Origin of the sequence: Ornithinimicrobium sp. CNJ-824 (assembly GCF_001942405.1) — a bacterium.
Classification (GTDB): domain Bacteria; phylum Actinomycetota; class Actinomycetes; order Actinomycetales; family Dermatophilaceae; genus Ornithinicoccus; species Ornithinicoccus kibberensis.
This window is the reverse complement of record NZ_MKKA01000006.1, coordinates 1-57,051: the sequence shown is the minus strand read 5'-3', so window position 1 is coordinate 57,051 and position 57,051 is coordinate 1. Positions and strand designations below refer to the sequence as shown.

The 57,051-nt window shown below is 75.1% G+C and carries 49 protein-coding genes and 6 pseudogenes (1 of these 55 only partly in view); 31 read left to right on the top strand and 24 right to left on the bottom strand.

Annotation, left to right across the window (positions count from 1 at the left end; translation table 11 throughout):
• On the bottom strand, positions 1–103 hold the beginning of the coding sequence (locus tag BJF81_RS02765) for a YoaK family protein (protein ID WP_075957056.1). 644 nt of this gene lie to the left of the window's left edge; 103 of the gene's 747 nt are visible here — the first part of the coding sequence; its start codon is at positions 101–103; the stop codon falls past the left edge of the window.
• A 129-nt stretch (positions 104–232) separates the two neighbouring features.
• Between BJF81_RS02765 and BJF81_RS02760 the strand changes: the two genes are divergently transcribed.
• Positions 233–781, top strand: a complete 549-nt coding sequence (locus BJF81_RS02760) for a DUF5709 domain-containing protein (protein WP_075957055.1) — start codon at positions 233–235, stop codon at positions 779–781.
• A 28-nt stretch (positions 782–809) separates the two neighbouring features.
• On the opposite strand, the gene BJF81_RS02755 is transcribed toward BJF81_RS02760, so the two are convergent.
• Positions 810–1,478: a regulatory protein RecX gene (locus tag BJF81_RS02755; protein WP_141337764.1), complete on the bottom strand. Its 669-nt coding sequence runs from the start codon at positions 1,476–1,478 to the stop codon at positions 810–812.
• A complete protein-coding gene (gene recA / locus BJF81_RS02750) occupies positions 1,478–2,524 on the bottom strand; it encodes a recombinase RecA (protein WP_377465730.1) in 1,047 nt (348 codons plus the stop codon). The genes BJF81_RS02755 and recA overlap by 1 nt, the downstream gene beginning before the upstream one ends.
• 312 nt (positions 2,525–2,836) lie before the next feature.
• On the opposite strand from recA, the gene BJF81_RS02745 reads away from it, so the two are divergent.
• The 4 genes from BJF81_RS02745 to BJF81_RS02730 all read left to right on the top strand — a co-directional run bounded on the left by BJF81_RS02745 (position 2,837) and on the right by BJF81_RS02730 (position 6,654).
• Positions 2,837–3,640 (top strand): YwiC-like family protein, encoded by an 804-nt coding sequence (locus BJF81_RS02745; protein ID WP_083663942.1) that lies wholly within the window; start codon positions 2,837–2,839, stop codon positions 3,638–3,640.
• A 113-nt stretch (positions 3,641–3,753) separates the two neighbouring features.
• The gene (locus BJF81_RS02740) at positions 3,754–5,025 is read left to right on the top strand and encodes an aspartate kinase (protein ID WP_075957053.1); all 1,272 of its coding nucleotides are present in this window, start codon (positions 3,754–3,756) and stop codon (positions 5,023–5,025) included.
• Positions 5,026–5,030: 5 nt separating this feature from the next.
• Positions 5,031–6,140 carry an aspartate-semialdehyde dehydrogenase gene (locus tag BJF81_RS02735; RefSeq protein WP_075957079.1) on the top strand — a complete coding sequence of 370 codons (1,110 nt, stop codon included), beginning with the start codon at positions 5,031–5,033 and terminating at the stop codon, positions 6,138–6,140.
• A gap of 31 nt (positions 6,141–6,171) precedes the next feature.
• Entirely contained in the window at positions 6,172–6,654 is a 483-nt protein-coding gene (locus BJF81_RS02730; RefSeq protein ID WP_075957052.1) for a hypothetical protein, read from the top strand.
• On the opposite strand, the gene BJF81_RS02725 is transcribed toward BJF81_RS02730, so the two are convergent.
• From BJF81_RS02725 to BJF81_RS16625, 3 genes are read right to left on the bottom strand one after another with little or no spacing between them, the layout of a single operon-like run.
• Complete coding sequence (locus BJF81_RS02725) at positions 6,651–6,875, bottom strand: DUF3046 domain-containing protein (protein ID WP_075957051.1); 225 nt, start codon at positions 6,873–6,875, stop codon at positions 6,651–6,653. The two genes, BJF81_RS02730 and BJF81_RS02725, sit on opposite strands and share 4 nt — an antisense overlap.
• Before the next feature lie 9 nt (positions 6,876–6,884).
• Positions 6,885–7,643 carry an AEC family transporter gene (locus BJF81_RS02720; protein ID WP_083663941.1) on the bottom strand — a complete coding sequence of 253 codons (759 nt, stop codon included), beginning with the start codon at positions 7,641–7,643 and terminating at the stop codon, positions 6,885–6,887.
• Positions 7,589–7,810: a hypothetical protein gene (locus tag BJF81_RS16625; RefSeq protein ID WP_143780631.1), complete on the bottom strand. Its 222-nt coding sequence runs from the start codon at positions 7,808–7,810 to the stop codon at positions 7,589–7,591. Before BJF81_RS16625 ends, BJF81_RS02720 begins: the two co-directional genes overlap by 55 nt.
• Positions 7,811–7,882: 72 nt before the next feature.
• On the opposite strand from BJF81_RS16625, the gene BJF81_RS02715 reads away from it, so the two are divergent.
• The gene (locus BJF81_RS02715; RefSeq protein WP_075957050.1) at positions 7,883–9,727 is read left to right on the top strand and encodes a carboxyl transferase domain-containing protein; all 1,845 of its coding nucleotides are present in this window, start codon (positions 7,883–7,885) and stop codon (positions 9,725–9,727) included.
• A gap of 59 nt (positions 9,728–9,786) precedes the next feature.
• On the opposite strand, the gene BJF81_RS18925 is transcribed toward BJF81_RS02715, so the two are convergent.
• The 3 genes from BJF81_RS18925 to BJF81_RS02705 all read right to left on the bottom strand — a co-directional run bounded on the left by BJF81_RS18925 (position 9,787) and on the right by BJF81_RS02705 (position 13,677).
• Complete coding sequence (locus BJF81_RS18925; RefSeq protein ID WP_269087299.1) at positions 9,787–10,902, bottom strand: ABC transporter ATP-binding protein; 1,116 nt, start codon at positions 10,900–10,902, stop codon at positions 9,787–9,789.
• Complete coding sequence (locus tag BJF81_RS18920; protein ID WP_269087298.1) at positions 10,899–11,495, bottom strand: ABC transporter transmembrane domain-containing protein; 597 nt, start codon at positions 11,493–11,495, stop codon at positions 10,899–10,901. Before BJF81_RS18920 ends, BJF81_RS18925 begins: the two co-directional genes overlap by 4 nt.
• A 229-nt stretch (positions 11,496–11,724) precedes the next feature.
• Positions 11,725–13,677, bottom strand: a complete 1,953-nt coding sequence (locus BJF81_RS02705; protein ID WP_075957049.1) for an ABC transporter transmembrane domain-containing protein — start codon at positions 13,675–13,677, stop codon at positions 11,725–11,727.
• 108 nt (positions 13,678–13,785) lie between these two features.
• Here BJF81_RS02705 and BJF81_RS02700 point away from each other — a divergent pair, with 108 nt between their 5' ends.
• From BJF81_RS02700 to BJF81_RS02675, 6 genes are read left to right on the top strand one after another with little or no spacing between them, the layout of a single operon-like run.
• On the top strand, positions 13,786–13,986 hold the full coding sequence (locus BJF81_RS02700; protein WP_075957048.1) for a hypothetical protein: 201 nt from the start codon (positions 13,786–13,788) through the stop codon (positions 13,984–13,986).
• Between the two features lie 25 nt (positions 13,987–14,011).
• The gene (locus BJF81_RS02695; RefSeq protein WP_075957047.1) at positions 14,012–18,925 is read left to right on the top strand and encodes an Lhr family ATP-dependent helicase; all 4,914 of its coding nucleotides are present in this window, start codon (positions 14,012–14,014) and stop codon (positions 18,923–18,925) included.
• A gap of 23 nt (positions 18,926–18,948) precedes the next feature.
• On the top strand, positions 18,949–19,860 hold the full coding sequence (locus BJF81_RS02690) for a DMT family transporter (RefSeq protein WP_075957046.1): 912 nt from the start codon (positions 18,949–18,951) through the stop codon (positions 19,858–19,860).
• A complete protein-coding gene (locus tag BJF81_RS02685) occupies positions 19,857–20,435 on the top strand; it encodes a peroxidase-related enzyme (protein ID WP_075957045.1) in 579 nt (192 codons plus the stop codon). The genes BJF81_RS02690 and BJF81_RS02685 overlap by 4 nt, the downstream gene beginning before the upstream one ends.
• A gap of 30 nt (positions 20,436–20,465) precedes the next feature.
• Entirely contained in the window at positions 20,466–20,651 is a 186-nt protein-coding gene (locus tag BJF81_RS02680) for a hypothetical protein (protein ID WP_075957044.1), read from the top strand.
• 50 nt (positions 20,652–20,701) lie between these two features.
• A complete protein-coding gene (locus BJF81_RS02675) occupies positions 20,702–21,559 on the top strand; it encodes a DNA-formamidopyrimidine glycosylase family protein (RefSeq protein WP_075957043.1) in 858 nt (285 codons plus the stop codon).
• A 52-nt stretch (positions 21,560–21,611) separates the two neighbouring features.
• On the opposite strand, the gene BJF81_RS02670 is transcribed toward BJF81_RS02675, so the two are convergent.
• From BJF81_RS02670 to BJF81_RS02645, 6 genes and pseudogenes are all read right to left on the bottom strand, one after another.
• A complete protein-coding gene (locus BJF81_RS02670; RefSeq protein WP_075957042.1) occupies positions 21,612–22,076 on the bottom strand; it encodes a rhodanese-like domain-containing protein in 465 nt (154 codons plus the stop codon).
• Positions 22,077–22,116: 40 nt separating this feature from the next.
• Entirely contained in the window at positions 22,117–22,455 is a 339-nt protein-coding gene (locus BJF81_RS02665) for a helix-turn-helix domain-containing protein (RefSeq protein ID WP_075957041.1), read from the bottom strand.
• Between the two features lie 3 nt (positions 22,456–22,458).
• Positions 22,459–22,932, bottom strand: a complete 474-nt coding sequence (locus BJF81_RS02660; RefSeq protein WP_083663939.1) for a CinA family protein — start codon at positions 22,930–22,932, stop codon at positions 22,459–22,461.
• A 93-nt stretch (positions 22,933–23,025) separates the two neighbouring features.
• Positions 23,026–23,501: pseudogene (pgsA, locus tag BJF81_RS02655) on the bottom strand (CDP-diacylglycerol--glycerol-3-phosphate 3-phosphatidyltransferase); the annotation flags it as partial.
• Positions 23,502–23,626: 125 nt separating this feature from the next.
• Positions 23,627–25,118: pseudogene (gene rimO, locus BJF81_RS02650) on the bottom strand (30S ribosomal protein S12 methylthiotransferase RimO).
• A gap of 41 nt (positions 25,119–25,159) precedes the next feature.
• Complete coding sequence (locus BJF81_RS02645; RefSeq protein ID WP_237769978.1) at positions 25,160–28,069, bottom strand: FtsK/SpoIIIE family DNA translocase; 2,910 nt, start codon at positions 28,067–28,069, stop codon at positions 25,160–25,162.
• A gap of 105 nt (positions 28,070–28,174) precedes the next feature.
• Here BJF81_RS02645 and BJF81_RS02640 point away from each other — a divergent pair, with 105 nt between their 5' ends.
• The 5 genes from BJF81_RS02640 to BJF81_RS02620 all read left to right on the top strand — a co-directional run bounded on the left by BJF81_RS02640 (position 28,175) and on the right by BJF81_RS02620 (position 34,406).
• Positions 28,175–28,633, top strand: coding sequence for a 2TM domain-containing protein (locus BJF81_RS02640; protein ID WP_075957039.1), 459 nt, complete (start codon positions 28,175–28,177; stop codon positions 28,631–28,633).
• Between the two features lie 263 nt (positions 28,634–28,896).
• Positions 28,897–29,718 carry a thymidylate synthase gene (locus BJF81_RS02635; RefSeq protein ID WP_075957038.1) on the top strand — a complete coding sequence of 274 codons (822 nt, stop codon included), beginning with the start codon at positions 28,897–28,899 and terminating at the stop codon, positions 29,716–29,718.
• Positions 29,715–30,650, top strand: a complete 936-nt coding sequence (locus BJF81_RS02630; RefSeq protein ID WP_075957037.1) for a dihydrofolate reductase — start codon at positions 29,715–29,717, stop codon at positions 30,648–30,650. Before BJF81_RS02635 ends, BJF81_RS02630 begins: the two co-directional genes overlap by 4 nt.
• Positions 30,647–32,458 carry a threonine/serine ThrE exporter family protein gene (locus tag BJF81_RS17885; protein ID WP_158068599.1) on the top strand — a complete coding sequence of 604 codons (1,812 nt, stop codon included), beginning with the start codon at positions 30,647–30,649 and terminating at the stop codon, positions 32,456–32,458. The genes BJF81_RS02630 and BJF81_RS17885 overlap by 4 nt, the downstream gene beginning before the upstream one ends.
• A 133-nt stretch (positions 32,459–32,591) precedes the next feature.
• On the top strand, positions 32,592–34,406 hold the full coding sequence (locus BJF81_RS02620) for a S9 family peptidase (protein ID WP_202817405.1): 1,815 nt from the start codon (positions 32,592–32,594) through the stop codon (positions 34,404–34,406).
• Between the two features lie 54 nt (positions 34,407–34,460).
• Here BJF81_RS02620 and BJF81_RS02615 read toward each other — a convergent pair whose 3' ends face one another.
• The 3 genes and pseudogenes from BJF81_RS02615 to BJF81_RS02605 all read right to left on the bottom strand — a co-directional run bounded on the left by BJF81_RS02615 (position 34,461) and on the right by BJF81_RS02605 (position 37,977).
• Positions 34,461–35,159 (bottom strand): AMIN-like domain-containing (lipo)protein, encoded by a 699-nt coding sequence (locus BJF81_RS02615; RefSeq protein WP_075957036.1) that lies wholly within the window; start codon positions 35,157–35,159, stop codon positions 34,461–34,463.
• A 45-nt stretch (positions 35,160–35,204) separates the two neighbouring features.
• Positions 35,205–36,781: pseudogene (locus BJF81_RS02610) on the bottom strand (acyl-CoA carboxylase subunit beta).
• A gap of 14 nt (positions 36,782–36,795) precedes the next feature.
• Complete coding sequence (locus tag BJF81_RS02605) at positions 36,796–37,977, bottom strand: acyl-CoA dehydrogenase family protein (protein WP_075957035.1); 1,182 nt, start codon at positions 37,975–37,977, stop codon at positions 36,796–36,798.
• A gap of 149 nt (positions 37,978–38,126) precedes the next feature.
• On the opposite strand from BJF81_RS02605, the gene BJF81_RS02600 reads away from it, so the two are divergent.
• Together BJF81_RS02600 and BJF81_RS02595 are read left to right on the top strand one after the other, a co-directional pair.
• A complete protein-coding gene (locus BJF81_RS02600) occupies positions 38,127–38,531 on the top strand; it encodes a MerR family DNA-binding protein (RefSeq protein WP_083663936.1) in 405 nt (134 codons plus the stop codon).
• An 87-nt stretch (positions 38,532–38,618) separates the two neighbouring features.
• Positions 38,619–40,391: an acetyl/propionyl/methylcrotonyl-CoA carboxylase subunit alpha gene (locus BJF81_RS02595; RefSeq protein WP_075957076.1), complete on the top strand. Its 1,773-nt coding sequence runs from the start codon at positions 38,619–38,621 to the stop codon at positions 40,389–40,391.
• 137 nt (positions 40,392–40,528) lie between these two features.
• On the opposite strand, the gene BJF81_RS02590 is transcribed toward BJF81_RS02595, so the two are convergent.
• Positions 40,529–42,004 (bottom strand): NAD(P)H-quinone dehydrogenase, encoded by a 1,476-nt coding sequence (locus BJF81_RS02590; RefSeq protein ID WP_075957033.1) that lies wholly within the window; start codon positions 42,002–42,004, stop codon positions 40,529–40,531.
• 101 nt (positions 42,005–42,105) lie between these two features.
• Here BJF81_RS02590 and BJF81_RS02585 point away from each other — a divergent pair.
• Positions 42,106–42,862: pseudogene (locus tag BJF81_RS02585) on the top strand (purine-nucleoside phosphorylase).
• 47 nt (positions 42,863–42,909) lie between these two features.
• Positions 42,910–44,613, top strand: a complete 1,704-nt coding sequence (locus BJF81_RS02580; protein ID WP_075957032.1) for a phospho-sugar mutase — start codon at positions 42,910–42,912, stop codon at positions 44,611–44,613.
• On the opposite strand, the gene BJF81_RS17140 is transcribed toward BJF81_RS02580, so the two are convergent.
• Positions 44,496–45,338, bottom strand: coding sequence for a hypothetical protein (locus tag BJF81_RS17140; protein ID WP_143780630.1), 843 nt, complete (start codon positions 45,336–45,338; stop codon positions 44,496–44,498). The genes BJF81_RS02580 and BJF81_RS17140 overlap by 118 nt on opposite strands.
• Positions 45,339–45,381: 43 nt before the next feature.
• Between BJF81_RS17140 and BJF81_RS18485 the strand changes: the two are divergent.
• From BJF81_RS18485 to BJF81_RS02550, 8 genes and pseudogenes are all read left to right on the top strand, one after another.
• Positions 45,382–45,840 (top strand): annotated as a pseudogene (locus tag BJF81_RS18485) (uridine kinase family protein); the annotation flags it as partial.
• A gap of 193 nt (positions 45,841–46,033) precedes the next feature.
• Positions 46,034–46,999: a hypothetical protein gene (locus BJF81_RS18480; protein WP_202817408.1), complete on the top strand. Its 966-nt coding sequence runs from the start codon at positions 46,034–46,036 to the stop codon at positions 46,997–46,999.
• On the top strand, positions 46,936–47,097 hold the full coding sequence (locus BJF81_RS18475; protein WP_202817407.1) for a hypothetical protein: 162 nt from the start codon (positions 46,936–46,938) through the stop codon (positions 47,095–47,097). Before BJF81_RS18480 ends, BJF81_RS18475 begins: the two co-directional genes overlap by 64 nt.
• 5 nt (positions 47,098–47,102) lie before the next feature.
• Positions 47,103–47,756, top strand: a complete 654-nt coding sequence (locus tag BJF81_RS02570) for a DUF4129 domain-containing protein (protein WP_158068598.1) — start codon at positions 47,103–47,105, stop codon at positions 47,754–47,756.
• On the top strand, positions 47,753–48,910 hold the full coding sequence (locus BJF81_RS02565; RefSeq protein WP_075957030.1) for a DUF4350 domain-containing protein: 1,158 nt from the start codon (positions 47,753–47,755) through the stop codon (positions 48,908–48,910). The genes BJF81_RS02570 and BJF81_RS02565 overlap by 4 nt, the downstream gene beginning before the upstream one ends.
• Positions 48,907–49,923, top strand: coding sequence for an AAA family ATPase (locus BJF81_RS02560; protein WP_075957029.1), 1,017 nt, complete (start codon positions 48,907–48,909; stop codon positions 49,921–49,923). Before BJF81_RS02565 ends, BJF81_RS02560 begins: the two co-directional genes overlap by 4 nt.
• Positions 49,924–50,277: 354 nt before the next feature.
• Positions 50,278–51,243, top strand: coding sequence for a DUF58 domain-containing protein (locus BJF81_RS02555; RefSeq protein WP_342447051.1), 966 nt, complete (start codon positions 50,278–50,280; stop codon positions 51,241–51,243).
• A 75-nt stretch (positions 51,244–51,318) separates the two neighbouring features.
• On the top strand, positions 51,319–52,251 hold the full coding sequence (locus tag BJF81_RS02550; protein ID WP_075957028.1) for a cation diffusion facilitator family transporter: 933 nt from the start codon (positions 51,319–51,321) through the stop codon (positions 52,249–52,251).
• 30 nt (positions 52,252–52,281) lie between these two features.
• Here BJF81_RS02550 and BJF81_RS02545 read toward each other — a convergent pair whose 3' ends face one another.
• Entirely contained in the window at positions 52,282–53,277 is a 996-nt protein-coding gene (locus BJF81_RS02545) for a stage II sporulation protein M (RefSeq protein ID WP_075957027.1), read from the bottom strand.
• A gap of 50 nt (positions 53,278–53,327) precedes the next feature.
• Between BJF81_RS02545 and BJF81_RS02540 the strand changes: the two genes are divergently transcribed.
• Positions 53,328–54,206, top strand: coding sequence for an RDD family protein (locus BJF81_RS02540; protein WP_075957026.1), 879 nt, complete (start codon positions 53,328–53,330; stop codon positions 54,204–54,206).
• On the opposite strand, the gene BJF81_RS02535 is transcribed toward BJF81_RS02540, so the two are convergent.
• Complete coding sequence (locus tag BJF81_RS02535) at positions 54,134–54,499, bottom strand: cupin domain-containing protein (protein ID WP_075957025.1); 366 nt, start codon at positions 54,497–54,499, stop codon at positions 54,134–54,136. The genes BJF81_RS02540 and BJF81_RS02535 overlap by 73 nt on opposite strands.
• Positions 54,500–54,535: 36 nt before the next feature.
• Here BJF81_RS02535 and deoC point away from each other — a divergent pair, with 36 nt between their 5' ends.
• Positions 54,536–55,303, top strand: coding sequence for a deoxyribose-phosphate aldolase (deoC, locus tag BJF81_RS02530; protein ID WP_075957075.1), 768 nt, complete (start codon positions 54,536–54,538; stop codon positions 55,301–55,303).
• Between the two features lie 10 nt (positions 55,304–55,313).
• Here deoC and BJF81_RS02525 read toward each other — a convergent pair.
• Positions 55,314–56,596: pseudogene (locus BJF81_RS02525) on the bottom strand (thymidine phosphorylase).
• On the bottom strand, positions 56,589–57,051 hold a 463-nt coding region (locus tag BJF81_RS02520; RefSeq protein WP_237769977.1), incomplete at its 5' end, for a hypothetical protein. The gene BJF81_RS02520 and the pseudogene BJF81_RS02525, both read right to left, overlap by 8 nt.

The window sequence follows — 57,051 nt, the reverse complement described above, 5'->3', positions numbered from 1 at the left end:
CCGAGTTGAGCACGCCGGCCGTCCAGGCCAGGTGGTAGGCCAGGTGGCGGTTGACCCGGGGGGAGCGCGCAGGCCCGGCCAGCTGCCACACCCGCCACGCCATCTGCGACTCCTCGTGCGGTCCCGCCCGCGGGGACCTCCGCATCCCGACTGTAGGGGAGCCTCCCACGACGACCCGTCGCAGGGTCGTAGGATGAAGGTCCGAGGAGCACCCGTCAGCGAAGGAGCGGCGATGATCCACAACGATCGCGAGAGCATCGGCGACGAGCTGGGCGTCTGGAGCGTCGACGACGAGGATCAGCTGTCCGCCGGAGACACGCTCGACGGGGACGGGGACCCCCTCGACCGCGGCTACACGGCCCCGGACCGCCTGCACGGGTCGGTCGCCTACGGCGTGACGGCCGACGAGCAGCGCGGCGACGAGACCATCGACCAGCGCATCCGCCAGGAGGAGGCCGACCCGTGGTCGGCCTACGGCGCCCCCGACAACGAGTCCGGCCTGGACCGCCCCGAGGAGGACATGCTCGGCGGCGAGGACGAGGACGCCGTGCCGGCCGGGCGTGACTACTACGGCGGCGAGGGGGGCCGGATCGGACGTCTGGTCGCCCCCGACGAGGGACTCTTCCCCGACCGTGAGGCCCGCCTGGTCGCGCGCGAGGGACGGGCCACGAGCTGGGACTCCCCGGAGGAGTCGGCGATGCACTACACCGACGGCGAGGACGAGGACCTCACCGAGGAGGAGTGGACGCCCGGGAACCCCTCGGGCGACGAGGAGGAGTAGCAGTCCCCTCCCCCGGTCGCCCGGGACGTCAGTCCCGGCGGTTCTCCGGCAGCTCGTCGAGCGCCTCCCGCACCACCTGGTAGGCCACCCCGGGCCCGTAGCCCTTGCGCGCCAGGAAGCCCGCGAGCCGACGGGTCTGCACCTCCCGGTCCAGCCCACGCATCGTCCGCAGCCGCCGGGCCACCAGCTCCCTGGCCTGCTCCTTCTCGCGCTCGGGGTCGACCTCCTCGAGGGCGGCGTCGACCACCTCGTCCGGCACGCCCTTCTGCCGCAGCTCGTGCCGCAGGGCACCGGCCGCCAGGCCCTTCGTCTCCTGCTTGGACCGGACGTACATCTCGGCGTAGGACTCGTCGTCGACCAGCCCCACCTCGGTCATCCGGTCGAGCACCCGCCGGGCCACGTCGGACTCGCACCCGCGGTCGCGCAGCTTGTCCTCCAGCTGGCGGCGGGTGCGTGGCCCCATCGCCAGCTGGCGCAGCACGATGCGGCGGGCCACGGCGTGGGGGTCCGGGTCGGACCCGCCCGCCCCCCGGCCGCCGTCGGCGGACGACGCCGGGGACCGTGGCCCGGCCACCTCGCCCGGGCCGGCGCCGTCGGCGGACGAGGGCCGCGGGCTCAGCCCGGAGGCGCCGGCCAGGGACTCCGCCTCGCTCAACGCCCTCCGGGCCGCGGACAGCCGGTCCGCGTCGGCCGGCATCAGAAGTCGACCGGGACCTCACCGGTCACCGGGTCCACCCCGTCCGGCAGGTCCTCGGCGGTCTGCTTGGGCACCCCGATGCCGAGCTTGGCCTTGATCTTGCGGTCGATCTCGTCGGCCAGGTCCGGGTTGTCCTTGAGGAACTGCCGGGCGTTCTCCTTGCCCTGGCCCATCTGGTCGCCCTCGTAGGTGTACCAGGCGCCAGACTTGCGCACGAAGCCGTGCTCGACGCCCACGTCGATGAGGCCTCCCTCCCGGGAGATGCCCCGCCCGTAGAGGATGTCGAACTCGGCCTGCTTGAACGGCGGGGACACCTTGTTCTTGACGATCTTGGCCCGGGTGCGGTTGCCGACCGCGTCCGTGCCGTCCTTGAGGGTCTCGATGCGGCGCACGTCGATGCGGACCGAGGCGTAGAACTTCAGCGCCTTGCCACCGGTCGTGGTCTCGGGCGAGCCGAACATCACGCCGATCTTCTCGCGCAGCTGGTTGATGAAGATCGCGGTGGTGCCGGTCGTGCTGATCGCCCCGGTGATCTTGCGCAGCGCCTGCGACATCAGCCGGGCCTGCAGGCCCACGTGGCTGTCCCCCATCTCGCCCTCGATCTCGGCCCGCGGCACGAGCGCGGCCACCGAGTCGATGACGATGATGTCGATGGCGCCCGAGCGGATCAGCATGTCGGCGATCTCCAGGGCCTGCTCGCCGGTGTCCGGCTGGCTCACGAGGAGGGCGTCGGTGTCCACGCCGAGGTTCTTGGCGTACTCCGGGTCGAGCGCGTGCTCCGCGTCGATGAAGGCCGCGATCCCGCCGGCCTTCTGGGCGTTGGCCACCGCGTGCAGCGCGACGGTGGTCTTGCCGCTGGACTCCGGGCCGTAGATCTCCACCACGCGACCGCGCGGCAGACCACCCACGCCGAGCGCGACGTCGAGCGCGATCGACCCCGTGGGGATGACCCGGATGGGCGGGCGGTCCTCGTCACCCAGGCGCATGACCGAGCCCTTGCCGTGCTGCTTCTCGATCTGCGCCATGACGGCGTCGAGAGCCCGCATCCTGTCGTTGCCGGCGGCTGCCGGCGATGCCGTCCTCGTCGTGGCCTGGGCCATGTCCGTGCTCCTTCGTTGCTCGTGGTGGGCGCGCCTGCCTTCGACCGACCTCCGGCCGCCGCCCCCTCGCGGGGGTCTCGTCCCGTGTCCTGTCAGACGCTAGGTGCCGCCACCGACAGACCCGCACGCCCACGCCATACCCTGTGGCGACCGCCTCCGTCGGGAGGACCATGGGGACGAGCGTAGTCGAAAGTCTGTACGAACCGGGCGAACCTCCTGCGCGTGTCCGGGCCACGTCGCCTCACTACACTGTGTCGTATGAACGCGCCGCCGACCGCCCCCGCCGTCCGCCGGACCAGGCCCGCGGCCGCCCGGCGGACGCGACGCCGTCGCCCGCCCGGCTGGGTGCCCAACCAGCACGGCGCCTGGGCGATGCTCGCCGCCCCCCTGCTCGTCGGCACGCTGGCGACCGGACCACGCTGGCCGCACCTGCTGCTGACGGCCTTCTGGTTCGCCGGCTACTTCGCGTTCTTCGCCACCACCCTGTGGCTGAAGTCCCGTCGCCGCCCGCGCTACCTGCCCCCGGTGCGGGCCTACGTGGCGACCGCGACGGTGCTCGGCCTGCTCCTGCTCCTGCTGGAGCCGACCCTGGTGCGCTGGGCCCCGCTGTTCGCCGTCCCCCTCGGCGTCGGGATGGTCGCCTCCGCCACCCGGCACGAACGCGCCCTCCTGGCCGGGCTGGCCACCGCGGCCGGGTCCAGCCTCATGACCGTCGTCGCCTACGACCTGGGCCCGGGCGACCGGTGGGCTGCGGCCTGGACGCTCACCGCCGTGCTGGCGGCCTACTTCGCCGGCACCGTCTTCTACGTCAAGAGCGCGATCCGGGAGCGCGGCAACACCGGCTTCCTCCTGGTGTCGGTCGGCTACCACCTGGTGCTGGCCGTCCTCGCGCTCGCCCTGCTGCCGGAGCCGGCCCGCGTGCCGTTCGCCGTCCTCGCGCTGGTCCTCGCCGCCCGCGCCGCCCTCGTGCCGCGGCTGGGCTGGACCCCTGCCCGGCTGGGCGTCGGCGAGATCGTGGCCACCCTCGTCGTGGTCGTGCTGGCACTGGCCACGGTCGCCTGACGCTTCCGCGGCGTCAACGACCACGGACCCTCTCCCCTACACTGGCTGCCAGTCCGGGACCCCCGACGCCGACGTCACCCCGTGCTCCCCCTGCCCCCTGCCCAGGAAGCACCATGGCCCTGCTCGTGATGAAGTTCGGCGGATCCTCCGTCGCCGACGCCGAGGCGATGCGCCGCGTCGCCCGCCGCGTGGTCGCCGCCCACCGCTGCGGCGACCGGGTCGCCGTCGTCGTCTCGGCGATGGGCGACACCACCGACGAGCTGCTCGACCTGGCCGCCCAGATCGCCGACGGCCCGCCGCCGGAGCGGGAGCTGGACATGCTGCTGTCCGCCGGCGAGCGCATCTCCATGGCCCTGCTGGCGATGGCCATCCAGGACCTGGGGGTGCCGGCCCGCAGCTTCACCGGCGCCATGGCGGGGATGCGCACCGACACCTCGCACGGCCGGGCCCGCCTGCTCGACGTCCGGCCGGACCGCGTCCGGGCCACCCTGGAGGAGGGTGGCGTCGCCATCGTCGCCGGTTTCCAGGGCATCTCCACCGACGACGACATCACCACCCTGGGCCGGGGCGGGTCGGACACGACCGCGGTCGCCCTCGCCGCGGCGCTCGACGCCGACGTGTGCGAGATCTACACCGACGTCGACGGGCTCTACACCGCCGACCCGCGGATCGTGCCCACCGCGCGACGGGTCACCCGGCTGACCATCGAGGAGACCCTCGAGATGGCCGCCCACGGCGCCAAGATCCTGCACCTGCGGGCGGTGGAGTACGCCCGCCGCTTCTCCGTCCCGCTCCACGTCCGCAGCAGCTTCTCCGACCAGGAGGGCACCTGGATCCTCGTCGGCCGACCCCTCACGGAGGACACCATGGAAGAACCGATCATCGCCGGCATCGCCCACGACCGGTCGCTCGGCAAGGTCACCGCGGTCGGGATCCCCGACCGCCCCGGGGCGGCCGCCGCCGTGGTCGGCGCGGCCTCCCGCGCGGGCGTCTCGATCGACATGATCGTGCAGAACGTCTCGACGTCCGACGCGGCGACCTCCGACATCTCCTTCACCATCCCCGAGACCGACGGGCCGACGACCGTGGCCGCGGTGCGGGCGCTGCAGGACGAGATGGGCTTCGGCGACGTGCTCTACACCTCCCACGTGGGCAAGCTCTCGCTCGTGGGGGCCGGGATGCGGTCCAACCCGCAGGTCGCCGCCCAGCTGTTCGCGGCCCTGGCGGACGCCGGGGTGAACATCGAGATGATCAGCACCTCCGAGATCCGGATCTCGGTGATCTGCGACCAGTCCGACCTCGAGGACGCCGTCCGGGCGGTGCACACGGCCTTCGGGCTGGACGCCGAGGACGAGGCCGTGGTCTACGGCGGGACGGGTCGGTGAGCGCCGTGGCACGCCACCTGCACGTGGCCCTGGTGGGGGCGACCGGACAGGTCGGCGCGGTGATGCGGCGGCTGCTGTCCGAGCGCGACTTCCCCGTCGCCTCCGTGCGCTACCTCGCCTCCGCCCGCTCCGCCGGCACCGAGCTGCCCTGGGACGGGTCGGCCAACGGCCTCGAGGGGTATGCCGAGGCGCGCCGGATCGTCGTCGAGGACGTGGCCACCGCCGACCTGACCGGCATCGACGTGGCCCTGTTCTCGGCCGGCGGGTCCGCCTCGAAGGAGCACGCCCCCCGCTTCGCCGCCGCCGGTGCGGTCGTGGTCGACAACTCCTCCGCGTGGCGGATGGACGAGGCGGTGCCGCTGGTCGTCAGCGAGGTCAACCCGCAGGACGTCGAGCTCGCGCTGGGCCAGGGCGGGTCGCGGATCGTGGCCAACCCCAACTGCACGACGATGGCCGCGATGCCGGTGCTGCGCCCGCTGCACGCCGAGGCCGGTCTCGAGCGGCTGCGGGTGGCCACCTACCAGGCCGTCTCCGGGTCCGGGCTGGCCGGCGTCCGGGAGCTGGCCGACCAGGTCCGCGCGGCCCTGGCCGGGGATGAGCCGGTCGAGTCGCTGACCCACGACGGGTCGGCGGTGACGCTGCCGGAGCCGACCGCCTACGTGGCCCCGATCGCGTTCAACGTCCTGGCCATGGCAGGGGACCTCGTCGAGGACGGGGAGACCTCCGAGGAGGTCAAGCTGCGCAACGAGTCCCGCAAGATCCTCGGCATCCCCGGGCTGGCGGTGTCCGGCACCTGCGTGCGGGTGCCGGTCTTCACCGGGCACAGCCTTGCCGTCCACGCCGAGTTCGGCCGTCCCATCACGCCCGAGCGGGCCACCGAGCTGCTCGGCCGGGCCCCCGGGGTCGAGCTGGCCGACGTGCCGACGCCCCTGCGGGCCGCCGGGCAGGACCCCTCGTTCGTCGGCCGCATCCGTGTCGACCGGTCCGTGCCGGACGGGCGGGGCCTGGTGATGTTCGTGGCCAACGACAACCTGCGCAAGGGGGCGGCCCTCAACGCCGTCCAGATCGCCGAGCTGCTGCTGGAGCACGACCTGGGCGGGCCGGCCAGCGGATGACAACGGTGCTGCGGGCGGCCACAGTGGGAGCATGACCGATACCCCCAGCACCGCCCTGACCGAGGACGAGCAGGCGCTGGTCAAGCGCTCCGCCTTCGGTGCCATCGCCCTGGTCTCCCGCTCCGACCCCGGTTTCCTGGCGATGTTCAAGGAGTCGATGGCCGGGTCCAGGGCCTTCCAGGAGGCCCCGCCCGGCGTGCAGGAGCTGCTCCGCGAGGGCGGCTTCCCCACGCCGGTCACGGGGTCGCCCGAGGAGGTCGAGCGGACCGTCCTCGACGAGCTGTCCCGGGCCGTCGACGTGCTGAGGGCCAAGGCGCCCGCCCAGGCGGAGGGCTACCGGGACGTGGTCCTGGCCGCGGCCGACCGGGTCGCGCAGGCCTCCGACGGCGTCGCGCCCGAGGAGCAGGAGATGATCGGGCGGATCAGGCTGGCGGTCTCCGGGGGGCTGGCCGGCGACCCGCCCATGGGGGACGCCGCCGCGGACGCACCGCGGCAGGACGAAGCCCCGACCTAGGAACGGCTCCGCCGGCGGTCGGGCAGGTGGTGGTGCTCGGGCGGCACGTCGAGGTCGTTGACCACGGCCCGCCACACCTGCCGGACGGGTTCGCCGTCGGCGAGCGCCTGCTCGACCGTCCGGCTGCCCAGCGATCCCAGGGCCTGGTCCTGGGCGACGAGCGCGGCATACCCCTGCCCGAACTCCTGCTCCATCAGGGCCCAGAACTCGCTCAACCGCACCCCGTCAGCCTACCCACCGCCGAGCAGCGCCACGACCAGCACCATCGCCGGCGCCGCCAGCACGGTGGTAGCGAAGACGCTGTCCCGCGCGATGTCCTCGCCCCGCCCGTAGGCCACCGCCAGCACGAAGACGTTCTGCGCCGTGGGCAGCGTGGACATGACCACCACGGCCAGCACCTCGGGGCCGGGCAGGCCCATGAGGGGGCCGGCGACCAGGCCGGCGACGGCGGGCATGAGCCCGAGCTTGAGCAGGACGACGGCCCCCAGCTCGGCGAGGTTGTCCCGCCCGCGCGGCACTGGGGACAGGCGCAGCGAGATGCCGAACGCCAGCAGCATCCCCGGGATCGCCAGGCCGCCGACCAGCTCGGCCGGCCCGCGGACGACGGGCGGCAGGCTCACCCCCGACAGCGCCACCGCGAGGCCGAGCAGGCTGCCGATCGTCAGCGGGTTGGTGACCGGGGAGCGCAGCAGCCGCCCCACCGACACCCGGCCGGACTGGCTGGCGTCCAGCGCCGCCAGCCAGGCCGGCTGCAGGACGAGCAGCTGCATGAGGATGATCGGCGCCGACCAGGACGGGTCGCCCAGCACGTAGATCGCGATCGGCAGCCCCAGGTTGTTGGAGTTGACGTAGCTCACGCTCATCCCGCCCATGAGGGCGTGGGTCAGGCTGCGGCGCAGCACCACCCGGGCCAGGAGGAGGTATGCCGCCGCCGTCACCACCACGCCGGCCACCGTCGCGACGAGGAAGCCGGAGAAGATGACGCCCACGTCGGCGTCGGCGACGACGAGGAAGAGCAGGGCGGGCGAGCGACCCAGAAGGTGAGCCGGGCGAGCACCTGCTGCTCGGTGCGGCCGAAGAGGCGCGTGTGCGCGAGCAGCCAGCCGACCGCGACGACCGCCGCGATCAGCCAGAAGCCCTGGAGGACGGCCGCCATGCCGGGCATTATCGCCGGGGCCGGCCCGTTACCTGTCAGTAGGGTCCGTCGCCCGCTGCTAGCCTGCGTGGAATGCGCGATCCGGGCCGCCCCGACCACGGCGAGGACCACGACCTCCACGACGACTACGTCACCGGCGACGGTGGCGTCACGCCCGACCTGCTCGACCTGCGGCCCCGCCCCGCCCGCACCCTGGCCTCGCTCTTCGAGCGGCGCCCGGGCCTGAACCCGACGGAGGCCGTCCGCGCCTTCATCGAGGCCGTGGGGCTGCAGGAGCGCTACGGGCACCTGCGGGTCGTCGACGACCTCATCGGGCTCCAGCGCCGGGTCGGGGACACGATCGAGCGCTACACGGACAAGCTCACCAGCGCCGAGGCACGCAGCGGATCCACCGAGTCGGCGAAGTTCGGCATCGGGCACTTCGGGGGCCAGCGGGCCGTCGTCTACGTCGTCGACTGGGCCTTCTTCGCCGGGTCCCTCGGCGAGGTCGCGGGCGAGAAGTTCGTGCAGGCCGCCGAGCTGGCCGAGCGCGAGAAGCTGCCGCTGGTGAGCATGGGGGCCTCCTCCGGGGTGCGCCAGCACGAGAACGTGCTGGGCCTGATCCAGATGCAGCGGATGGCCGCGGCGGCCAACAAGTTCCAGCACACGACCAACCGGCCCTACGTCAGCGTGCTGGCGGGCCAGGTGTGGGGCGGCATGTCGGCCAGCGCCGTCCCCGCCGCGGACCTCATCGTCGCCCTGGAGGGCACCGACTACGGGTTCGCCGGGCGGCGGGTCATCGAGACCTTCGAGGGCAAGGAGGTCCCCCGGGGCCTGCAGAGCGCCGAGGCCAACTACCTGGACCGCAACGTCGACGTCCTCGTCAAGGACGTCGACGAGCTGGTCGAGCTGCTCACCCGGCTGTTCGCGGCGGGCCGCTCCACCTCCCGCATCCGCGACCGGCGCCGGGCCGACGACCGGGGCACCGAGGGCACCGGCCGGGAGATCGCCGTGGGGCCGGAGGGCTTCTCGGCCGCGCTGTGGGACCGTCAGGTCGTCGAGCGTCGGGTCCACCTGCCCCGGGACCGCCGCGACCGGGGCCGCGCGACGGCCGGGGAGACCCTGCTCGCCCGCTACAACGAGATCGCCGCCGGGGCCGGCCGGCTGGACACCGAGTTCCTGCTGCGCACGGTCTTCGACTCGGCGGTGCCGTTCTACAACCACGTGCGCTTCGACGAGGACACGATCTACCCGCACGTCGTGGCCGCGCTGGCCACGATCGGGGACCACTCCTTCATGGTGGTCGGCGACCAGCCGTCCTACCGGATCAGCGGGGACTACGTGGGCAAGCGCCCGCCCAACCCGGGCCCGGAGGACTACGAGTACGCCGTGCGGATGATGGACGCGGCCGAGCGGTGGGAGCTGCCGGTCGTCTTCCTCACCGACACGCTGGGTGCGCTGCCGACGATGGCGGCCGAACGGCGCGGCCAGTCACGGGCCATCGCCCAGTGCATCAAGCGGGCCGCCTCGCACCCCTACCCGACCGTCGCGGTCATCACCGGGGCGATGGGCAGCGGCGGCGGGCTGGCCACGACCCCGTTCGGCCGGCACACGGTGATGTTCGACAGCGCGCTCGGCTTCGTCTCCGAGCCGCGCTCGACCGCCACGATCCTCTACAACGTGGCCAACCCCTCGGTCGAGCAGGTGGCGATGACGCTGGAGACGATGAAGGCCTCGGCCGACGACCTGCGCGCCCAGGGCCTGGTCGACACCGTCCTCGAGGACGGCGACCACCCGCGCGCCACGGCCCTGGCGCTGCGCGCGGCGGTCGTGGAGGGCTACAACGAGCAGCACGGGCTGAGCCCGCGCCGGCTACGGCAGAAGGCCGACGACCGGCTCCGGCCGCGCACCCTGGGCAAGCTGTCCTCGGGCGACTGACCCCGGCCGTCCTCGTCACCCGCCGCCTCCTCCCACGGGGCCGCCGCGCCGGGGCCGGTTCAGCTGGTCCAGGCGCGCCAGAGGGCGGCGTACTCCCCCTCGGCGGCGACGAGCTCGTCGTGGCTGCCCAGCTCGACGATGCGCCCGTCCTGGACGACCGCGATCCGGTCGGCGTCGTGCGCGGTGTGGAGCCGGTGGGCGATCGCCACGACCGTGCGGCCGGTGAGCAGCGCGTGCATCGAGCCCTCGAGGTGGCGGGCGGTGCGCGGGTCGATGAGGCTGGTCGCCTCGTCGAGGATGAGCGTGTGGGGGTCGGCCAGGAGAAGCCGGGCCAGGGCGACCTGCTGCGCCTGGCCGGGGGTCAGCACGTGGTGCCCGGACCCGAGCACGGTCCCCAGCCCGGCCGGCAGGGCCCGGACCCAGGCGGCGGCGTCCACGGTGGCCAGCGCACGCCATACCTCCTCGTCGTCGGCGTCCTCCCGCGCGAGGGCGACGTTGTCGCGCACCGTGCCGCGGAAGACGTGGTGCTCCTGGGTGACCAGGGCCACCCGGCGGCGCAGCTCCTCCAGGGGCAGGGCGACCAGGTCCACCCCGCCGACGGTGACCGAGCCGGTCCGCGGGGCGTGGATGCCCGCGAGCAGCCGGCCCAGGGTGGACTTGCCCGACCCGGAGGGGCCGACGACCGCCAGCCGCTCGCCGGGCCGCAGCGCCAGGTCGACGCCGTGCAGCACGTCCTCGCCCTCGCGGTAGGCGTAGCGCAGGTCGCGGCCGGTGAGCTCCTCCCCGTCGGGGCGCTCCGTCCCCGGGGTGCGGTCGGGCGGGACCTCGGCGATCCCCAGCAGCCGCGTCGTGGAGGCGATCCCCACCTGCAGCTCGTCGACGACCCCGACGAGCCGGTCGAAGGGCCCGTAGAAGGTCTCGATGTAGAGCATCGCCGCGGTGATCTGCCCGAGGGTGACCACCCCCCGGGTGTAGAGCAGGGCCCCGATCCCCAGGGTGACGACCCGGGGCAGGGAGAAGGCCAGGTCCATGACGACGAAGAGCACGTTGCGCAGGACCAGCCCGTAGCGCTCGGCCTCGGCGCTGACCTCCACGTCGTCCCGTGCCGCCCGGCGACGTTCCTCCTGCAGCCCGAGGGCCTCGACGGTCCGGGCCCCCTCGACGGTCTCGGTCAGGGTGCTGCCGATCCGGCTGTAGGTGGCGCCCTCGAGCAGGTATGCCGCGGGCGCCGGCGCAGGTAGCGGCGCACCTGCTCCAGGGACAGGGTGGCGGTGACCAGGGTGGGCAGGGCCAGCAGCCAGGAGTTGACCACCATCGCCACGACGGTCAGCCCCAGGGTGACCACGCCGATGACGAACTCGGGCAGGGCCCAGCGCACCGCCCGGCTCATGGACGCGACGTCCCGGGTGACCCGGGTGACGAGGTCGCCGGTGCCGGTCGACTCGACCGTGCCCAGCGGCAGCCGCAGGACGGCGCGCACGACGTGCTCACGGGCCTGGGCCAGCACGTCCTGGCCCAGCACCGAGGCCAGCCACTTGGCCAGGTGGGTCAGCACGGCCTGCGCCACGAGGACCCCGGTGACGACCGCGGCGAAGGTGCCGACGGTCGAGGAGGACGGGGCGCCCCCGGCGTCCACGACCGCGTCGACGAGCCGCCCGAGCAGCAGCGGCACGGCGAGGGCCGCGGCCGCGGCCAGGCCGTTGGCGAGCACGACGAGCAGGAAGAGGGGCGCCCGCGCGCGCAGCAGGCCGGCCAGGTAGCGCAGCACGGTCGCGTCGGCGCCACCGGCAGGCCCCGCTCCGGCGACAGGGCCGTGACCAGGTGCTCCTCGGCCCGCCGGCGTCGCAGGTCGTGCCGCTGCCACAGCGCCCGGTGGCGCTCCCGCAGGCTGGCCGATCCCGGGGGCGGCGGCTGCAGGGCCTGCGGCACCGCCGGACCGTCCTCGCGCCGGTCCGCCCAGGTGGCTGCCCGGTCCGACGACGGGGCGGGGGTGGTGCTCACGGCGCCTCCTGCGGGGTCGCCGCGGGAACGGTGGCCGGGACGTCTGCGGGGTCGCCACGCAGCACGGTGCGCCGGTAGCCCTCGTGCCCGGCGACGAGCTCCTCGTGGGTGCCGGTGGCCACCACCCGGCCGTGGTCGAGGAGGGCCACCTCGTCGGCGTGGTGCAGCAGCAGCGGCGAGGCGGTGACGACCACGGTGGTCCGGCCGCGTCGGTGGTCCGGCAGGCGTCCGGCGACGAGGGCCTCCGTGTGGGCGTCCACCGCGGAGGTCGGCTCCACGAGCACGAGCACCGGGGCGTCGGCGGCCAGGGCCCGGGCCAGGACCAGCCGCTGCCGCTGCCCGCCGGACAGGCCGCGGCCGCGCTCGTCGAGCCGGCCCTGCCACCCTCCCGGCAGCACGTCGTAGACGTCCTCGGCGGCCGCCGCCCGCAGTGCGGCCTCGGCGGCCGCGTGGTCCAGCCGGGCGTGCGGGTCGACCGCCTCCTGCAGGGTCCCGGAGAACACCTGCGCGCCGGTGTCGCTGACGAGCACGAGGCGACGCACCTGCTCCAGCGGCAGCTCGGCCAGGTCGACCCCGCCCAGGGTCACCCCCCAGGGACCCTGCGCCAGCTCCTCGTCGGAGCGCTCCAGGTCGGCCCGGGCGACCTCCCTCTCCCGCCGGGCCAGCGTGCGGGCCCGCCGGCCCCCGCCGGTCTCCTCGTCGTCCTCCTCGGGGACCCCGTCGGTGGCGGGCAGGTAGCGGCCGAGCCGGTCGGCCAGGGCGGCGGCGTCGTCGGGCACGGCGGCGACCACCATCGTCAGCCGGCCGGGCCGCACCCGCAGCCCGGAGGCGGTGTCGACCAGCTCGCCCCGGCCGAGCCGGTCGAGCTGCTCCTGGGGAGCCCGCTCCCGGCGCGGCCAGGGGTCCGGGGTCCCCAGGACGCCTACGGTGCGGCGGGCCGCCACGACCGACCGGGTCAGCTGCTGGGCGGCCTCGAAGACCACCCGGATGGGCTGGACCAGGAAGAGGGCGTAGCCCAGGAAGGTCACCAGCTCGCCGACCTGCAGGTCGCCCGCCCGCACCCGGTCGACCCCCAGCACCATGAGCGCGACGACGAAGAGGCCGGAGAGCAGCACGCCGACGGCCTCGACGAAAGCGCCCCAGGCCCCGGCCCGCACCCCGGCGTGCCGGACCCGCTGGCTCTGCCGGGCGTAGTTGTCGCCGAAGGTGCGCTCGCCGCCGATGCCGCGCAGGATGCGCAGCCCGGCGACGATGTCGGTGGCCATCGAGGTCAGCTCGGAGTCGCGGGACCGCTCCCGTGTCTGGGCCGCGGACAGCGGACGCAGCAGCACGGAGGAGACGACCACCAGGAGGGGGGCGACCAGGAGGACGACCAGCCCCAGCGGCACGGACACCTGGAGGACGATGACGGCGACCAGCGCGTAGGCCGCGACGTTGCCGACGAGCCGGGAGACGATCTCGACGAAGTGGCCCAGCTGCTCGCCGTCGCTGCCGTTGACGCTGAGGACCTCGCCCGTGGCCGCCCGCCGGGGCAGCACGTGCCCCAGACGCGCACCCTGGTGGGTCACCAGGAAGGTCTGGCCGTAGGAGGCCACGAGCCAGGAGCGCACGACGACCGTGTGGTAGAAGGCCCCGCTCGCGCCGCCGACGAGGGTGACGACGAGCAGCACGAGCAGCCAGAGCACGAGCCGCTCCTGGTCGCCGGCGAGGACGCCCTCGTCGAGGGCCCGGCCCAGCACCCAGGGCGTCAGGGCCGCGGGGAGCATCCACAGCAGGCTGCACAGGCAGGCCGCCAGGATCAGGTCCGGCTGCTGCCGCAGCACCCACCAGAGCAGGCGCATCGGCCCGCGCGTGTCCGGCACCCCGATCGTCGTGGTCGGGGCGTCGGAGGAGGAGGCGGTGCCGGCGGGGGCCGTCCAGGCCGTCACCGTGGGAGGGAAGTCGCGCATGGCGAGGAGCAAGCCTAGGCCCGCGGGTCGGCGGGCCACCACAGGTTTTCGCCCGGCGCATGGGGTGAGAGGATGGACGCGCCCGCACCCGCACCGTGGAGGAGACCCGTGAGCACTCGTCAGGACCTGGCCTGGTGGCAGAAGCTTCTGGTGACCGCGAAGCTGTGGCGCCCGCCGCACCGCACGCTCCACCACGAGGTGCGCGACATGGAGCGTCCGGTGCCCCCGCCCGTGACCGGTGCGCACGGCAACCGGGTGGTCACCGCCACCCGTCGCCGGCTCGTCCCGCAGAGCGACGACCAGGTCTGAGACCTCCCCGTGGCACAGTGATCCGGTGACGCCGGACGCCACCACGGTCCTCGACCGGTTCTCCACCGCCACCCGCGCGTGGTTCGAGGCCTCCTTCCGTGCGCCCACGCCCGCCCAGGTGGGCGCCTGGGACGCGATCAGCCGGGGTGAGCACACCCTGGTCGTCGCCCCCACCGGCTCGGGCAAGACGCTCTCGGCCTTCCTGTGGGCGATCGACCGGATCGTCGCCGAGCCCCCGGACCGGCGCGACGGAGCAGGAGCCGGCCGCTGCCGGGTGCTGTACGTCTCCCCCCTCAAGGCGCTCGCCGTCGACGTCGAGCGCAACCTGCGCTCCCCGCTCGTGGGCATCGGGCACGCGGCGACCCGGCTCGGGCAGCCCTCGCCCGCGGTGTCCGTCGCCGTCCGCTCCGGCGACACCCCCGCCGCCGAGCGGCGCGCCTTCGCCAAGGACGGCGCGGAGATCCTCATCACGACGCCGGAGTCCCTCTTCCTGCTGCTCACCTCGCAGGCACGCTCGGCGCTCGCGGGCGTGGAGTCGGTGATCGTCGACGAGGTCCACGCCGTCGCGGGCACCAAGCGCGGCGCCCACCTGGCCGTCACGCTCGACCGGCTCGACGCCCTGCTGGAGCGGCCCGCCCAGCGGATCGGGCTGTCCGCGACCGTCCGCCCGGTCGAGGAGGTCGCCCGCTACCTCGCCGGCGGACGCCCCGTCACCACGGTCCAGCCGCCGTCGACGAAGCGCTGGGACCTGCAGGTCGTGGTCCCGGTCCCCGACATGTCCGACCCGGGGGCGGCCGAGCTGCCCGGTCGCCGGGACGGCGCCCCGGCCTCCCGGGCGACCGCGAGGGACCTGGCCGACCGTCCCGACGACTGGGCCGACCCCGTCGGCACCGGGCCGGTCCTGCCCGACCTCGACGGCGAGGCGGGCGAGGTGTGGGAGCCGGCCGTCGACCCCGAGGAACGGGCCTCCATCTGGCCGCACGTCGAGCGTCGCGTCGCCGACCTCATCGAGCAGCACACCTCCACGCTGGTCTTCACCAACTCCCGCCGGGTGGCCGAGCGCTTCACCTCCCGGCTCAACGAGGACCGGGACGAGCGGCAGGCCCCACCGACGGCCGACGGGGCGGACGACGACGGACCCTCCCCCGCCGCGCCCGCACCCCATACCTCACGTCCGCCGGCCCAGGTCATGGGCCAGGCCGGCTCGTCGGGGTCGGCTCCCCCGGTCCTGGCCCGCGCCCACCACGGGTCGGTGAGCAAGGAGCAGCGCGCGGTCATCGAGGACGCGCTCAAGACCGGGCAGCTGCCCGCCGTGGTGGCCACCAGCAGCCTGGAGCTCGGCATCGACATGGGCGCGGTCGATCTCGTCGTCCAGGTGGCCAGCCCCCCGAGCGTGGCCTCCGGGCTGCAGCGCGTGGGGCGGGCCGGGCACCAGGTGGGGGCCGTGAGCGAGGGGGTGTTCTTCCCCACGCACCGGGCCGACCTCGTCCAGACGGCCGTCGTCGTCGACCGGATGCGTGCGGGCATGATCGAGCAGCTGCGCGTCCCCGCCAACCCCCTCGACGTCCTCGCCCAGCAGGTCGTGGCGATGGTGGCCATGGACGAGTGGCCGGTCGCCGACCTCTACGAGCTGGTGCGCCGGTCCGCCTCCTTCGCGGCGCTGCCGCGGCCGCTGTTCGAGGCGGTGCTCGACATGCTCGCCGGGCGCTACCCGGGCGAGGACTTCGCCGACCTGCGCCCGCGGGTCGAGTGGGACCGGGTGAGCGACACCCTCACGGCCCGCCGCGGTGCCCAGCTGCTGGCCGTCACCTCCGGCGGCACCATCCCCGACCGGGGCCTGTATGCCGTGATGCTCGCCACCGGCGAGGGCCCGGGCCGGCGCGTGGGCGAGCTCGACGAGGAGATGGTCTACGAGTCGCGGGTCGGCGACGTCTTCACCCTGGGCACGACCAGCTGGCGGATCGAGGACATCACCCACGACCAGGTGCTCGTCACCCCGGCGCCCGGGCAGATCGGCCGCCTGCCGTTCTGGAAGGGCGAGGCGCAGGGCCGCCCCGCCGAGCTCGGGGCGGCGGTCGGCGCCTTCGTGCGCGAGACCGCCGGGCTGCCCCCCGACGCGGCGCGGGAGTCGCTCACCGCCCGCGGCCTGGACCCGTGGGCCGCCGACAACCTCGTCACCTACCTGCAGGACCAGCGGGAGGCCACGGCGCACCTGCCCGACGACCGGACCGTGGTGGTGGAGCGCTTCCGGGACGAGATCGGCGACTGGCGGGTGGTCGTCCACTCGCCGTGGGGGCGGCCCGTGCACGGGCCGTGGGCGCTGTGCCTCGCGGCGCGGATGCGCGAGAGCTACGGCACCGACGTGCAGGCGCTCGCCGCCGACGACGGCATCGTGCTGCGCCTGCCCGACCTCGGGTCCTGGGACGAGTCCGGCACGCGCGTCGACTCGCGGGAGGAGCAGGCCCGGCTCGACGCGGAGATCGCCGAGCTGCTCACGCTCGACGCCGGCGAGGTCCCCGACCTGGTGACCCAGGAGATCGGCGGCTCGGCGCTGTTCGCCTCCCGGTTCCGCGAGTGCGCCGCGCGGGCGCTGCTGCTGCCGCGACGCAACCCGGGGAAGCGGCAGCCGCTGTGGCAGCAGCGGCAGCGCTCGGCCCAGCTGCTCGAGGTCGCCTCCCGCTACCCCACCTTCCCGATCGTCCTGGAGGCCGTCCGGGAGGTCGTGCAGGACGTCTACGACGTGGAGGCGCTGGTCGGGCTCATGCGCCGGATCGCCGGCCGCGAGGTGCGTGTGGTCTCGGTCTCCGGCGCCTCGCCGTCGCCGTTCGCGCGGTCGCTGCTCATGGGCTACGTCGCCCAGTTCCTCTACGAGGGCGACTCGCCGCTGGCCGAGCGCCGGGCGGCGGCGCTGTCGCTGGACCCGGCGCTGCTCGGCGAGCTGCTGGGGCGCGGCGAGGGCGCGGCGCTGCGCGACCTGCTCGACCCGGAGGTCGTGGCCCGGACCGCGGCCGAGCTGCAGCGGCTCACGCCCGAGCGGGCGGCCCGCGACGCCCAGGACGTCGTCGACCTGCTGCGGGTGCTGGGCCCGTTGTCCACCGACGAGGTCGTGCAGCGCGCGCAGGAGGAGGTCCGCGGGAGCGTGCCGGCCTGGCTCGCCGAGCTGGCGGAGGCGCGGCGGGTGATCGAGGTGCGGATCGCGGGCGAGCAGCGGTGGGCCGACGCCCAGGACGCCGCCCGGCTGCGCGACGCGCTCGGCACGGCCATCCCCGTGGGGGTTCCTGCCGCCTACCTCGAGGGGCTCGAGGACCCGCTGGGCGACCTGGTCGTGCGCTACGCCCGCACGCACACGCCGTTCACGCTGACCGACCTGTCGGGCCGCCTCGGGCTCGGCGCCGCGGTGGTGCGCGACGCCGTCCGCCGCCTGGTCTCCTCCGGGCGGGTCGTCGAGGGGGCCCTGGTGCCCCACGGCACGGGGCACGACGACCTGTGCGACGCCGAGGTGCTGCGGCTGCTGCGCCGTCGTTCCCTGGCGGCGCTGCGCCAGGAGGTCGAGCCGGTCCCCCAGGCGACCTACGCCCGGTTCCTGCCGCGCTGGCAGGGCGCGACCGGGCTGGGCTCCGGCGGCGGGGAACGGCTGCGCGGGGTCGACGGGGTGCTGCGCACCGTGGAGCAGCTGGCCGGCGCCCGGCTGCCGGCCTCGGCCCTGGAGTCCCTCGTCCTGCCCGCCCGCGTGCTCGACTACTCCCCCGCGCTGCTCGACGAGCTGATGACGGCCGGCGAGGTCCTGTGGCAGGGCCACGCCAGCCTCCCCGGCGACGACGGGTGGGTGTCCCTGCACCTGGCGGACACGGCATACCTCACCCTGGCGGAGCCGGAGCCGCTCGAGGGCGACGCCGCCGCCCAGGTGCTGGAGCTGCTGGAGCGGGTGCCCGGGGGCGCCTACCTCTTCCGCTCCCTGTCCGACGCCCTCGGCGCGACCGACGACCAGGCGCTCCTGACCACCCTGTGGGACCTGGTGTGGTCCGGCCGGGCGACCGCCGACACCTTCGCCCCGGTGCGCGCCCTGCTCGGGGGTGGCCGGACCGCGCACCGGGCCCGTCGGGCCCCGGCCCGCGGCGGACGCTGGTCCCGCTCGTCCGTGGCGCTCGCCCAGCGGCCCTCCCGGCCCCCGATGCCGGCGCGCTCCGGACCGCCCACCGCGACCGGACGCTGGTCCCTCCTGCCGGAGGTGGAGGGCGACGCGACGGTGCGCGCCCTGGCCACCGCCGAGCAGCTCCTGGACCGCTACGGCGTGCTCACCCGCGGGTCGGTCGTGGCGGAGGGGATCCCCGGAGGGTATGCGGGCGTCTACCGGGTGCTCGCGACCGCCGAGGAGGCCGGTCGCGTGCGTCGCGGGTACGTCGTGGAGGGCCTGGGCGCGGCCCAGTTCGGCACCGCCGGCGCGATCGACCGGCTGCGGGCCCTGGACCGCGAGGACGAGCAGCCCGGCCGCTCCCCCGACGTCGTGCTGCTGGCCGCCACCGACCCCGCCAACCCCTTCGGGGCAAGCGTCCCCTGGCCGGACCGGGCCGCCACCGCGTCGCCCGACGGCGGGACGAGCCCGCCCGCGCAGGACGCCGGCGAGGCGACCACGACCCACCGGCCGGGGCGCAAGGCAGGGTCGATGGTGGTGCTGGTCGACGGTGCGCTGGTCCTCTACCTCGAGCGGGGCGGACGCACCGCGCTCACGTTTCCCCCGCCGGCACACCTCGACCCGGCAGCGGTCTGGCCCGGCGTGGCCGGCGTCCTGGTCGACGCGGTCCGGTCCGGGGCCCTGCGGGCGCTGACCATCTCCCGCGTCGACGGCGGCCCGGCGCTCGGCTCGTCCGCACCGCTGGCGGCCGCCCTCGTGGAGGCCGGTTTCCACACCGCTCCGCAGGGGCTGCGCCTCAGGCGCTGAACGTCCGTGGTCGAACTCCTCCCGTGACTCGACACGCCGGCGCGACCGCCGCGGTGCTCTCGGCGGGAGGTGCGGCCGCGCTGTGGGGCACGACCGGCACCGCGCGGGCTCTCGGCCCGGACGGCGCGGACCCCGTGGCCGTGGGCGCGCTGCGCATCCTCCTGGGCGCCGCCGTGCTCGCCGTCCTGGCGGTGTCGACCCTGCGCCGCCCGACGACCCGACGGGCGCGGCCCGGTCGGCTCCCCCTCGGGGTCGTGATGCTCCTCGGGGGCGTGTGCGTGGCGGCCTACCAGGCCTTCTTCTTCGTCGGCGTCGACCGGGCCGGGGTGGCCGTCGGGACGGTCGTGGCCCTGGGCACCGCCCCTGCGGCCACGGGGGTGCTCGGGCTGCTGCTGGGTGAGCGGGCCAGCCGCAGGTGGGTGCTGGGGACCGCCACCGCGGTCGTCGGGGTCGCCCTCCTCGTCGCCGGGGCCGGGGTCGCCGACCGGTCCGTCGACCCTCCTGGTGTCGCGGCCTCCCTGGGTGCGGGCGTCTCCTACGCCGGCTACACCGTGGCCGCGCGCACCCTGCTGCTGCGTGGTGCGCGCGGCATCGTGGTGATGGCCGCCTTCTTCGGGGTCGGTGCCGTGCTGCTGGTCCCCGTCCTGCCCGGGGCCGACCTGTCGTGGCTGGGCACGGCACCCGGCGCCCTCATGGTGCTGTGGCTCGGTCTCGTCGCCACGGGGGTCGCCTACGTCCTTTTCCAGCGGGGTCTCGCGGTCCTGCCCTCGGGCACGGTCGCCACGCTCTCGCTCACCGAGCCGGTCACCGCCACCGTGCTGGGCGTGCTGGTCCTGCACGAGCACCTCTCCCTCCTGACCGCCGTCGGCGTCGCGGTCGTCCTGCTCGGGCTGGCCCTGACGGCGCGGCGCCGGTCGCCTAGATTGGCGCCATGAGCAGCGTCGCCGACCCGTCCGTCTCCGCCCTCCCCCTTCCCGCCCGAGAGGACGTGCCCGAGGGCGTGCGTCGGCTGTGGGACAGGTCGCGGGAGGTGTTCGGCTTCGTCCCCCACGTGTTCGTCGCCCAGGCCTACAACGGCGAGCAGTTCCAGGCGTGGTGGAACTACTTCAACCTCCTCGTCAACAAGGAGGGCCACCTCACCAACGCCGAGCGGGAGCTCCTGGCCGTCGTCGTCAGCGGCCTCAACCGCTGCACCTACTGCGCCGTGTCCCACGGCGCCGCGCTGCGCCACCACACCCAGGACCCCGTCACCGCCGACCTCGTGGCGGTCAACTGGCGCCAGGCCGACCTGTCCGAGCGGGAGGCCGCGCTCTGCGCGTACGCCGAGAAGCTGACCCTCACCCCCGCCGAGGTGACCCCGGACGACCTCGGGCCCCTGCGCGCCGTCGGGCTCGACGACCACCAGATCCTTGAGGCGGTCCAGGTCATCGGCATGTTCAACATGACCAACCGCATCTCTACGGCGCTGGCGATGGTGCCGAACGTCGAGTACCACTCGCAGGCACGCTGACCGGCCGACCACGGCGGGGATCTGGTCGCTGTGGCCCTCGCGGTCTGCCTCCTCGGCCTGCGCGCCGAGCGGCGCCTGGTTCACCTCTGGCAGGCCGTCGAGGCGGTCCGGGCGGCGCTGGCCGACGACGTGCTGCCCGTCGACGGGGTGGCCGACCACCTCGCCCTGGTCGACAGCGCCGGCGGCCGCCGGTGGCTCCTCGACCGGGTGGTCTGACCCTCACCTGACCTACGGTGTGCAGGTGAGCAGCACCGGAGACGGACGACGTGCCCGAGGGTGACGCCGTCTGGCGGACCGCCCGCCGCCTGCACGGGTCGCTCGCCGGGGCGGTGCTCGAGGGCAGCGACCTGCGCGTGCCCTCGCTGGCCACGACCGACCTGTCGGGCCGCCGCACGGTCGAGGTGGTGCCCCGGGGCAAGCACCTGCTCCACCGCGTCGAGGGCGGACTCACCCTGCACAGCCACCTGCGGATGGAGGGCTCCTGGCGGGTCCACCCGGTGGGGCGGCGGCGCGCCCTGGGCCGGGCGCACACCGTCCGGGCCCTGCTGTGGACCTCGGCCCGGGTGGCGGTCGGGGACTCCCTGGGCATGCTGGACCTGGTCCGTACCACCGAGGAGCACCGCGTGGTCGGGCACCTGGGACCCGACCTGCTGGACCCCGCCTACGACGCGGCGCAGGCGCTGGCGAACGTGCGGGCCGACCCCGGGCGGACGATCACCGAGGCCTGCCTGGACCAGCGCAACGTCGCCGGGATGGGCACGATCTTCACCGCCGAGCCGCTGTTCCTGCACGGGATCGGCCCCTGGACCCCGGTGGGCGAGCTGGCGGAGACCCAGGTGGCCGAGCTGCTCGCCACGGCGCGCCGCCTCCTCGTCCTCAGCTGCCGGGCCGGCCGGACCACCGTGACGGGGAGGGCCGACGTCGGTGCCGACGACGCCTGGGTCCACGGGCGGGTCGGACTGCCCTGCAAGCGGTGCGGCACCACCGTGCGGCTGGCCCCGGTCGGCAGGCAGCCGCAGCAGCGGGTGATGTTCTACTGCCCGACCTGCCAGGGAGGCCCGGCACCCACCGACGACGGTGCCCGGCAGACGCCGCTGGGCCACGGCCGGCGCAGCTACGGCTAGCGCTCCGGGCGCCCCGGTCCGGCCGGTCAGCCGGTGTCGACGGGCAGGTCGGTCAGCCGGTGACGACGGGCAGGCCGGCCGCCTGCCAGGCGCCGATCCCGCCCTCCAGGTGGGCGACGTCGGAGAAGCCCTCGCCGACCATCGCGGTCAGCGCCTGCCCCGACCGGTTGCCGGACTGGCAGTAGACCGCGTAGCGCTCGTCCCGGTCCAGCTCGCCGATCCGCTCCTGGAAGTCCGCGGACTGCAGGTCGACGTTGACGGCGCCGGGCAGGTGTCCCTGGGCGAACTCCGCCGGCGTCCGCACGTCCAGCACGACGGTCCCGTCCTCGGCCACGCGCTCGGCGAAGGCGTCGACCCCCGGGTCGGGACCGGCCTGGTCGGCCTGCGACGAGACCGCGCTGGTGGCCGGGGCGGGGACGTCCTCGGCCGTCCCACCTGCGCAGCCCGCGAGGAGCGCGGCGACGGGGGCCAGGACCAGAAGGCGACGGACGGCGGGGCGACGGGCGAGGGAGCGCATGCGCCCATTATACCCCCAGGGGTATGCGGTGAAGGTCGCGTCAGGCGGCGGGGACGACCTGGTCGCGCCGGCGGCGCACCTGGTCCTGGCGCAGCGGACGGGCCAGGCCCTCCGTCAGCAGGGCGGTCATCTGCGTGTCGGCCGCCTCGGTCAGGCTGATCCGGTCGGCGACGTCGGAGAGCATCTGGGACAGGGGCAGGTCCAGGGCCCGGCAGATGGAGGCGAGCAGCTCGGAGGAGGCCTCCTTCTCCCCCCGCTCGATCTCGGAGAGGTAGCCCAGGGAGCAGGAGGCCTCGGCGCTCACCTCGCGCAGGGTCCGACCCTGGCCCTGACGGCGCTCGCGCAGGACGTCACCCAGCTCACGACGCAGCAGCACCATGCCTCAACCCTCCTTCGCATCCTCCGACGACCGGATCTCTACCGTACCCGCCCCCACCGACAGCTGCCGAACGACCTGCTCGAGCAGCTCCAGCACCTGCGTCACGGTCGCGTCGCGGACCTGCCGGCGAGAGCCCTGCAGGTGCAACGCCCGGTGCACCTGCCCGTGTTCCCCGACGACCGCCACGTGCACCGTCCCCACCGGGTGCCCCTCGCTGGGGTCGGGCCCGGCGACGCCCGTGGTCGCCAGCCCCCAGTCGGCACCGAGCAGCCGGCGCGCGCCGTCGGCCATCGCCAGCGCGCAGGGGCCCGACACCGCCCCGTGGGCCTCCAGCAGGGCGGCCGGCACGCCCAGCACGTCACGCTTGACCCCGGTGGCGTAGGAGACCACCCCACCTCGGACCACCGTGCTGGACCCCGGGACCTCGGTGAGCGCCGCGCAGACCAGCCCCCCGGTCAGGGACTCGGCGGCGGCCACGGTCTCCCCCCCTGCCCCCGAGCAGCTCCAGCACCCGCGCGGCGGCACCGGGGGCCGGGCCGCCGCAGGACCCCGACCCGTCGGCCCCCGTGCTCACGACGTGCGACGTGGTCGGAACGCCTGCCCCACGTAGTCCACCCCCGTGACGACGGTGACGACCACCGCGGCGTAGGCCATCCACATCCCCAGGGTGTCGAGCAGGCCTCCGACGGGCACGAGCAGCAGGGTGATGGCCAGCGCCTGCAGCACGGTCTTGAGCTTGCCCCCCTTGCTGGCGGGGATCACGCCCCGACGGATGACGACGAACCGCATGAGGGTGATGCCGACCTCGCGGACCAGGATGACCACCGTGATCCACCACGCAGCGCCCCCACGAGCGACAGCCCGACGAGCGCGGTCCCGGTGAGGGCCTTGTCGGCGATGGGGTCCATCAGCTTGCCGAAGTCCGTGATCAGCCCGTCGCGACGGGCGAGGAAGCCGTCGACCCAGTCGGTCGCGATGGCGACGACGAAGACGAGGGTGGCCCACCACCGCCAGGCCGCGTCCTCCCCGCCGTGGGCCAGCAGCAACCAGCCGAACAGGGGCACCATGAGGATGCGCAGGACCGTCAGGGCGTTGGGCACGTTCCAGGGCGAGGCCTGCGGCGCCGCGGCGGCGGTGGCCACGTCCGGACCGTCCGGGTCGTGCGGGCCGATCACGGGGCCTCCTCGCACGGCACGGCCACGAGGTCGACCCCCTCGGTGGCGACCACCCGGGCGGTGACCAACGAGCCGACCGCCACCTCGGGCACGGCCCCGTCCGCGGACTGCAGGTAGGTGACCCCGTCGACGTCCGGTCCCTGCTGGCCCGCCCGACCGACCAGCCGGCCGTCGTCCTCGTCCAGCGCCTCCACCAGCACCTCCACGGTCGTGCCGACACGTTCCTCGGCCCGCTGGGCCGTCAGCTCCTCGACGAGTGCGCTCACCCGCCCGACGCGCTCCTGCACCGTCGCCTCGTCCAGCTTGCCGTCGTACCCCTCCGCCTCGGTGCCGTCCTCGTCGGAGTAGCCGAACACGCCGACCACGTCGAGGCGCGCGGCCTCGAGGAAGGCGGTCAGCTCGGCCAGGTCCTCCTCGGTCTCGCCGGGGAAGCCCACGATGACGTTGGTCCGGATGCCCGCCTCCGGCACCCGGGCGCGCACCTGCTCCAGGAGGGTGAGGAAGCTCTGCCGGTCGCCGAAGCGTCGCATCCGCCGCAGCAGCGGCCCGGAGGCGTGCTGGAAGGAGATGTCGAAGTAGGGGGCCACCCCGGGGGTCCCGGCCATCGCGTCCAGCAGGTCGGGACGGATCTCGGCCGGCTGGAGGTAGGAGACGCGGACCCGGTCGATCCCCTCGACGGCGGCGAGCTCGCCGAGAAGCCCGTCGACGAGGCGCAGGTCGCCCAGGTCCTTGCCGTAGGAGGTGGTGTTCTCGCTGACGAGGAACACCTCCCGCACCCCGCGCTCGGCCAGCCAGCGGGCCTCGGTCAGGACGTCCTGCGGGGGGCGGGAGACGAACGCGCCGCGGAACATCGGGATGGCGCAGAACGCGCACCGTCGGTCGCAGCCGGAGGCCAGCTTCAGGGCGCCCAGGGCGCCCGTCCAGCCGGGCACGGACCACCCGGGGGCCGCTGGGCGGGGCGACCTGGGACAGTGGGGCGCCCGTCTCGTCCCCGGCGGGTCCGGGCGAGGGCGCCGCGACCTGCTGGTGGCCGGGCAGCGACGGCGTCGGACCGGAGGTGTGCCGTGCCGCCGGCGCGAGGGGCAGCAGGGTGCGCCGGTCGCGGGGGGCGTGGGAGGCCGGCCGCTCGCCGACCAGGATCCGACGAAGGTGGCCGGACATGTCGGTGTAGGAGTCGAAGCCCAGGACGGCGTCGGCCTCGGGCAGCTCGGCGGCCAGCTGCTCGCCGTAGCGCTCCGCCATGCAGCCCACGGCCACGACCTTCTGCGTGCGTCCGGTCCGCTTGAGGTCGTTGGCCTCCAGCAGCGCGTCGATGGAGTCCTTCTTGGCCTGCTCGACGAAGCCGCAGGTGTTGACCACGGCGACGTCCGCCTCGGCCGCGTCCTGCACCAGGGTCCACCCCTCGGCGGCGAGGCGTCCGGCGAGCTCCTCGGAGTCGACCTCGTTGCGGGTGCAGCCGAGCGTGACGACGGCGACGGAGCGGGACATGCCCGCCAGTCTACGGTCGGCCGGGACGCCGGCCCGCCTGCTCAGTAGCGCTCCCTGCCTCCGCGGTCGGTCAGCCCCCAGGCGTCCTCGGACTCCTCGTCCTCGGCCTCCTCAACCCGGCTGCCGGAGACGGGGTCCCCGTCGTAGGCGGGGTTGCGGCCGATCACCGGAGGCGTCGGCTCGGCCCCGGTCTCCTCGTCCCAGGCCTCGTCCACCGGCCCGCCCTCGTCGACGACCTCGGCCGCGAGGGCGTCGAAGGGGGCGCTGTCGGTCTCCAGCTCGGGCCGCGGCGGCGGGTCGTCGCCCCGCAGCAGGGCGAGGGTCTCCTCCATGTCGTCGGGCTTGACGAGCACGTCGCGGGCCTTGGAGCCCTCGGACGGGCCGACGATGCCACGGGACTCCATGAGGTCCATCAGGCGGCCCGCCTTGGCGAAACCGACCCGCAGCTTGCGCTGCAGCATCGACGTCGAGCCGAACTGCGTGGTGATGACCTGCTCGGCGGCCTGCAGGAGCAGCTCGAGGTCGTCGCCGATGTCCTCGTCGACCTGCTTCTTGGCGGGGGCGGCGACGACCTCCTCGACGTACCGCGGCTGGAGCTGGCCGGTGACGTGGACGACCACGTCGTGCACCTCCGACTCGGCCACCCAGGCCCCCTGGATGCGCATCGGCTTGCTGGCGCCCATCGGCAGGAACAGCGCGTCGCCCTGGCCGATGAGCTTCTCCGCACCGGGCTGGTCGAGGACCACCCTGCTGTCGGCCAGCGAGGAGGTCGCGAACGCCATCCGGCTGGGGACGTTGGCCTTGATGAGACCGGTCACCACGTCCACCGACGGCCGCTGCGTGGCCAGCACGAGGTGGATCCCCGCGGCCCGGGCCAGCTGGGTGATCCGCACGACCGACTCCTCCACGTCGCGGGGGGCGACCATCATCAGGTCCGCCAGCTCGTCCACGACCACCAGCAGGTAGGGGTAGGGGTGCAGCTCGCGCTCGGACCCGGGCGGCGGGGTGATCTTGCCGGCCCGGACGGCCTTGTTGAAGTCGTCGACGTGCTTGTAGCCGAAGGCCGACAGGTCGTCGTAGCGGTGGTCCATCTCCTTGACCACCCAGGCCAGCGCCTCGGCGGCCTTCTTGGGGTTGGTGATGATCGGGGTGATCAGGTGCGGGATGCCCTCGTAGGCGGTCAGCTCGACCCGCTTGGGGTCGACGAGGATCATCCGGACCTCGTCCGGGGTGGACCGCATGAGGATCGAGGTGATCATCGAGTTGACGAAGCTCGACTTGCCGGAGCCGGTGGCCCCGGCGACGAGCAGGTGGGGCATCTTGGCCAGGTTGGCGATGACGTAGCCGCCCTCGACGTCCTTGCCCACGCCCATGACCATGGGGTGGGTGTTGTTGCGTGCGGCCTGGCTGCGCAGGACGTCGCCGAGGTTGACGTTCTCGCGGTCGGTGTTGGGGATCTCGACGCCCACGGCCGACCGGCCCGGGATCGGGGAGAGGATGCGCACGTCGGCCGAGGCGACGGCGTAGGCGATGTTCTTGGACAGGGCGGTGATCCGCTCGACCTTGACCCCGGGGCCCAGCTCGACCTCGTACCGGGTGACGGTCGGGCCCCGCATGAAGCCGGTCACCTGGGCGTCGATGTTGAAGTCGTCCAGCACGCCCGTCAGGGCGTCGACGACCCGGTCGTTGGCCTCCGAGCGCTCCTTGTGGGGGGCCCCGGGCTTGAGCACGGAGGGGTCGGGCAGCGTGTAGGTGACGTCACCGGCCAGCTGCAGCTGCTCCACCCGCTGGGGCAGCGGGTTCGTCGGGGGCGCCTCCAGCTGGGGCTTGGACGGGACCTTGTCGGGACGCTTCTGCCCCGGCCGCACCGCCGGGATCTCCTCGGTGCGGTCCCCCTCGGCACGCCCCCGGTTCCCGGCCCGCCCGGGAGCCGACCCCTGCGCGGTCCGGGCCGCGGTGGCGCCGGCCTCGGCGGGTGCTCCGGCACGGCGGCCGCGGGCGGGTGACCCGTCGCGCGACCCCGCCCCCGCCGGTGCGTCCGCGCCTGCCTGGGCCGCGTCCGCGCGTGCCCCGGCCCGCAGGGAGCGACCCTTCGCGGTGCCGTCCACCTGGGCGGCCTGCTCGAAGGCCACGTCGCCGTCGCGCTCGTCCAGGTGCGCGCGGGAACGGCGGCGGCGGGGCAGCACCTCGCCGGTGACCGGGTCGACGCGGTCGAACCGGGCCGAGTCGAACAGCTGCTGCTCCAGCTCGCGCAGGCGGTCCGGGATGCGGTGCACGGGCGTGCGGGTCAGCACGAGGAAGCCGAACACGGCCAGCAGCCCCAGGACGACGGCCGCACCCGTGGCGGTGATCGCCGCCGAGAGCATCGAGGAGGCGATGAATCCCAGGATGCCGCCCGAGGCCTGCATGACCGCGGGGCCCTCGGCGTAGTCGGGGGCGCCGGTGGCCAGGTGGGTCAGCCCGCTTCCGGCCAGGAGCAGGGCCACCGTGCCGATCGACATCCGGTTGGTCGCCTGCTGCTCGCCCGGGCGACGGAACAGGCGCACGGCGAAGAAGAGCAGCACGACCGGCAGCACGAGCGCCACCCGGCCGAAGGTGCCGGCCGCCACGGCGTGCACCGCGTCGCCGAACATGCCGTCCAGGCCCCACCACTCGCGCAGCGCCACGACGAGCGCGAGCGCCAGCAGGAGGAACCCGGCGCCGTCGCGGCGGTGCTCGGGCTCCAGGTCGCGGGCCGTGTCCGTCATCGCGCGGACGGTGCCGCCCGTGGCCCCGGCGATCCCGCGGAAGGCCTTGCCCGGCAGGGACGGGCCCTCCTGGCCCTGGGCGGCGGATCCGCGGCCGGAGGTGCCGCCCCGGCTCCCCGAGCCCGAGCGGCTGCGAGGTCGGGTCGAGGCACCGCTGGTGCCGCCGGAGCGGGTGCGGGACGTCGAGGTCGCAGTCTTGGCCACGCTCGCACCGTACGCCAGATCACGCCTGCACCACGTGTCACACGCCCTGCACCCGCACATCGGGCGGCCCCACTACCGTGGGCAGGGAGCACTGGAGGGAGCACCATGGACCGACCGCCCCTGCCCGCCCCCGGCGAGGACCCACGCCCCGACCCGGCGCGGCCGGGCTCCTCGTCCGTCGACCCGGCCGACGACCCCCGCCTGCGGGCGCAGGCCAAGCGGCAGCTCGAGGCCCGGGCCGGCTTCCGGCAGCACCTGACCGTCTACCTGGCGGTCATGGGCCTGCTCACCGCCATCTGGCTCGTCTCCGGCGGTGGCTACTTCTGGCCCGTGTGGCCGGCCATGGGCTGGGGGCTGGCCCTGGTCCTGCACCTCGCCTCGTTGCGGTGGGACGCAGAACCGTCCGAGACCCAGATCGCCGAGCAGGCCCGACGGCTCGCCGCCCGGGAGCAGGGCGGACCGCGCCAGGCGCTGGACGGAGGGCACCGGGGCCCCGGCCGGCCCGGGACCGCCCCCGCCGAGCCGGAGCATCCCTGGGACGAGCCCGGCCCCCGGGACGTGTGAGGGCCGACCACGTCGACGGCGGCACCCACTCGGCCCTGCCGGCGACGGACGCCTGCCGGGCCCGTGACGTGGAGAACCGCCCTGCTGCCCGCTCGGGGGGTCCGAGCAGCAGGGCGGTCACGGGTCATATCGCTGCAGGGGCCCCGGATGTTACGCACCGGTCACGTGATCTGCGTCACACCCCAGGGGTAGGGAGGGCACGGCGGCCCGCCCCACCCCCGTGGCCGGGGCCGGGGCGGGTGCCCACCGCCTACTCTTGCGGTATGCAGCAGTACCTGGACCTCCTGCGCCGGATCCTCGACGAGGGCGTGGAGAAGAGCGACCGCACCGGCACCGGGACCCTGTCGGTCTTCGGCCACCAGATGCGGTTCGACCTCACCGCGGGCTTCCCCGCGCTGACGACCAAGAAGCTGCACCTGCGGTCGGTCGTCGGTGAGCTGCTGTGGTTCCTGCGCGGGGACACCAACGTGCGCTGGCTGCAGGAACGCAGGATCACGATCTGGGACGAGTGGGCCGACGAGGACGGCGAGCTGGGCCCGGTCTACGGCCACCAGTGGCGCTCCTGGCCGGCTCCGGACGGGCGCACCATCGACCAGATCGACCGTCTGGTCACCGGGCTGCGCACGGCACCCGACTCCCGGCGCCACATCGTGTCCGCCTGGAACGTCGCCGAGGTGGACGACATGGCCCTGCCGCCCTGCCACACCCTCTTCCAGTTCTACGTCGCCCCCGCAGCCCCCGACGACGAGGACCGGCGCGGGTGGCTCTCCTGCCAGCTCTACCAGCGCAGCGCCGACACCTTCCTGGGCGTGCCGTTCAACATCGCCAGCTACGCCCTCCTGACGCACATGGTCGCCCAGGTCGTCGACCTGCGACCCAAGGACTTCGTGCACACCCTCGGGGACGCGCACCTCTACCTCAACCACCTCGAGCAGGCCCGCGAGCAGCTCGCCCGCACCCCGGGGCCGCTGCCCACCCTCCGGCTGAACCCCTCGGTGCGGGACCTGGACGCCTTCGAGCTCGAGGACGTGGAGGTGCGCGACTACGTGGCCGCCCCCACGATCAAGGCGCCGATCGCGGTATGACGTCGACCGACCGCTTCCAGGTCGTCCCCGCCGCGTACCTGGCGCTGCTCCGCGGCCCGGAGGAGGCCCCGGAGGTCCTCCTCCAGCTGCGCTCCGGGACCGGTTTCATGGACGGCTGGTGGGCCTGCGCGGCCGCGGGGCACGTGGAGGCGGGCGAGACCGCATACCGGGCCGCCGCCCGGGAGGCGGACGAGGAGCTGGGCGTCCAGGTGGACCCCGACGACCTGGACCCGGTGGTCGTGGTGCAACGCACCTGCGCCCTGCCGGACCCCCTGGAGCAACGGGTCGACCTGTTCTTCGGCACCCGCACCTGGACCGGCGAGCCCTCCGTGCAGGAGCCGGAGAAGACCGCCGAGCTGCGGTGGTGGCCGCTGTCCCGGCTCCCCGACCGGACCGTCCCGCACGAGCGTCGGGCCCTGGAGCACCTGGCGACGGGCGCCCCTCCGACGTTGCTGACCCACGGGTTCGCCCAGACGGTCACGCTCGTGGCGGCCGTGGGACGCAACGGCGTCATCGGGGACGGGACCGCGATGCCGTGGCACCTGCCCGAGGACCTGCGGCACTTCAAGGAGACCACCGCCGGCGGGGTGCTCGTCATGGGACGGGCGACCTGGGAGTCCATCGGCCGTCCGTTGCCCGGGCGGCGGACGGTCGTGCTCACCCGGGACCGAGGCTGGTCCGCGCCCGGGGCGGAGGTCGCGCACAGCTGGCCCGAGGCGCTGCTGACGGCCGGCGACCAGGAGGTCTTCGTCGTGGGTGGCGGCCAGGTCTACGCCGACGCCATCGCCTGGGCCGACCGCCTGGTGGTCAGCGAGGTCGACCAGGCGCCGCCCGGGGGCACCGTCTTCCCGCCGGTCGACCCGGCCCGTTGGCGGGAGGTCTCCCGCGACCCGCGCGAAGGCTTCACGATCGTCGTCCGGGAGCGCCGATGAGGTGGCGCTACCTCATCGCCTGCGTGCTCGTGGGCGTCGCCGTGAGTGCCACCGTGGGAGCCGTCACCGGGGTGGTCGCCGCCCTGGCCGGCGGAGCGCCCACGGGGGCCGACGGCGGCGCGGGGGCGGCCGTGGGGGCCGGGCTGGCCGGGCTGATCGTGGGGACGGCGCTGGGCGCGGTGCTGGGCGCCCTGTCCGGGATGGTCACCACCCTGGTCGCCCGTGGCCGGCAGGGACGGGGCGAGGTGGCCGTGCGCGCCGGCCTGTCCGCCGGGGCGGTGCACGCCACCGCGCTCGCCGGGCTCGCGGCCCTGTCCTGGGGCCGGCCCGACGGGTCGGCCGCCCTCGAGGTGGCCGGGGTGCTCGTGCCCACCCTGCTGGCCGCCGTCCTGTCCGGCTGGGCGTGCGGGGAGGTCGCCGGGATGTCGCCGGAGGAGCACGACGGCCGGGCGGCGGCCGGCGTGACGGCCGCGGAGGGCGCGGTGGACGGGGGCCAGCAGGTCGAGGGACGCGACGCCCGCGACCGCCGCCTGCTGGCCTGGCTCGGGGCGGGGCTGCTGGCCGGGGGCATGCCCGTGCACGAGGTGCAGGAGGACATCCACGAGGCGGCCCGCGGCCTGGGCCACCCGGCCCCACAGGTCGGCTGCCTACCGACCGCGATCACGGTCACCCTGGCCGCCGGCCGGCCGGCCACCTTCGAGCAGGTGGAGGGCGGCCTGCGGCTGGACCAGTTGGCCGACGTGTGCGCGGTCCGCGCCAGCCTGCGCACGGGGGCCCTGACCCCCGACGAGGCGCTGGCCCGGCTCACCCGTCTGCGGGCGCAGCCCCACCGCTACCGCCGTCTCGGGATGTTCGCCGGGGCCGTGCTCTCGGGCGTCGGCATCGCCCTGATCCTCGCCCCCACCTGGGGGGCGGTGGTCTTCGGCGGGCTGCTGGCCCCGGTGACCGGCGCCCTCATGCTGCTCACGTCCGCCGGTGGACGCTCCCTGCGCACCATCAGCCCGCTGCTCGCGGCGTTCGTCGTCGCGACCGCGGCCTTCGTGGCCTCCGCCCAGGGCTGGACCCCGGCCCCGTTGTGGACCCTGGTCGGCCCGATCGCGGTCCTGCTGCCCGGGGCGGCGATCGTCACGGGTCTGACCGAGCTGTCCGCCGGGTCGATGGTCGCCGGCACCGCGCGGCTGGCGCACGGGACCATCCAGATGCTGCTGTTCACCCTGGGGGTCGGGGCCGCGGCGGCCCTGCTGCGGGTGCCCCTGGAGGAGGTGGACACGACCCGGCCGGTCGAGCTGGGCTGGTGGGCCCCCCTGGTGGGGGTGGCCCTGGTGACGGTCGCCATCTCCCTCATGGAGTCCATGCCCGGCCGGCTCGTCCCGTGGCTGCTCCTGCTCGTCCTCGCGACCTACCTCGCCCAGCTCACCGGGCACACCCTGCTGGGCAGCCGGTGGGCCGGGGCCTTCCTCGGCGCGGTCGTGGCCAGCCTGGGAGCCACCCTGGTGGAGTTCCTCCGGCCGCAGCTGCCGCGGGTGGTGGCCTTCCTGCCCAGCTTCTGGCTGCTCGTCCCGGGCTCCCTCGGGCTCATCTCGGTCTCCCGCCTGGAGGCCGCACCCGAGGTGGCGGTCGCCGCGTTCCTCGGGGTCACCCTCGTCGTGGTGGCGATCTCCCTGGGCGTGGTCGTCGGGGCGAGCCTGGCCCGGCCGCTCCGCGACGTCGCCCGCCGCGTCGGGCTGCCCTACCTGCTGCGGCGGCTGCCCCGCCGACGCCGCCCGGCGGTGCACCCGACGGGTGGGGCGTTCCCGACGGGCACGTAGTCTGCAGCGGTGCTGCCCAGCGACCTCACCTCCGTCCGCACCCTGTCCGCCCCGTCCGTCCACCCGGACGGCACCCACGTCCTGGTGACGATGAGCCGGCCGGACGTGGCCGGGAACCGTTACCGCACCAGCTGTGGCGGCTCACCCTCGGGCCCGACGGGACCGCGGCCGGCCCGCTCGAGCGGTTCACGCACGGCACCCGCGACAGCGGCGCGGCATACTCCCCCGACGGCACCCGGGTCGCCTTCCTGCGCGCCGAGGAGGACGGTCCGGCCCAGCTGCACGTGCTGCCCGCCGACGGGGGCGACGCCCGCCGCCTCACCGACCAGAAGCTGGGCGTGGGCTCGTTCGCCTGGTCCCCCGACGGCGCCGGCTCGCGTATGCCGCGCGCGTCCCCGAGGAGGGGCGCTACGGCACCGACGAGGACGTCAAGCCCGACCAGGAGGCCCCGCGGCTCATCGAGCACTCGCGCTACCAGGCCGACGGGCTGGGCTACCTCCTCGACCGGCCGAACAAGATCTTCCTGCTCGACCTGGACGACCTCCCGCCGGCCGACGGCGACGACGCCGACGAGCTGCCGCCGGCGCGCCCGCTCACCGACGGGGACGGGGACGACGACTCCCCCGTCTGGCTGGACGACGACCGGGTCGCCTTCGTCGCCTCGCGCGACGAGGACGGAGCGTGGACGCCGGACACCCTGGTCTCGGACGTGTGGTCGGTGGACCTGGAGGGGGCGGGGCTGCGCCGGCACACCGACGGTCGGGGTTCCGTGGGAGGTCTGCACCGGGGCGCCGGCGGCACGGTCGTCGTCGGAGCCGGCGACCTGGGGCCCTCGCGGCAGGACTTCGTGGCCCGCAACGCGGTGCTGCGCCGGCTCGGGGAGGACGAGCCCCTCACCGACGCCGAGGCCGACCACCTGGCGTGCGCACCGGCGGTCGCGGGGGACGGCACGGTCGTCGCCGCCCTGGAGCAGCGCGGCGACACCGTCGTGCGCCACCTGCCCTCGGGCCGCGTGCTGCTCGACGGGCACGTCAGCGTCTCCGGGCTCGCCGTCGGCGGCGGGGTCGTCGCCGCCGTGGCGGGCACCCGGGGCTCCTTCTCCGAGCTGTTCGTGGGACGGCTGGGCGACCGGCTCGCCCCGGCCACGGACCTGGCGGGCACCCACCTCACCGGGTCGGCGTCACCGATCCTGCCCGAGGAGCTGACCACGCGGGCCGACGACGGATACCCGGTGCACGGCTGGCTCGTCCGGCCGACGGACGATCCCGGCCCCGACGGTCGTCCCGTGGTGCTGATGATCCACGGCGGGCCCTACACGCAGTACTCGGGGAACCTCTTCGACGAGGCCCAGGTGCTGGCCGGCGCCGGCTACGCCGTCGTCATGGGCAACCCGCGCGGGGGCTCCGGCTACGGCGCGACCCACGGGCGGGCGGTCAAGGAGGCCATCGGCACCGTCGACGTGGCCGACCTGACGGCCCTGCTCGACCACGCGCTGACCCTCCCCGGCCTGGACCCTTCCCGGGTGGGTGTGCAGGGCGGTTCCTACGGCGGGCTGATGACGACCTGGCTGGTGGCCCATTCCGACCGGTTCACCGCGGCGATCAGCGAGCGGGCGGTCAACGCCTGGGACTCATTCGCGGGCACGAGCGACATCGGGTGGTTCTTCGCCGACGAGTACGCCGGGGACCACCAGCACGAGCAGTCGCCGCTGACGTGGGCGGACCAGATCCGCACCCCCACGCTGGTCATCCACTCCGAGCGCGACCTGCGCTGCCCCCTGGAGCAGGGGCAGCGGCTCTTCGCCCGGCTGCGTCGCAACGGGGTGCCGACGAAGCTGCTCGTGTTCCCCGGGGAGGGCCACGAGCTCTCCCGGGCCGGTCAGCCGCGGCACCGGGTGCAGCGCTTCGAGCACATCCTCGCGTGGTGGGCCGAGCACCTGCGCCGCTGACCGGCGGGCCTGACCTCCTCGGGCCGGCCACCGGCCCCCCAGGTGTCCGTCCGCTCAGGGGTGCCGCACGTCGACGACGATGCGGGCGGGGTCCGACAGGGAGAAGATCCGGTAGTCGGCCTCCTCCCGCAGCCCCAGGACGACCTGCTGCTGGCCCTCGAAGAGGCCGCCGAAGACCACCTCGGTGAGGACCTCGGTGCCGGCTCCGGCGACCGGGTCGCCGTCGTAGCGCTGCGGCGACTCGGTCGTCCAGTCGATCCCCCGGACGCCCAGCTGCAGGAAGGTCTCGCCCTCGACGTCGAGCACGAACCCGGTGGGGTCCTCCACCCCCTCGTCGACGGGCCCGACGAACCATCCCAGGACCGGCTCGTCGCCGGTGAGGTCGAGCACCACGCGGTCGAAGTCCTCGTGCAGGCCGGTCCGGACGTCGGTGATCTCCTGCGGCTCGTCCGAGGCGACCGGCGCCTGCTCCTGCGGGTCGTCGGTCCACGGCGGCAGCGCCTCGTCCGAGGTCTGCGTCGGGTCCGGGTCGTCGTCCGTCGTCCCGTCCGTGCCGGTCCCGGTGGCGTCGTCCCCGGTGCCGGTGGCCTCCGTCGTGCCGGGAGCCTCGGTCCCGTCGTCGTCGGTCGGTCCGGTGCTGGTCGGCGTGGGCGTGGAGGTGCCCGTGGGCGTCGCGGACGGCTCGTCCCCGTCGTCCTGGCACCCGGCCAGGAGGAGGACGGCCACCGCCGTTACCGCCGCAGCGCGTCGCATGCCTGTCACGCTACGCCGACCGGTCCGCGGCGTCCACGGTCCGATTCAGACCGGCGGGATGCTGCGGTGCCTGGTCGAGAAGTGCCGGTCGCGCCGGGCGGCGTAGCGGAACCGCCGCGCGACCTCCTCACGCAGGCCCTCGGGCTCGACGACCGCGTCGATGACGAGGTCGGCGGCCAGCCGCTCGAGGTCGACGTCCTCGAGGTACTCGGCCCGGCGGGCCTCGACGAACGCCGCCTGCTCCTGCGGGTCCTCGATCTGCGCGATTTTGTTGGCGTAGACGGCGTTGACGGCCGCCTCCGGGCCCATGACGGCGATCCGCGCGGTGGGCAGCGCGATCGTGGCCTCCGGGCCGAACCCCGGGCCTCCCATCGCGTAGAGCCCGGCCCCGTAGGCCTTGCGCACGACGACGCACAGCTGCGGAACCGTCGCCTCCGAGACCGCCGAGACCATCTTGGCCCCGTGGCGGATGATGCCGCCCCGCTCGACCTCCGAGCCGATCATGAAGCCCGGCACGTCGGCCAGGTAGAGCAGCGGGATGCCGTAGCGTCGCACAGCCAGATGAAGCGGGAGGCCTTGTCGGCGGAGTCGGTGAACAGCACCCCGCCCTTGACCGCGCTGTTGTTGGCCACGATGCCGACGGTCCGGCCCTCCATCCGCCCCAGGCCGACCACCAGCTCGGGGGCGAACAGGGGCTTGATCTCGAAGAAGCTGTCGTCGTCGACGAGGCCCTCGATCACCTCGTGCACGTCGAACGGGACCGACTCGGCCTCGGGCACGGCGTCGCGGGTCAGCGGCCGGGCCGGCGGCTCGGTCTCGTAGTGCGGCACCGGGTCGTGCCAGGTGTCGGGCAGGTAGGAGAACAGATGACGGGCCAGCTCGATGGCCTCGGTGTCGTCGGCGGCGAGCAGGTCGCCGACCCCGGAGACGGTGCAGTGCATCCGCGCCCCGCCCATCTCCTCCAGGCTGACCTTCTCCCCCACGACCATCTCGGCCATCCGCGGGCTGCCGAGGTACATCGATGCGTTGCCCTCGACCATGATGATGACGTCGGTGAAGCTGGGGATGTAGGCCCCGCCGGCGGCGCTGGGCCCGAAGAGGCAGCAGATCTGGGGCACCTTGCCCGAGAGGGCCACCTGGTTGTGGAAGATGCGCCCGGCGCCACGCCGGCCGGGGAAGAGGTCGACCTGGTCGGTGATGCGCGCGCCGGCGGAGTCGACGAACCAGAACAGCGGCAGCTCCTCGCGCAGCGCCGCCTCGGTGGCCCGGATGATCTTCTCCACCGTCCGGGCCCCCCACGACCCGGCCTTGACCGTGGGGTCGTTGGCGACGACGATCGCCGGACGCCCGTCGACCTCCCCCCGCCCGGTGACCACGCCGTCGGCGGGCAGGCCCTGCGCGGTGGCGTTGGCGTAGCGCCCGTCCTCGACGAAGGTGCCCTCGTCGAAGAGCAGCGCGATCCGCTCCCGCACGTAGAGCTTGCCCTGGGAGTCGAGCTTGGCGCGGGCCCTCTCCGAGGGCGCCGCCGACTCGGTGTATGCGGTCTCGAGCCGGGTGCGCAGGTCCGCGACCCGGGGGTCCTGGGAGGGGTCGCCCCCGGTGCCGTGCTCCATGCCCGTCATCGTGCCAGCCCCGGTCAGGACGGGAGGCCCAGGCCCCGGGCGATGACCATCCGCTGCACCTCCGAGGTGCCCTCCCCGATCTCCAGGATCTTGGCGTCCCGGAAGAACCGGGCGACGGGGTACTCCTCCATGAAGCCGTTGCCGCCGAAGACCTGGGTGGCGATCCGGGTGGCGGTCACCGCGGCCTCGGTGGAGTAGAGCTTGGCGATCGCCGCGGCCTGCTTGACCTCCGCCAGCGACCGGCGGCCCGCCTCCCGCTCGTCGTTGAGCCAGGCGGCCTTGTAGGTGAGCAGCCGGGCGGCCTCGACCATGACGGCCAGGTCGGAGATCTGGAAGGAGACCCCCTGGTTGACCGCGATCGGGCGGCCGAACGCGATCCGCTCCGAGGCGTAGGCGGTGGTCTCCTCCAGCATCCGCTGGGCGCAGCCGACGGCGAGCGCGGAGATCGCGATCCGGCCGTCGTCGAGGGTCTTGAGGAACTGCCGGAAGCCCTCGCCGCGCTCGCCGAGCAGGTGGTCCTCGGGCACGCGGCAGTCCTGGAAGGTCAGGCCGTGCGTGTCGGAGATGTGCCAGCCCAGCTTGCGGTAGGCCGGCTCCACGACGAAGCCCTCGGTGCCCGAGGGCACCATGATCGCGCTGATCTCCGGGCGTCCGTCGACGGTCTCGCCGGTCCGCGCGGTCACGGTGACCACCGAGGTGATGTCGGTGCCCGAGTTCGTGATGAAGGCCTTGGCGCCGTTGATCACCCACGACCCGTCCTCCAGCCGCGCCCGGGTCCTCGTCGCGGCGGCGTCCGAGCCGGCCTCGGGCTCGGTCAGGCCGAACCCGGCCAGCGCGCGACCGGCGAGCAGGTCGGGCAGGAAGCGCTCCTTCTGCTCCTGCGAGCCGAACGACAGGATCGGGTTGATCCCCAGGCCCACGCCGGCGGAGAGGGTGATGCCGACGGACTGGTCGACCCGGCCCAGCTCCTCGATCGCCAGGCACAGGTAGGTGAACCCGCCCTCCTCGAGCCCGGCCCCGCCGAACTCCTCGGGGGCGTTGAGGCCGAACAGCCCGAGCTCGCCCATCTTGGGCACCAGGTCGGTCGGGAAGGAGGCGTCCCGGTCCCACTGCTCGACGTGGGGGGCCACCTCGGCCTCGGCGAACTCGCGGACGAGTCGGCGGAAGTCCTCGTGGTCCTGGGTCAGCTCGAACATCGGTGTCCTCGTCCTTCCGGGCGGCGGCTGCTGGGGTGCGGACCGCCCTCTTCGCAGGTGCGCACGTCGCGGTCGCGAACACATCGTCCTTGACGTTGACGCGAAGGTCAAGCAGGATGCCCGGACCGCCAGTTGACGTAAGGACAACCGTGAACCGAAGCACCGACGACCCCACCTGGACCATCGCGCAGATGGCCGACGACTACGCCGTCACCCACCGCGCCCTGCGCCACTACGAGCACCTGGGTCTGATCGAGCCGGACCGCCAGGGGCAGCGGCGGGTCTACCGGCGACGGGAGCGCACCCGCCTGGCGCTCATCCTCAGGGGCCGCCGGCTGGGCTTCTCCCTCGAGGAGATCGCCACCATCCTGGGGATGTACGACGACCAGCCGGGCGAGGCGGGCCAGCTGCGCTACCTGCTGGACCAGATCGGGGACCGCCGGGCCGACCTGGAGCGTCGCCGACGGGACGTGGAGGAGTCCCTCCGGGAGCTGGACGACCTCGAGCGCCGGTGCTCCGCGGACCTGGCCCGGATGGCCGACGCCACCCCCTGACCGCCGCGGCGGAGGCGCCGTCCGGGACGCCGTGGCACGGCATACCCTGGCGCGTCGGGGCGCCCCCGTGGGTCTAGGGTGATCGCCATGCCGATCAGCAAGGTCCTCATTGCCAACCGCGGCGAGATCGCCGTGCGCATCGCCCGCGCCTGCAAGGACGCGGGCCTGACCTCCGTGGCGGTCTACGCCGACACCGACCGCGACGCCCTCCACGTCAAGGTCGCCGACGAGGCGCACGCCCTGGGCGGGTCGACGCCGGGCGAGTCCTACCTGGTCCAGGAGAAGCTGCTGGAGGTGGCCGCCCGCACCGGCGCCGACGCGGTCCACCCGGGCTACGGCTTCCTCGCCGAGAACGCCTCCTTCGCCCAGGCGGTGATCGACGCCGGCCTCACCTGGATCGGTCCGGGCCCCGAGGCGATCGACGCGCTCGGCGACAAGGCGAAGGCCAAGCACATCGCCGTCAGGGCGGACGCCCCGCTGGCCCCCGGCACCAAGGACCCGGTCGCGGACGCCGACGAGGTGGTCGCGCTCGCCGAGGAGTTCGGCCTCCCCGTGGCCATCAAGGCCGTCTACGGCGGGGGCGGCCGCGGGCTCAAGGTCGCCCGCACCATGGAGGAGATCCCCGAGCTGTTCGACTCCGCGGTCCGCGAGGCCGTCACCGCCTTCGGGCGCGGCGAGTGCCTCGTCGAGAAGTTCCTCGACAGGCCGCGCCACGTCGAGACCCAGTGCCTGGCCGACCAGCACGGCAACGTGGTCGTCGTCTCCACCCGCGACTGCTCCCTGCAGCGCCGCAACCAGAAGCTCGTCGAGGAGGCCCCGGCACCGTTCCTCACCGAGGAGCAGCGCGCCGAGCTCGTCCGGGCCTCCAAGGCCATCCTCAAGGAGGCGGGCTACGTCGGCGCCGGCACCTGCGAGTTCCTCGTGGCGCAGGACGGCACGATCTCCTTCCTCGAGGTCAACACCCGCCTGCAGGTCGAGCACCCCGTGACCGAGGAGGTCACCGGGATCGACCTCGTCCGCGAGCAGTTCCGCATCGCCGACGGCGAGGAGCTGGGGTATGCCGACCCGGCCCCCCACGCGCACTCCTTCGAGTTCCGCATCAACGGCGAGGACGCCGGTCGCGACTTCCTGCCCGCACCCGGCACCGTCTCGCGCATGGTCGTCCCCCACGGCCCGGGGGTCCGCTGGGACGCCGGGATCGTCGAGGGCGACACCGTCGCCGGCGCCTTCGACTCGATGATCGCCAAGCTCGTCGTCACCGGCCGGACCCGCGAGCAGGCCCTCGAGAGGTCGCGCCGCGCGCTGGAGGAGCTCGTGGTCGAGGGCATGCCCACGGTGCTGCCCTTCCACCGGGCCATCGTGTCCGACCCGGCCTTCGCGCCCGAGGGCGAGGAGGCCTTCACGGTGCACACCCGGTGGATCGAGACCGAGTTCGACAACCAGATCGAGCCCTGGTCCGGGCCGGTCGCCGACGCCCCGTCCGAGGACGGCGAGCGCCAGCGGGTCGTCGTCGAGGTCGGCGGCCAGCGGCTCGAGGTCTCCCTGCCCGCCGGGCTCGCGCTGGGGGGCAACGGCGGGGCGGGGGCCGGCCGGCGCAAGGCGCCCAAGCGGTCCCGCGGGGCCGGCGGCGCCGCCGCCGCCTCCGGCGACGCGGTGACGGCACCGATGCAGGGCACGATCGTCAAGATCGCCGTCGAGGAGGGCCAGCAGGTGGCCGAGGGCGACGTCGTCGTCGTCCTGGAGGCGATGAAGATGGAGCAGCCGCTCAAGGCCCACAAGGGCGGCACCGTCTCCGGCCTCACCGCCTCGGTGGGCGAGACCGTGTCCAACGGCGCGGTGATCTGCGAGCTGAAGGACTAGACCGGCCGGACTCGCCCCGCCGTCACCGGCCGCTGCCGTGACACACCGGTCGTCCGGGCGACCGGTGTGTCACGTCGGCCACGCACATCGGTCCGGGGTCGGTCGACGGCGGTGAGGTCCGCGCGGCCGCGGTCGCCTCAGTCGGCGATCTCGTGCAGCTGCCGGGCCGCCTCGGCCAGCGACCCCGACATCGAGGGGTAGACGGTGAACGTCGAGGAGAACTGGTCGACGTTGAGCCGGTTGGCCACGGCCAGCGCGATCGGGAAGATCAGCTCGCTGGCCCGGGGCGCCACCACGACGCCGCCGACGATGGTGTGGCTGCCCTTGCGGGCGAACAGCTTGACGAACCCGTCGGACAGGTTCTGCATCTTGGCCCGCGGGTTCTTGGTCAGCGGCAGCATCACGCCCCGGGCGTCGACCCGGCCCTCGTCGACGTCGGCCTGGCTGGCCCCCACCGTCGCGATCTCCGGGTCGGTGAAGATGTTGGAGCTCACCTTGCCCAGGGACAGCGGCGCCACGGCGTCACCGAGGGCGTGGGCCACGGCGATGCGGCCCTGCATGGCCGCGATGGAGGCCAGGGGGAAGACGCCCGTGCAGTCGCCCGCGGCGTAGACCCCGGGGACGCTGGTGCGGGAGACGCGGTCGACCTCGACGTGCCCCGAGGGGGTGAGCCGGACGCCGGCCTCCTCCAGGCCCAGGTCGGTCGTGTTGGGGATCGACCCGACCGCGAGCAGCGCGTGGGTGCCCTCCACCTCCCGCCCGTCCTCGAGCGTGACCACGACGCCGTCGCCCTCGCGCCGCACGGCCGCGGCCCGGGACCGGTTGAGCACGCTCATCCCGCGGCGGCGGAACACCTCCTCCACGACGTTGGCCGCGTCGGCGTCCTCCCCCGGCAGGACGCGGTCCCGGGAGGAGATGAGCGTGACCTGCGAGCCCAGCCCCTGGTAGGCGTGCGCGAACTCCGCGCCGGTGACGCCGGACCCGATGACGATGAGGTGCTCGGGCAGCTCGGTCAGGTCCCAGATCTGCTGCCAGGTCAGGATGCGCTCGCCGTCGGGGCGGGCGGTGTCCAGCACGCGGGGACGGGCGCCCGTGGCCACGAGGACCAGGTCCGCGGCCATCGTCCGGGTGGCCCGGGCGGGGTCGCGGTCGGCCCCGTGCGGGGCCGGCTCCTCCCCGGAGGGCACGGCGTCCACCCCCTCGACCACCTCGACCCGGCCGTCCGGCAGGAGCCGCCCGGCCCCCTGGACGACCTCGACGCCCGCCGACTCCAGCCGCTCGCCGATGTCCCGGCTCTGGGCCGCGGCCAGGCGCATGATGCGGGAGTTGACGTCGGTGATGTGCGCGGTCACCCCCTGGTCGCCGGGCACCTGGGCACCGTCGAAGTGCACCCCGATCCGCTTGGCGGCGGTGAACCGGTCCATGAAGTCGGCCGTGGCGATAAGCGCCTTGCTCGGCACGCAGTCGGTGAGCACGGTCGCGCCGCCCAGGCCGGACCGCTCCACCACGGTCACCTCGGCCCCCAGCTGGGCGGCTCCGAGAGCCGCCTCGTAGCCACCCGGGCCACCACCGATCACCACGACGGACTTGTTGGCTGCACTCACGCCCCCCATCAAACCATCGGTACGCTGCCCCGGTGACCCCTGCCTCATCCTTCCCCGACCTCGACGACCCCGGCACGGACCCCCAGGAGGTCGCCCTCGCGGCCGCCGCCGTGCTGGCCGAGCGCACCGGCGCCGAGCGCCACGACGTGGCCCTCGTGCTCGGCAGCGGCTGGAAGCCGGCGGCGCCCGGCTCGGCACCCCCGACACGGTCGTCGACAACACCGACGTCCCGGGCTTCGGCGCCGCGGCCGTCGAGGGGCACACCGGCACGATCAGCTCGATCCCCCTGCCCGACGGGCGCCGGGTCCTCGTCTACGGCACCCGGACCCACTTCTACGAGGCCGCGGCGTCCGCGCCGTCGTGCACGCCGTGCGCACCGCGGCCGCCGCCGGCTGCCGCACGGTCGTGCTGACCAACGGCTGCGGCGGGCTGCGGCCGGAGTGGGGGCCGGGCACCGCCGTGCTCATCTCCGACCACATCAACCTCACCGCGGCCTCGCCGCTGGAGGGCGCCACCTTCGTCGACCTCACCGACCTCTACACCCCCCGGCTGCGGGACCTGGCCCGGGAGGTGGACCCGGAGCTGCCCGAGGGTGTCTACGTCCAGTTCCGCGGGCCGCACTACGAGACGCCGGCGGAGGTCCGGATGGCGCGCACGCTGGGCGGCGACCTGGTCGGGATGTCCACCACCCTGGAGGCCATCGCCGCCCGCGAGGCCGGCCTGGAGGTGCTGGGCATCTCCCTGGTCACCAACCCGGCCGCCGGCATCAGCCCGGTCCCGCTGGACCACCAGGACGTCATCGAGGCCGGCCGCGCGGCCGGCGAGCGGTGCGGCGACCTGCTGGCCCGCATCGTCGACCGTCTCTAGCCCGCCGACCCGGCCCACCCGACAGCAGAGCGACCCGGAGGACCCCGATGACCCCGCACGACGACGAGCAGCTCGACCCGGCCCTGCTGGAGCGGGCCGACGCCTGGCTGGCCGACGACCCGGACCCGGTGACCCGGTCCGAGCTGGCCGACCTGCTGGAGCGGGCCCGCGCCGGGGAGCCCGACGCCGGGGCCGACCTGGCCGACCGGTTCGCCGGGTTCCTGGAGTTCGGCACGGCCGGGCTGCGCGGAGCCCTGGGCGCCGGCCCGAACCGGATGAACCGCGCCGTCGTGATCCGCACCGCCGCCGGCCTGACCGCATACCTGACCCGGGTCCTGCGCGAGCGCGGGGACGGCGACGGGCCCACCGTCGTCGTCGGGTTCGACGCCCGGCACAACTCCGACGTCTTCGCCCGGGACACCGCCGCGGTGGTCACCGCCGCGGGCGGGCGGGCCATGGTCCTGCCCCACCCCCTGCCGACCCCGGTCCTGGCGTTCGCGATCCGCCACCTGGGGGCCGAGGCCGGGGTCATGGTCACCGCGAGCCACAACCCGCCCGAGGACAACGGCTACAAGGTCTACCTCGGCGACGGGTCGCAGATCGTCCCGCCCGCCGACCGGGCCATCGCCGAGCAGATCGCCGCCGTGCCCTCGGTCGCGCAGGTCCCCCGGGCCGACGACGGCTGGGTCACCCTGGACGACTCCGTCGTCGAGGCCTACCTCGACGCCGCCGTGGCCGTCCTGGACCCCGACGGCCCGCGCGCGCTGTCCGTCGTGCACACCGCCCTGCACGGCGTGGGCTCGGACGTGGTGCGGGAGGCCTTCCTGCGGGCCGGCTTCCCCGCACCGGCGCCGGTGGCCGAGCAGCAGGAGCCCGACCCCGACTTCCCCAGCGTCGCCTTCCCCAACCCCGAGGAGCCCGGCGCCATCGACGCGGCGCTGGCGCTGGCCGAGCGTGAACGGCCCGACCTGGTCGTGGCCAACGACCCCGACGCCGACCGGTGCGCCCTGGCGGTCCGCGACGGGAGCTCGTGGCGGATGCTGCGGGGCGACGAGGTCGGCGCCCTCCTGGGGCAGCACGTCATCGACCGCGGTCGCGCGACCGGCGAGCGCCGGGTGCTGGCCCGGTCGATCGTCTCCTCCCGCCTCCTGGGCGCGATGGCCGACGCCGCCGGGCTGCCCGGGGAGGAGACCCTCACCGGCTTCAAGTGGATCGGCCGGGTCCGCGGGCTGGCCTACGGCTACGAGGAGGCGCTGGGCTACTGCGTCGACCCCGCCACGGTGCCGGACAAGGACGGGGTCACCGCCGCGCTCATGGCCGCGGAGATGGCCGCCGGGCTCAAGGCGCAGGGCCGCACCCTCCTGGACGTGCTCGACGACCTCGCACGGCGCCACGGGGTGCACCAGACCGACGCCTTCTCCGTGCGGGTGTCCGACCTGTCCTTGATCCCCCCGGTCATGCAGCGTCTGCGCGACGAGCCGCCGGCGCACCTGGGCCGGACCGAGGTCAGCTCCGTGGAGGACCTGGCCGAGGGGGTCGACGGGCTGCCGCCGACCGAGGGCATGCGCTTCGTGCTGGCCGACGACACCCGGGTGATCGTGCGACCGAGCGGCACCGAGCCCAAGCTGAAGGTCTACCTCGAGGCCGTCGTCCCGGTGGAGGGCGAGGACGGGCTCCCAGCCGCCCGCGAGGAGGCGACCCGTCGCCTGGCCGAGGTGCGCGCGGCCATGGAGGAGCTCACCCGCGTCTGACGCGGTGGGACCTCAGGAGAGCAGCGCCAGCACCACGAGGGCCACGGCCACGGCGAGGACGACGACCGCGCCCCACGCCGGCCGCTGCACCGGACGCCCGAGCGGGTCGGTGGCCTCCCCGGCCGGGGTGGCTGCGCGCTCCCCCCGGCGCCGGCGTCGAGCTCCCCGCCGTCCAGCCGCCACCGCTGCAACGCCCGCTGCACCTCGTCGGCCACCCCCTGGGCCGTGGTGCCGGCGTCGCCCCGTCGGCGCACGGTGGTCTCGGCGAAGTCGTCGACGGCCTGGCGACGCACCCGTTCGCGCTTGACGGGCACGGCCCAGGCGGAGTGCCGGCGCCCCTCCCGGTCGACCAGCTCCAGGGCCCACTGGTGGGTCACCTCCTCGACCGCGGCGAACGGGACCGTGGTGTCGGTGACCAGGTTGCCCAGCACGACGCCGTCCTCGTGCAGCCGGACCGAGGGCCGCAGGAACAGCACCCAGCCGAGGGCGCCCAGCCCGACCACGAGCGCGGCGGGCGGCAGCAGACCGGCCCGGTGCCCGGCGACGACGTCCGCGACCGTGAGCGCGGCCAGCACGCCCGCGCCGGCCACGAGCACCCAGCCCATCAGCCGGGCCGGCAGCGTGCGGTAGACCCGCAGCGGCGGGCCGGTCAGCCGCCCCGACCCCTCAGCCGTCCCGCGCGCGGGGTGCGGGGGCGGGGGGTCGGACGACGCGGAGGTGCTCACGCGGACCGAGTCTAGGCCGGACCGGGTCCTAGACTGGGCCGCCATGGAGCCCGTCGCCCCCCGACCCGCGCGGGTCCTCGTGCTCACCGGTCCCAGCGGCGCCGGCAAGTCCCGGCTGGCGCGCCGGCTGACCGCGCGCTTCGGGTGGCCGATGGTCGCCCTGGACGACTTCTACCGCGAGGGCACCGACCCCGACCTGCCGATGAGCCCGCTGGGGCTGGTCGACTGGGACGACGTGCGCTCCTGGCACGTGGACGCGGCGCTGGCCGCGCTCGAGGAGCTCTGCGTCCACGGCTGCACGGACGTGCCCGTCTACGACATCGCCAGCTCGAGCATCACCGGCCACCACGTCCTGGAGCGGGGGCCGCACGACGTCGTCGTGGCCGAGGGCATCTTTGCCGCCCACGCGGTCGAGGGCCTGCGGGAGAGGGGCCTGCTGGCCCAGGCGTGGTGCGTGCGCAACCATCCCTGGCTGACGTTCGTCCGGCGGCTCGTGCGCGACCTGGCCGAACGGCGCAAGCCCCCGCTCACCCTGTGGCGCCGGGGCCACGTCCTGCGCCGGGCCGAGCCGGGTATCGTGGCCGCCCACGAGGCGCTCGGAGCCGTACCGGTCACCGCCAAGGAGGCCGAACGCCTCGTCCACGACCTGCTCGCCCCGGAGGGTGCGGGCGCCGCAGCGCAGGAGGACCCGGGGGATGACGCAGCCGCACGTCCCGGACGGTATGCCGCCCCCCGGGTCGCCGCCCTCCGTGCCGGCCCCGGTCCCGCCGGGTGCGCCGCCTGCGGCGGACGGACCCGACCCCTGGCAGAGGCTGACCCCCGAGGAGCTCACCCGCCTGCACCGGCCCGGCGTGGTCCCCCTGCGCCCCCTGGGCCTGGGCGACATCTTCGGAGGGTCCCTGCAGACGATGCGGCGCAACCCGCGCGCCACCGTCGGGATGGCGCTGCTGGTCCTCGCCGCCCTGCTGGTCCCCTCGCTCCTGCTCTCCCTGGGGGTCGCCGGCACCTCCCTCCTCGCCCCCACCGACCGGGAGGCCGTCCTCCTGCTCGTCACGCTGGTCTTCTCCGCGCTGGCCTCCACGACCCTCACGGGGCTGATCGTGCACACCGTGGGCGAGGCCGTCCTGGGCGACCGGGCGGGGCTGGGGGAGGCCTGGGAGGCGGTCCGCGGACGGATCCCCGCCCTGCTCGGCGCGCTCGTGCTCATGACCGTGTTGCTCCTCCTGGCCGGCGTGGCGGTCGTGGGGGTCGTCGTGCTGGCCACCTGGGCGGCCACCGGTGCCGGCGACCTGCCGGCCGTCCTGGTCGCGGTCGGCGGCGGCCTGGCCGGGGCCGTGCTGCTCGTGTGGGCCGGGAGCCGTCTCTCGCTGGCCCCGGCACCGGTCGTCCTCGAGCGCGCCGGCCCCTGGCGGGGCGTGCGCCGGGCGTGGGCCCTGACCTCGGGCCGCAGTCGTGGCGGGTCACGGGGATCACCGTGCTCGCCGGCCTGGTCACCGCGGCGTTCGCGGCCGCCGTGCAGGTGCCGGTCTCCGTGGTCCTGCTGCTGGCCGGCGACGGCTTCCTCGGCACGGCGGGCGGCCCCTCCACCCTGGCCATCGTGCTCGACCACGCGGTGCAGCTGGCGGTCAACGCCGTCGTCGTCCCGTTCACCGCCGGGGTGACCGCGCTGCTCTACCTGGACCAGCGCATCCGGCGTGAGGGTCTGGACCTGGTCCTGCACCGCACCGCCCAGGAGCGGGCCGTGCGGCGGCGCCGTTGACACCGGTGACCGACGAGGGTCCCGACCCCGGCCGGGACGAGGCGCGGCGCTGGCTCGAGGAGGAGCTGGCCTCCGGCGAATACCGCGTCCGTGAGTCGGTCGTCGAGCGCGTCCTCGACCGGCTCGCCGAGCTGCTGCCCTCACCCGGCCTGACCGGCACGCTGCCGGGGTGGGCCTCCTGGGTCGTCCTGGCAGCAGTGCTGGTCGCCGTCCTCGCGGTCCTCACCCGGGCCGCCCGCGACCGCCGTCGGCAGGCCGTCCTCGGGCGGCGCGCCCCGGACGGCGCGGTGCTGCCGGACCGGCCCCTCACGGCGGCGGCCTATAGGGAGCGGGCCGCCCGGGCGCTGGCCGCGGGCGAGCCCGACGCCGCGCTCCTGGACGCCTACCGGGCCGTGGCCGCCGAGGCCGACGGTCGCGGCTGGCTGCCCGACCGGCCCGGCAGGACCGCCCACGAGCTGGCGGCCGAGCTGGGTGCCCGGGTGCCGGCCCTGGCGGGCGAGCTGGCGGAGGCGGCCGACCGTTTCGACGCCGTGCGCTACGGCGCCGCGCACGTCGCGGCGGACCAGGCTCGGGCCGTGCTGGAGCTCGGCCTGCGGCTCGACCGCCCCGACGTCCGTCCGGGCCCGGCACCGGGACCCCGACCAGCGGTGCCCCGGTGACCCGGCTGCGCCGCTGGGCCCCGTGGGCGGTGCTCGTCCTGGCCATGGCCGTGGTGGCCGCCCTCCTGGCCCGGCAGGACACCGGCGAGCCCTTCTCCCCGGACAACCCCGGCCACGAGGGGACCCGGGCCCTGGTCTCGGTCCTGGAGCAGCGGGGCACCACGGTGGAGGTCGTCGACGGGACCCGACGGCTCCTGGACCGGGCCGTGGAGCAGGGCACGGTGGTGGTGCTCGGCTCCACCGCATACCTGGGACCGGGCTCGGCGGCCGAGGTGCTGCGGCACGTCGAGGACGCCCGACGGCTTCTCGTCCTCGTCCCCGACCCGGCGCTCGACCCGGGCACCGCCCTGGACCTGCCGGTGACCTCCGCCCCGGGCGACGGGCAGGTCCTCGACCCGGGCTGCACCGCCCCCTGGGTGCGCGAGGGGGACCGGCTGGCCCGGGTGGACACGATGATGGAGCACCGGGGGGCCGACCGGGCAGCGGCCACCGCCTGCTACCCCCCGACGGCGACGACCAACGTCGGCGGGGCGCGGACCGGGGCGCTGCTCGACCTGCCGGCCGAGGCCGGGCGTCCCGCCCTGACCCTCGTCGGGTTCCCGACCGCGCTGACCAACGAGCACGTGGTCGAGGAGGCCCACGCGGCGCTCGGGCTGCGTCTGCTGGGAGGGTCCGACCGGGTCCTGTGGGTGCTGCCCTCCCCCGGTGACGCCTCGCTGGAGGAGACCCCCCAGGGCCTGTGGGACGTCCTGCCGCGCAACCTCACCGCCTCCGTCGTGCTGCTCGCAGCCGCCGTGCTCGCCGCCGCGCTCTGGCAGGGCCGCCGGCTGGCGCCCGTGGTCGGCGAGCCGCTCCCCGCCGTGGTGCACGCGGCGGAGACCACCCGGGCCCGGGGCCGTCTCTACCGCCAGGCCCGCGACCGCGAGCACGCCCTCCGCGCGCTGCAGGAGGGCGCCCGGCACCGCCTGGCCCTCCGACTGGGCCTGCCGGCCACCGTCGGCACCGCCGAGCTCGTCGACGCCGTCTCCACCGCCGTGGGCCGACCACCGAGCGTGGTCCACCGGCTGCTCGACGATCCCACCGCCCCGGACGACGCGACCCTCGTCGACGTCGCCCGGCAGCTGCGCTCCCTCGAGGAAGGAACCCCCGCATGACTCCCCCGCCCACCCCGACCGACCCGCCCGGGGACCCGCACGCCACCGGTGAGGGCCCTGCGCCCGACGACGCCCGGGCGGCGCTGCAGTCGGTCCGGACCGAGGTCGCCCGCGCCGTGGTCGGCCAGGACCAGGCCGTCTCCGGCCTCCTCGTGGCCCTGCTCACCGGGGGGCACGTGCTGCTGGAGGGGGTGCCCGGCACCGCCAAGACGCTGCTCGTCCGCGCCCTCGCCAGGGCGCTGTCGGTGCGCACCGCGCGCGTGCAGTTCACGCCGGACCTCATGCCCGGCGACGTCACCGGGTCCATGGTCTACGACAGCGGCAGGGAGGACTTCACCTTCCGGCCGGGCCCGGTGTTCACCAACCTCCTCCTCGCCGACGAGGTCAACCGCACCCCGCCGAAGACCCAGTCGGCACTCCTGGAGGCGATGGAGGAACGACAGGTGACCGTCGACGGCACCGCCCACCCCCTGCCGACCCCCTTCCTCGTGGCGGCCACGCAGAACCCGGTCGAGTACGAGGGCACCTACCCCCTCCCCGAGGCGCAGCTGGACCGGTTCCTGCTCAAGCTCACGGTGCCCCTCCCCCCGCGGGAGGACGAGGTCGAGGTGCTGACCCGGCACGCGGCCGGCTTCGACCCCCGCGACCTGGCGGCCGCCGGGGTGCGACCGGTCGCGGGCGCCGAGGAGCTGGCGGCCGCGGCCGCGGCCGCTCGACGCGTGCAGGTCTCCCCGGAGATCGTCGGGTATGTCGTGGACCTGGCCCGGGCCACGCGCACGGCTCCCTCGCTGCAGCTGGGGGTCAGTCCCCGCGGCGCGACGGCGCTGATGGCCTCGGCACGGGCCTGGGCGTGGCTCTCCGGCCGCGAGTTCGTCACCCCCGACGACGTCAAGGCCCTCGCGCCGCCCACCCTGGCCCACCGGGTCGCCCTGCGGCCCGAGGCCGAGCTCGAGGGCGTGGACGCCGACGCCGTGCTGCGCACCGTCCTGTCCTCCGTCCCCGTCCCCCGCTGAGGCCCCCCATGGTCGTGCGTGGTCCGGTGGTCGCCCTGGTCCTGCTGGGGCTGGTCCCGCCCGCCCTGTGGCCCGGGCGGGCCGGGGCCGTGGCCGCCGGCTGGCTGCTCGGCGTCGCCGTCCTCGTCGCGCTCGACCTGCTCCTGACCCCCTCCCCACGGTCGCTCCGGGTCCGCCGGGGCGAGGTGCCGGCGGTGCGCCTCGGCGGCTCGGCGACGGTGGAGCTGACGCTGACCCACGACGGTCCGCGCCGGGCACGCGGGCTGGTCCAGGACGCTGGTGCCTCGGCGGGGGCCGACGGGCACCCGGCACCTCCTCGACGTCCGGCCCGGGCAGGTCCAACGGGTCCGGACCGTGCTCACCCCCACCCGTCGCGGGGACCGCCCGGCCACGGGGGTCACGGTGCGGGTCCACGGTCCGATGGGGCTGGCGGGCCGGCAGCGGACCGTGGCCCTCGGGGGCGCGGTCCGGGCCCTCCCGCCGTTCCGGTCGAGGCGGCACCTGCCGAGCCGGCTGGCCCGGCTGCGCCAGATCGACGGCCGGTCCGCCGTCCGGACCCGGGGGCAGGGCACCGAGTTCGACTCGCTGCGCGACTACGTCGACGGGGACGACGTGCGCTCCATCGACTGGCGGGCCACGGCCCGCCGGCAGCACACGGTCGTGCGCACCTGGCAGCCGGAGCGCGACCGGCGGGTGCTGCTGGTCCTGGACACCTCCCGCACCAGCGCCGCACGGGTCGGGGACGAACCCCGCCTGGACGCGGCCATGGACGCCGCCCTGCTGCTGGCCGCCCTGGCGGCCCGGGCCGGGGACCGCGTGGACCTGCTGGCCGGCGACCGGTCGCTGCGGGCACGGGTCGGGTCCGGCTCCGGCGCCGCCGGAGGGTCGGCCGACCTGCTCCACCGCCTCGTCACGGCGATGGCCCCGCTGGAACCGGTCCTGGTCGAGGCGGACTGGACCCGTCTCGCGGGGGCGGTCAACGGGACCACCCGGCGACGGGCCCTGGTGGTCCTGCTGACGCCCCTCGAGCCGGCCGCGGTGGAGGAGGGCCTGCTGCCGGTCCTGCCGAGCCTGACCGCCCACCACCACGTCGTGGTGGCCTCGGTGGCCGACCCGGCGGTGGCGGCGATGGCGGCCGACCTCGGGTCGGTGCCGGCGGTCTACGACGCCGCGGCCGCCGAGCGCACCACCGCGCTGCGTCGCCGGACCGCCTCCGCCCTGCGCCAGCTCGGCGTCGAGGTGCTCGACCGTCCCCCCCACGACCTGCCGGCCGCCCTGGCCGACCACTACCTGCAGCTGAAGGCGACCGGCCGGCTGTGAGCCGACGGCGGAGGCACCGCCGGCCCGCCGGTAGCATCGTCGGGTGCCTCCCGCCCCCCGCGCCGTCCACGGTCGATGAGCAGCAGTCCCGACCCGGCACGCAGCACGCGGCACCCGCAGCCGGAGGACCTCACGCGGTTCGCCTGGCTGTCGATCGCGGCGGCCCTGGTCACCATCGGGCTCAAGACGGGCGCCTGGCTGCTGACCGGGTCGGTGGGCCTGCTGTCCGACGCCGCGGAGTCGCTGGTGAACCTGGTCGCCGCGGTCGTGGCCCTGGTGGCCCTCCGGGTCGCCCTCCGGCCGCCGGACAAGAAGCACAACTACGGGCACAGCAAGGCGGAGTACTTCGCGGCCGCCGTCGAGGGCCTGATGATCTTCGTGGCCGCCGCCGTGATCCTCATGGTGTCCGTCCAGCGGTTCCTCGACCCCCAGCCGCTGGAGCGGGTGGGTACGGGCCTGGCGGTCTCGGTCGTCGCGTCCGTGGTCAACGGGTCGGTGGCCTGGGTGCTGCTGCGGGCCGGCCGCAAGCACCGCTCGATCACCCTCACCGCCGACGGCAAGCACCTCCTGACCGACGTGTGGACCTCCGTCGGCGTCGTCGTCGGGGTCGCGCTGGTGTGGCTCACCGGGTGGGAGCGGCTGGACCCGGTGGTCGCCTTCCTGGTCGGTGTGAACATCCTCGTCACCGGGTGGGGGCTGGTCGCCACGTCCACCGCGGGTCTCATGGACGCCAGCCTGCCGAAGGAGGACAACGCGCGGATCGCCGGGATCCTCGACCAGTGGACCAGCGAGCAGGTCCAGTTCCACGCGGTCCGTACCCGGGAGTCGGGGCACAAGCGCTTCATGGAGATGCACCTGCTCGTGCCCGGCGGCTGGAGCGTCAAGCGGGGCCACGACCTGGCCGAGGACATCACCGACTCGTTGCTGGAGGCGTATCCGGACCTGCGGGTCAGCTGCCACCTGGAGCCCATCGAGGACCCCCGGTCCTACGAAGACATGGGGATCTGAGCCGAGGCGCGGCGGCTCCCCGGGCGCGGCTCAGGACGAGGTGGGGGCCACGTCCGCCTGCTGGTCGTCGCCGACGTCGCCGGTGATCCCACGACGGACGGCGGACCGGCCCAGGGTGAGCACGTAGGTGAGGAACGCCAGCAGGGCCAGCACGCCGATGCCCACCCGGGCCCACGTGGGCAGCGGCGAGGGGGTGACGAACCCCTCGATGACGCCCGCCACCAGGAGCACGACGACCAGGCCGAGCGCCACCCCGGCCGCCGTCCGTCCCTCCGCCGCCAGGTTGGCCAGGCGCGGCCTTGGGCCGGGGGCGACCCAGGCCCAGAAGAGCCGCAGCCCCACCCCCGCGGCCACGAACACCGCCATCAGCTCCAGCAGGCCGTGGGGCGTCAGCAGGCCCCAGAACACGTCGGCCCGGTCGTAGCGGTGCATCAGCGACCCGATCACCGCCACGTTGGCGATGTTCTGCCACAGGACCCACACGACCGGGAAGCCGAGCACGCCCATCCCGATCGCCCTGGCCGCGACCCAGGCGTTGTTCACCCAGACGAGCGTGGAGAAGCTGCCCGCCGCGTTCTCGGAGTAGTAGGACTCGAACTGCACGTCGACGAGCAGCTGCACCTCCTGCGGCGTCAGCAGGGTGTTCTCCACCACCGGATGGTGGTAGAGCCACCAGCCCAGCACGAGCCCGACGACGACGTTGGCCACGGCGGTCACCCCCCACCACCACCGCAGCCGGTAGAGCGCCGCCGGGAAGTCCTCGGCGAAGAACCGGCCCATCCCCGACCAGGACGCCGTCGGCACGCGTGCGGCGCGGCCCCGGGCCCGGGCGACCAGCGCGGACAGGTAGGCGACCACGCCGGCGTCGGGTGCACCGGAACGGACGAGGGACAGGTCGGTGGCCGCCCGCTGGTAGCCGTCGACCAGCTCGTCGGCCTCGGCGCCGGAGAGCCGGCGCCGGCGCGCGAGCGCCTCCAGCCGGTGCCACTCCTCCCGCCGTCGGGCCACCAGTGCGTCCAGGTCCACGGGCCCACTGTAGGACGCCCGGCACCGGCGTCCCGTCGTACGCTGGACGGGTGGCTCGCGCGGGGATCTTCGACGTCGACCGGTTCGTCACCGGCGAGGCGGTGGAGGTCGAGCTCCCGGCCGCATCCCTGCCCCTGCGCATGCTCTCGGGCGCCATCGACCTGCTCGTCGTGGCGGCCCTGCTCGTCGCGGTCGTGCTGCTCACCCCGGTCGACCTGTTCGCCGCCGACGGGGCCCTGGGCCAGACGTTCGTCATCCTCCTCATGGTGCTGGCCATGGCCGGGGTGCCGATCGCCCTTGAGACCCTGCTCCACGGCCGGACGGTCGGCAAGCTCGTGCTCGGTCTGCGGACGGTGCGGGACGACACCGGTCCCATCGGCCTGCGGCACGCGACCATCCGCGCGCTGGCCGGCACCGTCGAGCTGTGGCTGACCCTCGGCGGGCTCGCCCTCCTCGTGGCCGCCACCAACGAGCGGGCCCGCCGGCTGGGCGACCTGCTGGCCGGGACCTACGTCGTCCGTGACCGGGTGCGGCTGGCCCCGGTCGCCCTGCCCGTCGCCGGTCCCGAGGTCGGCGGCTGGGCCCGGGACGCAGACCTGGCGCCGTTGCCCGACGCACTGGCCGTGGCGGTCCGCCAGTTCCTCTCCCGGGCCGGCCAGCTGGCCCCCGAGGCCCGCACGCGCACCGGTGCCGAGCTGTGGGCCGCCGTGGCTCCACGGGTGTCGCCGCCCCCACCGGCGGGAGCGTCGCCGGAGGAGCTGCTGGCCGGGGTGATGGGCGAACGGCGCCGCCGGGACGAGGCCAGGCTGGACCGTGCGGACGCCCTGCGCCGACGGCTGCTGCCGGCGGGCGAGGCTCAGCCCGGCACCGGCTCCGGGTCCCGGCGGGCACCCTCGACGGTGAAGGCCGGCGCGCACACGGCCAGGTAGTCCGCGCCGGAGGCGCCGACGGCGTAGCGGACCCACTCCCCCGCCCGGGTGAGGATGCACTCGCCCGCGGTGACGCTGGTCGATCCGCCCTCGTGCTCGACGACGACCTCGCCGGCCAGGACGTAGGTGATCTCGTCGAACTCGGGCCGCTGGCCCGGCTCCGACCACCCGGGGGGCGCGGTCATCCGCGCCAGCGACACCGAGCGGTGCCCCGTGCTGGCCGCCCCGGCCAGCTCCTGGATCAGCTTCTCCCCGGTCCCGGGCACCCGGACCGGCCGCAACGTCGTCGGCATACCCCGATCCTATGCGCTCCACCTACAGTGGGACCCATGCCGAACACCTACGCCCCCGGGAGCACCCTGACCGTCCAGGACGTCGCCGACCTCGTCGACCACGCCCTGCTCAAGCCCGAGCTCACCCCGGCCGAGGTGGAGCGGTCCTGCCGCGAGCTGGCCGCCGCCGAGATCTGGTCCGTCTGCGTGCGTCCCAGCGACGTCGCCCTCGCCGCCGGGGCCGTGCAGGGCCACCGGACCCGGGTCTGCACGGTCATCGGGTTCCCCCACGGCACCACCTCGACCGCGGCCAAGGTGGCCGAGTCGCGCCAGGCCCTCGAGGACGGCGCCACCGAGCTGGACATGGTGCTCCACATCGGCCGGCTGCGCGGCGGGGACGTGCAGCAGGTGCAGGCCGACATCGCCGCCGTGGTGCAGGTCGGGCACGAGGCCGGGGCCCTGGTGAAGGTGATCCTGGAGACCGCCCTGCTCGACGACGAGCAGAAGGTCGCCGGCTGCCGGGCCGCCGAGGCCGCCGGGGCCGACTTCGTCAAGACCTCGACCGGGTTCGCCGGGGGCGGCGCGACGCTGCCGGACGTCCGGCTCATGCGCGCCAGCACCGGCGAGCACGTCCAGGTGAAGGCCTCCGGGGGCGTCCGGGACATCGACACGCTGCTGGCCATGTGCGCCGAGGGCGTCACCCGGATCGGGACCTCCTCGACCGAGGCGCTGCTGGCCGGGGCCCGGGAGCGCGCGGACGCCGGCACGCTGGTGGTGCCCGAGCCGGGTCAGGACGTGGCCGGGGCCGACGGCCGGGGCTACTGACCCGGGCCGGTCAGGCGATCCGGTCGAGAACCACGTCCGGACGCCCGGGCGCCGTGTCCCCGACGCTCCAGCCCCCCTCGAGGGCGGCGAGCGCACGCTCGAAGCGCTCGGGGGTGTCGGTGTGCAGCGTCATCACCGGTTCGCCGGCCCGCACCCGGTCGCCCGGCTTGGCGTGCAGCTCGACACCCGCGCCGCCTGCACGGGGTCCTCCTTGCGGGCGCGGCCCGCCCCGAGGCGCCAGGCGGCCACGCCGACCGTCAGTGCGTCGAGCTCGGTCAGCACCCCGTCCCGGTCCGCGACGACCTGGTGGGTCTCGGCGGCCGTCGGCAGCGGGGCGTCCGGGTCGCCACCCTGGGCGGCGATCATCCGGCGCCAGACGTCCATGGCCCGCCCGTCCCGCAGCGCGTCGGCCGGGTCCACGTCCTGCACCCCCGCCCCCTGGAGCATCTCGCGGGCCAGTGCGAGGGTGAGGTCCACCACGTCCTGGGGGCCGCCGCCGGCGAGCACCTCCACGCTCTCGCGCACCTCGAGGCCGTTGCCGGCGGTCAGCCCCAGGGGCGTGGACATGTCGGTGAGCAGCGCCACCGTGTGCACGCCCGCGTCCTGGCCGAGCGCCACCATGGTCTGCGCCAGCTCCCGGGCGTCCGCCTCGGTCTTCATGAACGCGCCGGAGCCGACCTTGACGTCGAGGACCAGCACCCCGGTGCCCTCGGCGATCTTCTTGCTCATGATCGAGGAGGCGATCAGCGGGATCGCCTCGACCGTGCCGGTGACGTCGCGCAGCGAGTAGAGGCGCTTGTCCGCCGGGGCCAGCCCCGACCCCGCCGCGCAGATCACCGCGCCGACGTCCTCGAGCTGGTCGAGGATCTCCGCGTTGGACAACGACGCCCGCCACCCGGGGACGGCCTCCAGCTTGTCGAGGGTCCCGCCGGTGTGGCCCAGGCCCCGGCCCGAGAGCTGGGGGACCGCGACCCCGCAGGCGGCCACGAGCGGGGCCAGCGGCAGGGTGATCTTGTCACCCACCCCTCCGGTCGAGTGCTTGTCCGCGGTCGGGCGGGACAGGGAGGAGAAGTCCATCCGCTCACCGGAGGCGATCATCGCCGCGGTCCAGTCGCCGATCTCCCGGCGGTTCATCCCGTTGAGCAGGATGGCCATGGCCAGCGCCGACATCTGCTCGTCGGCGACCACCTCGCGGGTGTAGGCGTCCACGACCCAGGCGATCTCCTCGGAGGAGAGCTCACCCCGGTCGCGCTTGGTGCGGATGATGTCGACGGCGTCGAAGGACTCACTCATGGTGCCCAGTCTGGCCCATGCCGCGGCACCGGGCCGCGACCCTGTCCAGCGCGGCCCGGTCCACACCGCCGGAGCCGCCCGACAGCGCCGACAGCGCGGTCCGCACGTCACCGTGGAGCGCACCCTCCTCGCCACCGTCCGCCCGACCTGCGGTGAGCCGGCGGTCCATCCCCTCGAGGAGCTGGCGTGCCCGCCCGGCGTCGCCCGCCGCGAGCGCCTGCTCCAGGTCCCGTCCCCCCTGGGCCAGCTGCAGGCGCAGCAGCGAACGGGCGGGGTCGGTGCCGCCGGACCATCCCCCCGGCGAGGTCGCCGGGCCGGACACCGACGACGACCCGGGGTAGCGGGGCACGTCGATGGTGGGCATCGGCGGGGACCGCCCGGCCGGCCGGTCCAGCCGGGGGGCGCCGGGCCGACCCGGGCCGTCCGTCGGCGCGGACCGCCGCGGGGCGGCGGCC

Coding starts and splice junctions, on each gene's coding strand:
- BJF81_RS02760 (WP_075957055.1), top strand. CDS start 233: ATGATCCACAACGATCGCGAGAGCATCGGCGACGAGCTGGGCGTCTGG.
- BJF81_RS02755 (WP_141337764.1), bottom strand. CDS start 1,478: ATGCCGGCCGACGCGGACCGGCTGTCCGCGGCCCGGAGGGCGTTGAGC.
- recA (WP_377465730.1), bottom strand. CDS start 2,524: ATGCGGGCTCTCGACGCCGTCATGGCGCAGATCGAGAAGCAGCACGGC.
- BJF81_RS02745 (WP_083663942.1), top strand. CDS start 2,837: ATGAACGCGCCGCCGACCGCCCCCGCCGTCCGCCGGACCAGGCCCGCG.
- BJF81_RS02740 (WP_075957053.1), top strand. CDS start 3,754: ATGGCCCTGCTCGTGATGAAGTTCGGCGGATCCTCCGTCGCCGACGCC.
- BJF81_RS02730 (WP_075957052.1), top strand. CDS start 6,172: ATGACCGATACCCCCAGCACCGCCCTGACCGAGGACGAGCAGGCGCTG.
- BJF81_RS16625 (WP_143780631.1), bottom strand. CDS start 7,810: ATGGCGGCCGTCCTCCAGGGCTTCTGGCTGATCGCGGCGGTCGTCGCG.
- BJF81_RS02715 (WP_075957050.1), top strand. CDS start 7,883: ATGCGCGATCCGGGCCGCCCCGACCACGGCGAGGACCACGACCTCCAC.
- BJF81_RS02705 (WP_075957049.1), bottom strand. CDS start 13,677: ATGCGCGACTTCCCTCCCACGGTGACGGCCTGGACGGCCCCCGCCGGC.
- BJF81_RS02685 (WP_075957045.1), top strand. CDS start 19,857: ATGAGCAGCGTCGCCGACCCGTCCGTCTCCGCCCTCCCCCTTCCCGCC.
- BJF81_RS02670 (WP_075957042.1), bottom strand. CDS start 22,076: ATGCGCTCCCTCGCCCGTCGCCCCGCCGTCCGTCGCCTTCTGGTCCTG.
- BJF81_RS02665 (WP_075957041.1), bottom strand. CDS start 22,455: ATGGTGCTGCTGCGTCGTGAGCTGGGTGACGTCCTGCGCGAGCGCCGT.
- BJF81_RS02640 (WP_075957039.1), top strand. CDS start 28,175: ATGGACCGACCGCCCCTGCCCGCCCCCGGCGAGGACCCACGCCCCGAC.
- BJF81_RS02635 (WP_075957038.1), top strand. CDS start 28,897: ATGCAGCAGTACCTGGACCTCCTGCGCCGGATCCTCGACGAGGGCGTG.
- BJF81_RS02630 (WP_075957037.1), top strand. CDS start 29,715: ATGACGTCGACCGACCGCTTCCAGGTCGTCCCCGCCGCGTACCTGGCG.
- BJF81_RS17885 (WP_158068599.1), top strand. CDS start 30,647: ATGAGGTGGCGCTACCTCATCGCCTGCGTGCTCGTGGGCGTCGCCGTG.
- BJF81_RS02615 (WP_075957036.1), bottom strand. CDS start 35,159: ATGCGACGCGCTGCGGCGGTAACGGCGGTGGCCGTCCTCCTCCTGGCC.
- BJF81_RS02605 (WP_075957035.1), bottom strand. CDS start 37,977: ATGTTCGAGCTGACCCAGGACCACGAGGACTTCCGCCGACTCGTCCGC.
- BJF81_RS02595 (WP_075957076.1), top strand. CDS start 38,619: ATGCCGATCAGCAAGGTCCTCATTGCCAACCGCGGCGAGATCGCCGTG.
- BJF81_RS02590 (WP_075957033.1), bottom strand. CDS start 42,004: ATGGGGGGCGTGAGTGCAGCCAACAAGTCCGTCGTGGTGATCGGTGGT.
- BJF81_RS02580 (WP_075957032.1), top strand. CDS start 42,910: ATGACCCCGCACGACGACGAGCAGCTCGACCCGGCCCTGCTGGAGCGG.
- BJF81_RS18480 (WP_202817408.1), top strand. CDS start 46,034: ATGACGCAGCCGCACGTCCCGGACGGTATGCCGCCCCCCGGGTCGCCG.
- BJF81_RS02560 (WP_075957029.1), top strand. CDS start 48,907: ATGACTCCCCCGCCCACCCCGACCGACCCGCCCGGGGACCCGCACGCC.
- BJF81_RS02550 (WP_075957028.1), top strand. CDS start 51,319: ATGAGCAGCAGTCCCGACCCGGCACGCAGCACGCGGCACCCGCAGCCG.
- BJF81_RS02535 (WP_075957025.1), bottom strand. CDS start 54,499: ATGCCGACGACGTTGCGGCCGGTCCGGGTGCCCGGGACCGGGGAGAAG.
- deoC (WP_075957075.1), top strand. CDS start 54,536: ATGCCGAACACCTACGCCCCCGGGAGCACCCTGACCGTCCAGGACGTC.